The 57,671-nt window shown below is 60.3% G+C and carries 54 protein-coding genes (1 of these 54 running past the window's edge); 25 read left to right on the forward strand and 29 right to left on the reverse strand.

All coding sequences use genetic code 11. The features are described from left to right. Positions 1-265: 265 nt before the first annotated feature. Complete coding sequence (locus tag MUU54_RS08095) at positions 266-721, reverse strand: cupin domain-containing protein (RefSeq protein ID WP_247243531.1); 456 nt, start codon at positions 719-721, stop codon at positions 266-268. Then, positions 718-1,230 carry a TetR/AcrR family transcriptional regulator gene (locus MUU54_RS08100; RefSeq protein ID WP_247243532.1) on the reverse strand — a complete coding sequence of 171 codons (513 nt, stop codon included), beginning with the start codon at positions 1,228-1,230 and terminating at the stop codon, positions 718-720. The genes MUU54_RS08095 and MUU54_RS08100 overlap by 4 nt, the downstream gene beginning before the upstream one ends. A gap of 916 nt (positions 1,231-2,146) precedes the next feature. Here MUU54_RS08100 and MUU54_RS08105 point away from each other — a divergent pair. Continuing rightward, positions 2,147-3,247, forward strand: coding sequence for a glycosyltransferase family 87 protein (locus MUU54_RS08105; RefSeq protein WP_247243533.1), 1,101 nt, complete (start codon positions 2,147-2,149; stop codon positions 3,245-3,247). Here MUU54_RS08105 and MUU54_RS08110 read toward each other — a convergent pair. The 9 genes from MUU54_RS08110 to MUU54_RS08150 form a co-directional block, all read right to left on the reverse strand. Beyond that, complete coding sequence (locus tag MUU54_RS08110) at positions 3,232-4,674, reverse strand: hypothetical protein (protein WP_247243534.1); 1,443 nt, start codon at positions 4,672-4,674, stop codon at positions 3,232-3,234. The genes MUU54_RS08105 and MUU54_RS08110 overlap by 16 nt on opposite strands. A 137-nt stretch (positions 4,675-4,811) precedes the next feature. Then, positions 4,812-6,383 carry a hypothetical protein gene (locus MUU54_RS08115; protein ID WP_247243535.1) on the reverse strand — a complete coding sequence of 524 codons (1,572 nt, stop codon included), beginning with the start codon at positions 6,381-6,383 and terminating at the stop codon, positions 4,812-4,814. Then, a complete protein-coding gene (locus tag MUU54_RS08120; RefSeq protein WP_247243536.1) occupies positions 6,380-7,975 on the reverse strand; it encodes a hypothetical protein in 1,596 nt (531 codons plus the stop codon). Before MUU54_RS08120 ends, MUU54_RS08115 begins: the two co-directional genes overlap by 4 nt. Continuing rightward, a complete protein-coding gene (locus tag MUU54_RS08125; protein ID WP_247243537.1) occupies positions 7,972-8,721 on the reverse strand; it encodes an SDR family oxidoreductase in 750 nt (249 codons plus the stop codon). Before MUU54_RS08125 ends, MUU54_RS08120 begins: the two co-directional genes overlap by 4 nt. Further along, positions 8,718-10,049 (reverse strand): FAD-binding oxidoreductase, encoded by a 1,332-nt coding sequence (locus MUU54_RS08130; protein WP_247243538.1) that lies wholly within the window; start codon positions 10,047-10,049, stop codon positions 8,718-8,720. The genes MUU54_RS08125 and MUU54_RS08130 overlap by 4 nt, the downstream gene beginning before the upstream one ends. A gap of 1 nt (position 10,050) precedes the next feature. After that, a complete protein-coding gene (locus MUU54_RS08135) occupies positions 10,051-10,494 on the reverse strand; it encodes a GtrA family protein (RefSeq protein ID WP_247243539.1) in 444 nt (147 codons plus the stop codon). Between the two features lie 7 nt (positions 10,495-10,501). Continuing rightward, positions 10,502-11,938 (reverse strand): UbiA family prenyltransferase, encoded by a 1,437-nt coding sequence (locus MUU54_RS08140; protein WP_247243540.1) that lies wholly within the window; start codon positions 11,936-11,938, stop codon positions 10,502-10,504. 290 nt (positions 11,939-12,228) lie between these two features. After that, positions 12,229-12,675 (reverse strand): BA14K family protein, encoded by a 447-nt coding sequence (locus tag MUU54_RS08145; RefSeq protein WP_354532035.1) that lies wholly within the window; start codon positions 12,673-12,675, stop codon positions 12,229-12,231. Positions 12,676-12,833: 158 nt separating this feature from the next. Next, positions 12,834-13,595 carry a PRC-barrel domain-containing protein gene (locus MUU54_RS08150; RefSeq protein WP_247243542.1) on the reverse strand — a complete coding sequence of 254 codons (762 nt, stop codon included), beginning with the start codon at positions 13,593-13,595 and terminating at the stop codon, positions 12,834-12,836. A 1,039-nt stretch (positions 13,596-14,634) separates the two neighbouring features. Here MUU54_RS08150 and MUU54_RS08155 point away from each other — a divergent pair. Together MUU54_RS08155 and MUU54_RS08160 are read left to right on the forward strand one after the other, a co-directional pair. Next, entirely contained in the window at positions 14,635-14,814 is a 180-nt protein-coding gene (locus tag MUU54_RS08155) for a hypothetical protein (protein ID WP_247243543.1), read from the forward strand. 32 nt (positions 14,815-14,846) lie between these two features. Next, positions 14,847-15,098 (forward strand): hypothetical protein, encoded by a 252-nt coding sequence (locus MUU54_RS08160; protein WP_247243544.1) that lies wholly within the window; start codon positions 14,847-14,849, stop codon positions 15,096-15,098. Positions 15,099-15,785: 687 nt separating this feature from the next. Here the strand turns inward: MUU54_RS08160 and MUU54_RS08165 are convergent. From MUU54_RS08165 to MUU54_RS08200, 8 genes are all read right to left on the reverse strand, one after another. Then, the gene (locus MUU54_RS08165) at positions 15,786-16,700 is read right to left on the reverse strand and encodes a TIM barrel protein (protein ID WP_247243545.1); all 915 of its coding nucleotides are present in this window, start codon (positions 16,698-16,700) and stop codon (positions 15,786-15,788) included. 35 nt (positions 16,701-16,735) lie between these two features. Further along, on the reverse strand, positions 16,736-17,485 hold the full coding sequence (locus MUU54_RS08170; RefSeq protein ID WP_247243546.1) for a glycerophosphodiester phosphodiesterase family protein: 750 nt from the start codon (positions 17,483-17,485) through the stop codon (positions 16,736-16,738). A gap of 26 nt (positions 17,486-17,511) precedes the next feature. Then, on the reverse strand, positions 17,512-18,393 hold the full coding sequence (locus MUU54_RS08175) for an ABC transporter permease (RefSeq protein WP_247243547.1): 882 nt from the start codon (positions 18,391-18,393) through the stop codon (positions 17,512-17,514). 12 nt (positions 18,394-18,405) lie between these two features. Then, the gene (locus MUU54_RS08180; protein WP_247243548.1) at positions 18,406-19,332 is read right to left on the reverse strand and encodes an ABC transporter permease; all 927 of its coding nucleotides are present in this window, start codon (positions 19,330-19,332) and stop codon (positions 18,406-18,408) included. 10 nt (positions 19,333-19,342) lie between these two features. Further along, positions 19,343-20,329 carry an ABC transporter ATP-binding protein gene (locus MUU54_RS08185; RefSeq protein WP_247243549.1) on the reverse strand — a complete coding sequence of 329 codons (987 nt, stop codon included), beginning with the start codon at positions 20,327-20,329 and terminating at the stop codon, positions 19,343-19,345. Beyond that, positions 20,330-21,328, reverse strand: a complete 999-nt coding sequence (locus MUU54_RS08190) for an ABC transporter ATP-binding protein (protein ID WP_247243550.1) — start codon at positions 21,326-21,328, stop codon at positions 20,330-20,332. It lies immediately after the preceding gene. Between the two features lie 90 nt (positions 21,329-21,418). Further along, the gene (locus MUU54_RS08195) at positions 21,419-23,053 is read right to left on the reverse strand and encodes an ABC transporter substrate-binding protein (protein WP_247243551.1); all 1,635 of its coding nucleotides are present in this window, start codon (positions 23,051-23,053) and stop codon (positions 21,419-21,421) included. 122 nt (positions 23,054-23,175) lie between these two features. Then, a complete protein-coding gene (locus MUU54_RS08200) occupies positions 23,176-23,892 on the reverse strand; it encodes an HAD family hydrolase (protein WP_247243552.1) in 717 nt (238 codons plus the stop codon). A gap of 158 nt (positions 23,893-24,050) precedes the next feature. Here MUU54_RS08200 and MUU54_RS08205 point away from each other — a divergent pair, with 158 nt between their 5' ends. Further along, a complete protein-coding gene (locus MUU54_RS08205) occupies positions 24,051-24,983 on the forward strand; it encodes a sugar-binding transcriptional regulator (RefSeq protein ID WP_247243553.1) in 933 nt (310 codons plus the stop codon). Positions 24,984-24,999: 16 nt separating this feature from the next. Here the strand turns inward: MUU54_RS08205 and MUU54_RS08210 are convergent, their stop codons facing one another. Continuing rightward, the gene (locus tag MUU54_RS08210) at positions 25,000-26,079 is read right to left on the reverse strand and encodes an ABC transporter ATP-binding protein (RefSeq protein ID WP_247243554.1); all 1,080 of its coding nucleotides are present in this window, start codon (positions 26,077-26,079) and stop codon (positions 25,000-25,002) included. Between the two features lie 183 nt (positions 26,080-26,262). Between MUU54_RS08210 and MUU54_RS08215 the strand changes: the two genes are divergently transcribed. The 7 genes from MUU54_RS08215 to MUU54_RS08245 all read left to right on the forward strand — a co-directional run bounded on the left by MUU54_RS08215 (position 26,263) and on the right by MUU54_RS08245 (position 32,817). After that, positions 26,263-26,859, forward strand: a complete 597-nt coding sequence (locus MUU54_RS08215) for a GntR family transcriptional regulator (RefSeq protein ID WP_247243778.1) — start codon at positions 26,263-26,265, stop codon at positions 26,857-26,859. Continuing rightward, positions 26,856-27,842 (forward strand): alpha/beta hydrolase fold domain-containing protein, encoded by a 987-nt coding sequence (locus MUU54_RS08220; RefSeq protein ID WP_247243555.1) that lies wholly within the window; start codon positions 26,856-26,858, stop codon positions 27,840-27,842. The genes MUU54_RS08215 and MUU54_RS08220 overlap by 4 nt, the downstream gene beginning before the upstream one ends. An 18-nt stretch (positions 27,843-27,860) precedes the next feature. Then, on the forward strand, positions 27,861-29,063 hold the full coding sequence (locus MUU54_RS08225; protein WP_312038815.1) for an ABC transporter substrate-binding protein: 1,203 nt from the start codon (positions 27,861-27,863) through the stop codon (positions 29,061-29,063). 104 nt (positions 29,064-29,167) lie between these two features. Further along, a complete protein-coding gene (locus MUU54_RS08230; protein ID WP_247243557.1) occupies positions 29,168-30,091 on the forward strand; it encodes a carbohydrate ABC transporter permease in 924 nt (307 codons plus the stop codon). After that, entirely contained in the window at positions 30,088-30,921 is an 834-nt protein-coding gene (locus MUU54_RS08235; protein WP_247243558.1) for a carbohydrate ABC transporter permease, read from the forward strand. The genes MUU54_RS08230 and MUU54_RS08235 overlap by 4 nt, the downstream gene beginning before the upstream one ends. Before the next feature lie 22 nt (positions 30,922-30,943). Continuing rightward, complete coding sequence (locus MUU54_RS08240) at positions 30,944-31,825, forward strand: sugar phosphate isomerase/epimerase family protein (RefSeq protein WP_247243559.1); 882 nt, start codon at positions 30,944-30,946, stop codon at positions 31,823-31,825. Then, on the forward strand, positions 31,822-32,817 hold the full coding sequence (locus MUU54_RS08245; protein WP_247243560.1) for a Gfo/Idh/MocA family protein: 996 nt from the start codon (positions 31,822-31,824) through the stop codon (positions 32,815-32,817). Before MUU54_RS08240 ends, MUU54_RS08245 begins: the two co-directional genes overlap by 4 nt. A gap of 534 nt (positions 32,818-33,351) precedes the next feature. On the opposite strand, the gene MUU54_RS08250 is transcribed toward MUU54_RS08245, so the two are convergent. Further along, positions 33,352-34,131 carry an IclR family transcriptional regulator gene (locus MUU54_RS08250; protein ID WP_281433266.1) on the reverse strand — a complete coding sequence of 260 codons (780 nt, stop codon included), beginning with the start codon at positions 34,129-34,131 and terminating at the stop codon, positions 33,352-33,354. 104 nt (positions 34,132-34,235) lie between these two features. Between MUU54_RS08250 and MUU54_RS08255 the strand changes: the two genes are divergently transcribed. The 13 genes from MUU54_RS08255 (at position 34,236) to MUU54_RS08315 (ending at position 48,687) form a co-directional block, all read left to right on the forward strand. Then, complete coding sequence (locus MUU54_RS08255) at positions 34,236-35,168, forward strand: polysaccharide deacetylase family protein (protein WP_247243562.1); 933 nt, start codon at positions 34,236-34,238, stop codon at positions 35,166-35,168. A 38-nt stretch (positions 35,169-35,206) separates the two neighbouring features. Then, on the forward strand, positions 35,207-36,700 hold the full coding sequence (locus MUU54_RS08260) for an ABC transporter substrate-binding protein (protein WP_247243563.1): 1,494 nt from the start codon (positions 35,207-35,209) through the stop codon (positions 36,698-36,700). A gap of 16 nt (positions 36,701-36,716) precedes the next feature. Then, a complete protein-coding gene (locus tag MUU54_RS08265; protein WP_247243564.1) occupies positions 36,717-37,637 on the forward strand; it encodes an ABC transporter permease in 921 nt (306 codons plus the stop codon). Between the two features lie 10 nt (positions 37,638-37,647). Further along, positions 37,648-38,511 (forward strand): ABC transporter permease, encoded by an 864-nt coding sequence (locus MUU54_RS08270; protein WP_376742072.1) that lies wholly within the window; start codon positions 37,648-37,650, stop codon positions 38,509-38,511. An 8-nt stretch (positions 38,512-38,519) separates the two neighbouring features. Beyond that, positions 38,520-39,308 carry an SDR family NAD(P)-dependent oxidoreductase gene (locus MUU54_RS08275; protein WP_247243566.1) on the forward strand — a complete coding sequence of 263 codons (789 nt, stop codon included), beginning with the start codon at positions 38,520-38,522 and terminating at the stop codon, positions 39,306-39,308. 14 nt (positions 39,309-39,322) lie between these two features. Further along, the gene (locus tag MUU54_RS08280; RefSeq protein WP_247243567.1) at positions 39,323-40,318 is read left to right on the forward strand and encodes an ABC transporter ATP-binding protein; all 996 of its coding nucleotides are present in this window, start codon (positions 39,323-39,325) and stop codon (positions 40,316-40,318) included. Then, positions 40,315-41,295, forward strand: coding sequence for an ABC transporter ATP-binding protein (locus MUU54_RS08285; RefSeq protein WP_247243568.1), 981 nt, complete (start codon positions 40,315-40,317; stop codon positions 41,293-41,295). Before MUU54_RS08280 ends, MUU54_RS08285 begins: the two co-directional genes overlap by 4 nt. 9 nt (positions 41,296-41,304) lie before the next feature. Next, positions 41,305-43,671 carry a penicillin acylase family protein gene (locus MUU54_RS08290; protein WP_247243569.1) on the forward strand — a complete coding sequence of 789 codons (2,367 nt, stop codon included), beginning with the start codon at positions 41,305-41,307 and terminating at the stop codon, positions 43,669-43,671. Positions 43,672-43,676: 5 nt separating this feature from the next. Continuing rightward, positions 43,677-44,828, forward strand: coding sequence for a M20 family metallopeptidase (locus MUU54_RS08295; protein WP_247243570.1), 1,152 nt, complete (start codon positions 43,677-43,679; stop codon positions 44,826-44,828). A 49-nt stretch (positions 44,829-44,877) separates the two neighbouring features. Continuing rightward, positions 44,878-45,651 carry a sulfite exporter TauE/SafE family protein gene (locus MUU54_RS08300; RefSeq protein WP_247243571.1) on the forward strand — a complete coding sequence of 258 codons (774 nt, stop codon included), beginning with the start codon at positions 44,878-44,880 and terminating at the stop codon, positions 45,649-45,651. 14 nt (positions 45,652-45,665) lie between these two features. Next, complete coding sequence (locus MUU54_RS08305; RefSeq protein WP_247243572.1) at positions 45,666-46,652, forward strand: Ldh family oxidoreductase; 987 nt, start codon at positions 45,666-45,668, stop codon at positions 46,650-46,652. A 36-nt stretch (positions 46,653-46,688) separates the two neighbouring features. Then, positions 46,689-47,801, forward strand: a complete 1,113-nt coding sequence (locus tag MUU54_RS08310) for an NADH:flavin oxidoreductase/NADH oxidase (protein ID WP_247243573.1) — start codon at positions 46,689-46,691, stop codon at positions 47,799-47,801. Between the two features lie 577 nt (positions 47,802-48,378). Beyond that, positions 48,379-48,687 carry a DUF982 domain-containing protein gene (locus MUU54_RS08315; RefSeq protein ID WP_247243574.1) on the forward strand — a complete coding sequence of 103 codons (309 nt, stop codon included), beginning with the start codon at positions 48,379-48,381 and terminating at the stop codon, positions 48,685-48,687. Between the two features lie 474 nt (positions 48,688-49,161). On the opposite strand, the gene MUU54_RS08320 is transcribed toward MUU54_RS08315, so the two are convergent. After that, the gene (locus tag MUU54_RS08320; protein WP_247243575.1) at positions 49,162-49,554 is read right to left on the reverse strand and encodes a DUF1236 domain-containing protein; all 393 of its coding nucleotides are present in this window, start codon (positions 49,552-49,554) and stop codon (positions 49,162-49,164) included. A gap of 316 nt (positions 49,555-49,870) precedes the next feature. Between MUU54_RS08320 and MUU54_RS08325 the strand changes: the two genes are divergently transcribed. Next, positions 49,871-50,146 (forward strand): hypothetical protein, encoded by a 276-nt coding sequence (locus MUU54_RS08325; RefSeq protein WP_247243576.1) that lies wholly within the window; start codon positions 49,871-49,873, stop codon positions 50,144-50,146. Between the two features lie 41 nt (positions 50,147-50,187). On the opposite strand, the gene gabD is transcribed toward MUU54_RS08325, so the two are convergent. The 7 genes in view from gabD to MUU54_RS08360 are tightly spaced (at most 45 nt apart) and all read right to left on the reverse strand, a layout consistent with a single transcriptional unit that may run on beyond the window. Then, complete coding sequence (gene gabD, locus MUU54_RS08330) at positions 50,188-51,642, reverse strand: NADP-dependent succinate-semialdehyde dehydrogenase (RefSeq protein ID WP_247243577.1); 1,455 nt, start codon at positions 51,640-51,642, stop codon at positions 50,188-50,190. Positions 51,643-51,676: 34 nt separating this feature from the next. After that, positions 51,677-53,284 carry a GMC family oxidoreductase gene (locus tag MUU54_RS08335; RefSeq protein WP_247243578.1) on the reverse strand — a complete coding sequence of 536 codons (1,608 nt, stop codon included), beginning with the start codon at positions 53,282-53,284 and terminating at the stop codon, positions 51,677-51,679. Then, positions 53,284-54,708, reverse strand: a complete 1,425-nt coding sequence (locus tag MUU54_RS08340; protein WP_247243579.1) for an FAD-binding oxidoreductase — start codon at positions 54,706-54,708, stop codon at positions 53,284-53,286. The genes MUU54_RS08335 and MUU54_RS08340 overlap by 1 nt, the downstream gene beginning before the upstream one ends. Next, entirely contained in the window at positions 54,705-55,550 is an 846-nt protein-coding gene (locus MUU54_RS08345) for a shikimate dehydrogenase family protein (RefSeq protein WP_247243580.1), read from the reverse strand. The genes MUU54_RS08340 and MUU54_RS08345 overlap by 4 nt, the downstream gene beginning before the upstream one ends. 45 nt (positions 55,551-55,595) lie before the next feature. Further along, a complete protein-coding gene (gene fabG, locus MUU54_RS08350) occupies positions 55,596-56,405 on the reverse strand; it encodes a 3-oxoacyl-ACP reductase FabG (RefSeq protein ID WP_247243581.1) in 810 nt (269 codons plus the stop codon). Position 56,406: 1 nt separating this feature from the next. Then, positions 56,407-57,111, reverse strand: coding sequence for an ABC transporter ATP-binding protein (locus tag MUU54_RS08355; RefSeq protein WP_247243582.1), 705 nt, complete (start codon positions 57,109-57,111; stop codon positions 56,407-56,409). Beyond that, a protein-coding gene (locus MUU54_RS08360) for a branched-chain amino acid ABC transporter ATP-binding protein/permease (protein ID WP_376742073.1) crosses the window boundary here: on the reverse strand, positions 57,098-57,671 show its final stretch. 1,238 nt of this gene lie beyond the right edge of the window; the window shows 574 of its 1,812 coding nt (coding positions 1,239-1,812); its start codon lies off the right edge, out of view; its stop codon occupies positions 57,098-57,100. Before MUU54_RS08360 ends, MUU54_RS08355 begins: the two co-directional genes overlap by 14 nt.

Raw genomic sequence — 57,671 nt, forward strand, 5'->3', positions numbered from 1 at the left:
CTCGACCTCCTGATGGCCAAGGTGAATGGCTGCATCATGCGTCTCGAAAACAACCGGCGCGTCGGAAACGCGTTCTAGGCCAGCTCCGCCCACCGTAGAACATTGATTACCTTTTCTGCAGGATCGTTTTACGCTCCGAAGTCAATGCCATCACGGCACTGTCGGCTGACGGGTAGCCCTGGCACAGAAGAGAGTCTTCAGGTGCGGCTAGGAAGTAGCGGGGGCTCGGTGCGGCTTGTCTGCCGCCCGAGCGCCCGATCCTGATCTATGCCGCCATTGGTAAAGTCTCGATGCCATGGCGGCTCATGGCTGCGCCAATGCGCGCGAAGTCGGGAACACCCTCTGTGCGCTGTTCGGAGCCGATATCGCGGAAAAAGGCAATCATGGAAGGCGCCAGCATCACTAGCATCCGAACGGTTTTGTCGCTCTCATTGACATAGTTGTGAGGCACCCGCGACGGCACCCTCACGGATGTACCGGCACCGGCTTTAGTTTCTCGCGGGAACTGGTCGGTATTGAACTGACGGAGCGTCAGCTCCCCTTCCAGTATGTAGATCAGTTCCGGCGATTCGTGGACATGTGGAGGTGTTCCCGAGCCGGGTGGAACTTCAATATCGAGCAGTTCCAGGTCTGACCCAGGCACACCTCCGAGGAAGCGAATGCGGTCAGCCACTACCCAAAGGTAATCAGCATTGTCAGCCGTCGTCACTTCAATAGTCATCGCGATACTCCTTTGGCTGCGATGGTGGTGTCCGCCGCAGTGTCGCTCGATCTGATCGCGGACAAGATCAGTTCGAGCGCCCAGGAAGCGGCCTCGCCGGCCTGGGTGCCGTCGAGACCGCCGTAATCCTTCAAGATCTCCCATGCGGAGGCCGAATAAAGCAGGTGCGCCAGCGCCTCGACCTTTTGAGCGTCTGACGCGGGAAGACCGGAGAGGGCAGGTGTAAGCGCCGCCTTGAAGTTCTTTTGGCGCTCAGACACCGTTGCTCGGCGCATTTCTCGACCAGCACGAGAGTGCAGCGCCGCGCGAATGGCTGTCTCGTGAATGTCAAACTGCGGAAAGGCTTTTTGCGGCCCCTCTATCACATCCTGCGGGTGCTTAGGTGCCACGGCAACTGCAATCCGATCATTCAGCCAGTGCCAGAACGCTGAAAGCAGATCTTCCTTCGTCGCGAAATGACGGAAGACCGTCCGCCGCTGGATACCTGCCTCTGCTGCGATCGCCTCCATGCTGATATCGTCAGGTATCTGAGAGGAACCCATCAGCGAGTAAAGCGCCATGAGTATGGCTTGCCTGGTCTCGCGTGATTTCTGCACTCGTAGCGGACTTGTGTATGTTCGGGTCATCGACGGCTGCTGCTCCCATTCGCGGCACTATATGTGGCATGAAAGCTTACGTCTGTCAATTGATGGCACTGCGCGTGTCGTGAAGTTGCCCGTGCGACCATCGGCAAGGTTCACGCGAGGATCGGCTTAGTGAGGGACTATCGAGACAGTCTCACGTTTGGGTGCTCCGCGATGTGGGAGCTAGGCGTAGCCAATCGTGCGCGGGGTGCTCCCGGGAGACAGCGAATTTGTTGGAAAGAACGGCGGATCGAAATCCTCGTGAACGCGCGCGCCGATGGCTCAGACACCTCAGCGCATCTGTCAAATTGCGCTGAGGCCAAATGAAAGGTGGAAACGCAGAGGGCCTCGGAGACTGTACCGAACGCTCCCGTCGCCTCTATTCTTCCACTATCAGTTCGCCGGAGCCGGTGCTGCAGGCGGAGTTGTTTCTGGGGATGCAGGAGGCGTTGTGTCAGTAGCGGCAGGGGGCGTTGCTGGAGCGCTGGCATCACCCGCAGGTTCATTCGATGCAGGCATCATGAACATTACGATAATGACTATTACAACGACGACGCCGATGCCAATAAGGACGTTCCGGTTCATGTTCGCCTCTCCCGCTTTGGTAGGATGCACTACTAACTTGCAACAACGGATCAAGGTTCCGCTGGGGCGTCGATAAAAGCGGATGCGCAACTAACGTCGTCTTTACTCGTTCGACATGCTTAGCGGAGATCCCTCACGGGGAAGGGCGATCGGGATGTATTCTAGCCACTTTATACAATCGGATGAAGCACAGAAAGCACTGCGGTTGGCAGTAGCCGTGGGACTCGCCGTCCTTGGCATTTGGGCGATCGACTTCGAGTATCCTCGCGTTGTGTCGGAGCATGGTCTCTGGGATTTCGGCGCATTCATCGCATCAGGGCGTGCCGCGGCGAGCGGTCTCGATCCCTACGGGATCTATCCGCCGCTGACGCCCCATGTCGTCTTCCCCGGTTTCGAAGCCTGGAATCCGAACCTCAACCCGCCAATCTCGGCAATCTTATTCCAGCTCTTTGACATCGCGGATCACGCAACATCTCTGCGGGTATGGTGGGCCATCTCCCTCGTTTGCTATCTTGGCGCCGTTCTTCTGCTGCTGCGTCGCTATAGCGACGGGCTGGAGGCAGTGCTGCTGGGAGTTTGGGCCTTTGCACTGGCGGGCTTCTGGGACACGCTCTATCTCGGCCAGATCTACACGCCGCTCGTTCTGGCGACGGTTGCAGCGTGGCTCTTGCTGGACCGCGGAAGGTATGTTCAGGCCGGCATCCTGATCGGCTTGCTCGTGTCTATGAAGCCGAACTTCCTGGTCTGGCCGGTGCTGCTTTTCCTGGCGGGCCACTGGAGGCCGGTCGTGGCTGCGGCTGTTACTGCCGCCGTGGTGGCGGCCGTTCCGCTCGCCGTATTCGGGCCTCAGATCTACCTGGACTGGCTGGCGCTGGTTGCGTCGGATGGCGAACGCGCCATTTTTCTCACCAACGCGTCCTTTGCCGGCCTCGCCTCGCGTGCTGGCCTGCCCCTGCTCGGAACGGTGCTTGGCGCGGTTCTGCTTCTTGCCCTTGCGGCGTGGTCCTTCTGGCGGCGGCCGCAGCCGATGGATGTCAGCAGCTTTGCTCTCCTTGCCGCACTCCTTGCGTCACCGCTCGGATGGATCCACTACACGCTGTTTCTGCTGCCGGTGCTCTTCCACCACTGGCGAAGGCCGTGGACGTGGCCGGTTGCCGTTGCGCTCACCATACCCGTGCCCTTGGTGCTGGCAGATTTCGGAAAGCCCGCCCTGACGCAGCTCACCTCCGGGTCGATTTACGGATGGTCGCTCGTCCTGCTCTTGGTTGGCTTGACTGCCCAGCAGCTGTTGCAATCAGGCGCTCAACGCCGCCGGTAGATCGTCCAATAGTCCGTTTGCATGATCTGAAGAAAATGGCGACGGATGTAGTCGCCATAGACCTCCCGCATGCCGCGGGCGGTATAGATCTCAATCGGCGATTTCGGCTCCAGGATGATCTCGGCGTCGGCGAAGATCTCGTTCGGATCGGGGAAGTGATCGCGGTCGAGGGTTCGGCCCCAATGGTACCAAGGGCTGTCATTGGTGGGCGGATCAAGACTGAGACCCGCGGAGAAGGGGTTGACGAAGTCGAGAACCACCACACGCGCCATCGGCGTATCGAGGGTCTGCAAGGCAGCCGCACCATCGGCAATCGAGGCATTGTAGCGGCGGAAGAAGTCGTACTGCCCCTGGCTCCACATGGAGACAAGTCGGATCCCATGAAATGCCGGAAGTGCCATCCGTTCGCCTCTGTCGGTGACGGCGTTCACCGAGTGCAGCGCAAGGCTGATCGCATTGCTGGCGGTGGCTGGCAGGAGCAGCGCGCCCAGAAGCAGCGGCAGACCACGGGGCCATGGTCGCTGATGGGGAAGAGCCTGCGAACGCAGCAGCAGCTCGGCAATCACTGCAGCGCCCGCACCGAGCGTGAGGATACCGGCGATCTGGAAGTTTTGTTCAATGATCAGCAGCCCGCTGGCCACGCAGAAGCCAACAAACAATATATTCCGCAGACGCCCTTCAAGAAGAAGCAGGATCCCCGCGAAAATTGCGAACACCGCGATATCAGCGAGGTTCTTTAGGATCACGTCCGCCATGACGCGCAATGTCGGTGGTTCGCCACTGACACTGCTGGCAAGACGCAGATCCTCCAGATGGCTGAGGCTACCTTTCCATAAAAGTTCTACGAACATGACAGCGAAGATCACCAGCGCTAGCGCCATGGCGCTCCATAAGAGTTGCCGACGGTCGAGCAGCAGGAAGCTCAGGAAGGCCATCGCCATAAGTCCGTAGGTGATCTTGGTATAAAGCATCAGCAACGAGAGAACTGCCGCGCAAACAGCATCGATGATCTGCCGCCGCGGTTGGTCTGGCCGTCGTGGCAGATACATCACCAGAAGCAGGCCTAGTCCGGCCCAGCCGATACGATTGTAGAACATGGCGAAGGAGAGCTCGCCGATCCACTCGCCCGGATTGACTGGAACTGCAGCGATCAGAAGCAGGAAAACAGCCAGCGGTAGCCCGATCAACATACGCATTCGGCTTCCGATCACCTCGGAGGCGATGATTGCAAGCAAAAGAACGACCAGTGCCATTCCGGCGGGCATGGCACCACCCAATGTGCCGGAGATGCCGTAGCCGGCAGCAGGGATATAAAAGGCGAGGGGACCAAGGGAGCTATGAAAATCTACGTTCGGTATCTGCCCTGACCATATCCGGTGCGCCCCATCGAGGAAGATGAAGAGATCATTGACGTACTTGGTCGTCACCGTCTCGCCTGGCAGGCTTAGGACCGTTGCGAGCACGAGTCCGGTGACGAGAATGGAAGACCGAAGCTTAAGGATCGGCCACCACCTCGAGAGCTGCTCTGCCTTTGATGGACCCGGTCTGACTGTCTCGATCGGAGTCACTGTTTCGGGTCTCCCGTCTCCCGCTTTCGATAGACGATCCATGTATCGCTCTCCTGCAGGAGATCAAATTCGCGCGAGATGAAGGGGCCGTAGATCTGCTGCAGCGGGGTACTGTTGATGCCGACCTTCGGGATCATCACGATCTCTGCATCCGCAAGGAGGGCTTCAGGAGGAAGATGCGTCTTCTCGTCGACATTCCTGCCCCAGTGCAGCCAGGCACTGTCACCGATCGGTGGACGGAGACCCAGCCCCGCCGAGAACGGATTGACGAAATCGAGGACGACCACCCGTTCCGGCGGTGGCGAGAGCGACTGCATCAGCCTGCTCCCCTTGGTTATGCTCTCGTGATAGCGGCTCATGAACGTGTCGGGCGACGCGCCGGGCGCGACCAGCCTCAGGTCTTCAAGCTTCGGGAGGTGAAGCGAGGTGCCGGCGTTGATCATTGCGAGACGTGCATGAAGGGCGAGCACCGATGCATGGTGGACGCTCGGGGGAAGCAGGAAAAAAGCCAGAAGCAGCGGCAAACCGTTGCCTGCCGAGGCACTGTCTGAAGTCCCATCGGGGGGCTTTCGGGAGAGGAGCCGACAGGCGCTTTCGGTTGCCACTGCCGCACCGGAATAGAGGGTAATGATACCCCAGCCATGGGCGTTTTGATTGAGGATCAAGATGCCGGAAACGGCACAAAAGCAGTAGAACAGGAGATCGCGGACACTCCGGGTCCGCCACACAATGACGGCTGCCGCAATCGCGTAGACAGTGATGTCAGCGAGATTGTTCAGCGCGGAACGAACAAAGGCGAAGAGATCTCGGCCACCGCTGACCCGCGCCGCAGCCGCCAGATCCTCGACATGCTGCCATGTGCCGCGCCATGCGAGTTCGACGAAGGCAGCACCAGCGATCGTCAGCAGAAGGGCTCCAAGGACCCAGCTGCGTTGCTGCCGATCAAGCAGCATGAAGGCAAGGAAGCCAATTGAGACAAGCCCATAGGTGGCCTTCGTGTAGAACTGCAGCAGGAGGAGAACAGCCGCTGCCGCGGCGTCGGCGAGATCGCCAGCGTGTGTTGCCTGTCGCGGTCTGATGTACATGACGAGGAGAAGCCCCAGGGCTGCCCATCCGATGCGGTTGTAGAACATCGCGAAGGATAAAAGCGACAGGGGACTTCCGAGGTTGATCGGGGCGGCGAGGATGAGGACCAGAAACCCGCCGAACGCCAACGCGATCGACGTGCGCAACCGGGCCTGCAGAATGCGGATGGCAGGGGCGAGGAAAGCCACAAGCAGCACAGCCATGCCGACGGGCATGGCTGCCCCAAGGCTCCCGCTCAGCCAGTATCCAACAGCTGGGATGTAAAAGACCAGCGGCCCCAGGGCCGAGTGGAAGTCTCGGTTGGGCAGTTGACCCCATGCGATGCGATGGGCCCCGTCGAGGAAGATCAAGACATCATTCGTGAAGGCTGCCGTGATCGCCCGACCCGGCAAGGCCAGCATCGCGGCGCAGACAAGCGTGATCGTCACGAGGCCGATTGCGGTGGCGCTTGACCGCAGGTGTCTGCCGACGGAGCCCGTCACTTCAAGCCCGCATCGGGCAGATCGCGACGGAATAGGATCCAGTGCTCGCTCTCCTCTATCTGGGAGAAATTTGCGGCCACGTAAGCGAGGTAGTCGGCAGCGGGACCAACCGATGCGTCGCCTGGATTGCGAAAAATGACCGTATCGGCATCAGCGAGCGTCCGACGCGGGCGTGCGACATTGGCGTCCCCGACATTCTGCCAACGAAGGTCGTTCAGACCAGAATTGGAGCGCGGCAGATCCAGCGCCGCACTGAAGACATCCACCGAGCCCGCAACGGCGAGCCGTCCAACCGGTTCATCCTGTCTGTCAAGAAGAGACAGTCCGTCCTCCACCGTCGACAGATACCATCGGCTACTGCCGAAATCGCCACCGGTCCAAAGGTCGGCGAGACGAATACTGGTCATGCGAGGCAGTTCCACCGCCTGACCGGCTCTCACGGTGGCGGCACTGGCATGCAGGACTAAGGCCATGCCACAATGGAGGATGGTCGGCAGCATGAAGGCCAGGAAATAGAGCTTTACGCCGCTCACGTTGGCGAACATCCCTTCACCTCCTTCCGCCGTGTCGTCCATCTCGCGCAAAAGCCGCTCGGCGGCAACGGCGGCCGCTGCATGGATGGATATGATCCCCCATCGCTGGACATTGTGGCTCAGCAGCCACAGGCCGGCGATGCTGCAGAAGAGGAAGAAGACAAAGTCTCGCAGCCTCCACCGGCGCCAAAGTGCCAGTCCCGCGATAAGCGATAGCAGGAGCAGGTCGGCCAGATGCGCCACGCCAGCCTCCAGCAGTCTCTGCAACTCGGTCCCAAAGTTATCCCTTCCCAGCATCTCCTGCCAAGCGTCGCGGACATAGGTGGAGGAGCCTCCCCACAGGAGCTCGACGATCAGGACCAGGGCAGCGATGACAGCCAACGAGAGAGCCGCCCAGCCTTGCTGCCGGCTATCCGTGATCATGAAGAGGAGGAAGCCAAGCGCCACAAGACCGTAGGTCAGGCGCAGATAGATCATGCTCACCGTCAGCACCGTTGCGCAAACAGTATCCAGCAGCATCTGGTGGCGGACGGCGCTACGGGGGCGGAGATACAGGAGGAGCAGGAGCGCAACCGCTATCCAGCCGATCCGGTTGTAGAACATGGAGAACGACAGGGCCGTCACGGCTTCACCGAGATTCATCGGCGCCGCGAGGATGAGAAGCAGGAACGCCGAAAAGACGATGGCCAGGAAGGGGTGCAGACGCGAACCAAGGACGTGGCTTGCGATCACGGTCATGCAGGCGGTGAAGAGCGCCATCGCCACAGGCATAGCCGCTCCATAGCTGCCGGTGAGGGCATAACCGGTAGCCGGAACATAATAGGCGAGTGGACCAAGTGTCGTGTGGAAGTCGCGGCTCGGAACCTGACCCGTCAGGACGCGATGGATGCCGTCGATCACCAGGAACAGTTCGTCGAGAGACTTGGTCGCTACAGTAACGCCTGGCAAGGCAAGAAGCACAACACAGACCAGGCCAATCGTGATGATCACGCCACCGCAAGAGAGGCAGCGCCTCCTTGGCGCCTCCCCCGCATTGCTGCGGGCGACCATCCCTGTCACAGCTTCAGCCTCTTGAAGAGCGGCTCTGGAATCGAGCGGATCACTGTCATGAGCGGCCACCAGATGCTGCGCACGTAGATAACGTCACGACTCCTTTTTTCTTCTGCCGCCGCGAAGATCGCACCGGCGACCTCCTTCGGCTCTGCCGTCAGCAGTCCCGGCAGCTTCATTCCAGCTGTCATGCGCGTGCGCACGAAGCCAGGTTTCACCGTCACCACACGCGCGCCCGCTTTGGTGAGCCTGTTCCGCAGGCCGGAAAGGAATGCAGTGAAGCCAGCCTTTGCTGCCCCGTAGACGTAGTTCGAGGCCCTGCCTCGGTCTCCCGCCACCGAACTGACGCCGACGATGGTCCCGTGTCCCCGTGCAGCAAACAGATCGGCTATCAAGCCGAGAAAAAGCGCTGGCCCCTCGAAATTGGTTCGCATCACCAGGCTGGCGTGATGAAGTTCTTTCTCCGCGCGGTCCTGCTCTCCAAGCTCTCCTATCACGCACACCACGGTGTCAGGCAAGACAGGAAGCCCCATGACAAAGTCGCTGAAACGGTCGCTGTCAAGGATGTCCAGGCGATGAACCGAGACGTTCGCGCCGCTCCGCGTCCCGATGTCATCGGCCTCCCGCTGCACGGACTCAAGGTGGCGGCCAGCAAGCTGCACGTCCCAGCCCGCCGTGGCGTAGGTGAGTGCCGTTGCCCGTCCGATGTCGGATGTGGCTCCCAACAGGAGCACGCTCTTGCCTGTTCTGTTCATATACCAAGCCTTGTTGCGAGACGGGAGGCGAAGCGGGCGTCTCCACCGGTTGCGCGTCGAATGTCCCGGAACGCGGCCAATTGTGGATAGCTGGCTTCGAATGTCTGACGTGACTGGCGCGCGTCCTTAGCCAGATAGAGCCGCCCGCCCGCATCGACAATGACCTTGTCGATCTCCTCCAACAAGGGGAACACGTCCTCGGTCACGGGAAGGTCTAGCGCAAGCGTGTAGCCTGGCATCGGGAAGGAGAGGAGGCCAGTTCCGGGGCCGAGTTTCTTGAGCACGGCCAGAAACGACCCTTTGCCGGACCCGGCAAACCGCTCGAGAATTTCGCTGAGCACCGGTAGCGCATTTGTGTCCGGCACGACGCACTGGTGCTGCAAAAACCCGCTCCTGCCATAAAGGCGGTTCCATTGATGGATGCCGTCCAGGGGAAAGAAGTAGGGGTTCCAGTGGACGAGTGAAGGTGCTCCTGCCTTTCGCACTCCAGCGCGGAAATAGGCTGCGTTGAAGGCGGATACGCTGGTGCGGTTCAGCGCCCACGCCGGCAAGTCCATCGGCAGTGAGAGCCTCGGCTTTTTCGGCGAAGGAAACGTTTCCCTTTCGGCTTTGTGTGCGACGACCTGCTCGCGCTTAGCATGCTCGCCGACGAAGATCAGGGAGCGTCCAAGCGATGCGCCGCGCGCGAGGCAGTCGATCCACGCTACGCTGTAGGAACTTTCGTCTGCAGCCTGCAGCGCAGCCAAAGCTTCTCTCAGATCCTCAGCGACGACGGTTTCCTGGTGGATCCAACCCGTTTCTATCGGCTTCATGTGGAAGGAAGCTTCAGTGATCACGCCCGTCAGCCCCATTCCGCCTATCGTGGCGAAGAAGAGATCCGCGTTTTCGTTGCGGCTACAGTTCAGCACCTCACCGTCCTGCAGGATAAGCTTGAACGACGCGACATGAGCGCCGAATCCGCCGTCGCGGTGATGGTTCTTTCCGTGAACGTCTGAAGCAATCATGCCGCCCACCGTCACGAACTTCGTTCCCGGCACGACAGGAGGGAAGTAGCCGCGCGGGATGAAGGCGTCGAGGATGTCGGAGAGCATCACTCCCGCCTCAACTGTCAGCAGTCGGGTTTCCGGATCGAAACGCTTCATTCGCCCGATCCCGCGGCATATCAGCGTGGCGACGTCCCCCAGTGCCGCATCGCCATAGGACCGCCCGTTGCCGCGGGCGATCACGCCATGTCGCCTAGCTACGGCCTCGGCCGCATCGGCAGGCGTCCGGCAGTCGAACACCTCACTCACAAGGCGGGGATACCGTCCCCAACCTTCAAGAATCATCTTAAGCCCCTTCCGCGCGGAACACGAACCTGCGGTCGAGGGCGTACTTGGACACATATCCGATGGCTAGGCCAAGTGCGCCGCCCACATATTTTGCAAGGTTCGTGCCCCAAAGTGCCCAGAAGGTTATTTCGAAGCCCCAAAAGATGGCCGTGGTAAGGACGCTGAACAGGCCATAGAGAACGATCTTTTTCGCCTCGCTGCTGTGAGAGGTGTAGTCGTCGAAGAAGATCCATTTCTTGTCCAGGACATATTTGACGGCGAAGCCCGCAAGCGTCCCGACCAGGATCGACAGCATCAGTGGATAGCCAGGAAAGACCCGGATGGTCATCTCCTGAGCTAAGAAATTTACCGCGGTGGCTATGAAGGCAAAGCCGACATAGCGTACCGCAACAGAAATCCGCCGCCACTCCGTCGGCGAGGCGGCCTGCAACAACTTTTCCATCAGCAGCTCACATTGCCCCTACCATGAACACGCTGACGGCACCGAGGCTGATCAGGCTGACCTTGTCCTTCAGCGCGAAGACCACGGGGTCATCATGCATTTCCCCTCGATGCGCCAGCATCAATACTCTCGCAATCCAGTAGGTCAGTATCGGCGCCGCAAACCATAGGATTTCCGGGCGAGTGTAGAGTGACTGGACGTCCTCGCTGGAGATGTAAAGAGAGAAAAGAGTAAGAGCGTTGACTCCGGCGGCAGCCGCCAAGGCACCTACCATCGCCGCGTCGCCATTGCGGTAGTCTCGACTCTTGGAATCCGGTAGATTTGCCTCCTGGCGTGCGAGGAGTTCCACATACCGCTTGACGAGAGCAAGTGACAGGAACCAGCTCATCATGAAGGCAAGCAGCCAGGGAGAGACGGCGACCGACAGCGCAACAGCGCCGCCGATCACGCGAGTGGTGTAAAGCCCTGCAAGCGCCACCACGTCGAGGATCATCTTTCGTTTGAGAAGGAAGGAGTAGGCAGTGGTGAGAGCAAAATAGCCTGCCAGCACCGCAACGAACGGGATCGATATGAATGTTGCCGAGACAAAGGCCAGGCATAGAAGAAGCGGGATCGTCATCAGTGCGTAGGAAAGCGGAACATCCCCGCAGGCGAGCGGTCTGCGACACTTGGTGCGATGCGCGCGGTCATCCTGCAGATCGACAAGATCGTTCAGGAGATAGACGCTCGATGCACAAAGGGAAAAAGCGATAGCGGCAAGGAGGGCCTGCGTCACGCTTGCCCAATCAAACAGGTGGTTCGCGAGCAGCGGCACAAAAACCAGCGCATTCTTGGCATACTGGTGGACTCTCAGCATGCGGGCCCATGTCCGCCACGTCGGCCGCTCATGGGCAAGATGCTCCACGTCATGACATTCGCCGGAAAGCTGCCGCGCAACCTTCGCTGGCGTGCGTATGGCATAGGCTCTTGCCGCTCGCCGCCAGACCGGCAGGTCTGCTTTGTCGTTTCCGATATAGTCGAAGCCGGCCTCGCCGAATGCGGCGACCAGCATGCCGGCCTTGACCTCGCCGGCACAGTTCGTGACCGCGTCGGTCGCGAACCAGCCGGTGAAGAGACCGAGATGCTCTGCAACGGCCGAAACCAATCGCTCATGGCTCGCCGACGCCAGATAAACGGCTCGACCATCTTGAGAGGCTTGCCGGATGAGCTTCAAAACTTCTGGATCATAAGGAAGCGCCGCCGGATCGAAATCGCGCGGCTCTGAGAGCCGGTGCTTCAGGCTCGCCTTTCCCTCTTGCAGTCTCCGCAGCATATCGATGATCGAGTGCGGGCGGTGGCTCAGTTCGGAGAAGGCGCATTCGATCAGCAGGTCCGACCGAATGAGTGTACCGTCGAGGTCGACCACGAGCGGACGGCCTTCGTGCTGGTCCGCGCGTCGCGACAACGCCAGTCTTACATCGGCTGTTGCCTTTCGTTTGGCTGCCCAACGATGCCGAGGCTTCCAAAACTGGTATTGAGTGGGGGGCTGGAGAAAGTCGTCCCGAAGTTCGCTCACGTAACGCCTTTCAGTGTTCTAAAGAAGTGCTTTTGGCGGGTCCCAAACTGGAGAAGGGAGTGATTGTTCCCGCCAAATCTGACGTGCAGTAGCGCGGGGATGCCGCCCCCCCCGCCACCTGCTGCTCCGGTCTGGAAGGTGGCGTGACTGCTGCTCCATCAACGCAGGTGAGAACGGGCTTAGCGGGAATATGGCGACTGACACTGGGCCCTTACGCCGACGCGCGGAACATAGGAGTTGTCGGAAGCTCTGTACGTGCGGTAGCGGTTCTCGCACCACTGAACATGGCTGCTGCTGTAGCCTCTAACTCTTTGGCCTTGGTTCTGACCCTGGATGGCTCCTCCGATCACCGCCCCTGCACCAAATGCAGCGAGGGGATACCACCATCCATCGCTGTGGCGGCGATAGCCGCGACGGTACTCGCGAGCGCCGCGATGACCTCGGTAATATCCGCGGCGGTCATTGTCGCGATCCCGGTAATTGCGATCGCGGTCACGGCGATACTGAACCTCCTGCACCGCACTGATGCTCGATCCCTTCATCGCAGGAAGCACGAGAGCTTGCGCGGGGGCAATCGAGGTAAAAGACATGGCGGCACCAAGAAGTGTCGCAGCGAGAGCTTTCATTTTGAATTGCATTCTTTCTGCCTTCCAATTTCTTTCGCGCAGACGCGGGAATGATCTGCTCCGGTCCTGCAACGAGCTGAGAGTTCCGATTGTGACGCCTCCTGAAGAGCGTCTCCGCAGTCAAACTGCGGAGACGCTCTTCAGCGAGTGCGACAGAATCACCGCTGCTCCGCCCGAACACCTTCGAACTCCGGAGCGTCCTCCAGCTGATCACGCGTCACGTTCAGGATGATCCTGTCGGGTAGACCGTCTTCACCGATACGCACTGCGTTCGGGTCATTGGCCGCCATCTGGCTGCTGTCAGCAGGCATGCCCGTACCCGTGGTAGTGGTTCCCTGCGCACCGCCCATGGCAGTGGTGCCTTCACCGCCCGTCGTGCCGTAGGGTCCGGGCTCCTGTGTTACAGTCGGATCGGGCTGCGTGGAAGCAGTGGTTTCGCCCGAGATGCCGGGATTGGTCTGTGAGGCCGCGTCTGCCTGTTCTTGCGTCGCGCCTGGCCCCAGTTCGAGCGCGCTCATGTCGACGGCTACATCTTTCTGGCCAAGGCCGAGGAAACCGCCGACACCGATGATGACGGCGTTCACGCTTCCATCCTGGCTGACGAGGACGTCACCGATTGACCCGATGTTCTGACCATCCGCACCGTAGACTGCCTTGCCTTCCAGATCGCTCACGCGCCATGCCCCGGACTGCGGCACGGTCACAAATGCGCCTTGAGAAGACGGGCTCGCGTCAGCACTCTGCCGCAGGGGGCGAGCATCGTTCATCCCGCCGTGGGCGTTGTTCTGGTTTGTCTCCAACTGCTGCGTCTGGTTGGTGCTCGGATCGCTGCCGCCAGGTGCGGGAGCGGTCGTTTGGGCGGAAGCCGCCAGCGGAAATGCCGCAGTGAGAAGCAGGACGGATAGGGCTCTCTTGTTCATGATGAACTCCTTTATTCGGCGTCGAACACGTTTAGAGAACCCGATCGGGCAATGTCCGTTCCAAAAATGATAGGTTTTATAAGCGGTTGCTGCTGTTAAAGAAGCTGCCCGGAGGGGGTGGCAGAAAGTTTGCATGCTTCTGGCGTGCTGGAGAGCGATTGCTCGGCGGCTGATTGAGCACCATGAGATATGGATGAGTAAGCTGAAGCACACCGCGCCACCCCAAAGCGAAGCTTCAACTGTCCGTTGCCTTGCAGACGCTTCTGGAACCGATCAAAGCCCTGCAGGTTTAACATCCGTAGCAGCAACATGCATGTTACTCCTCATGTGTCCTTTAGCCCGCCTGCGAGGCGGGCATTTTTTGGGAGGGCTACCCGAGGAGGCACTCTTGCTGTCCCTTCGTTCCAAGCATCCCGGTGTTGGCCAGGGATACTTCGGAACTCCTCGCTTACACGGCAGTTTCTTTGACCAAGCTGCAGGCAGGGTTACCGAGCGAGACGGTGCTTCTGGCTTCATGAGGAAGCGTTCCCCTGGCCCACTTCAGGGGCCGATAGTTCGTTCAGGGAGAGAAAAGTTACGTCAGACCCGGAGCAGAGCATGAGAAGCGATAGCGGCGGAAGGACGTTCTTAAACTAGCCTCGTGCGATGCGGCTTCCCTTCCAGATTGTCCTGGCTGCGGCTAAAGCGGCTTCGCGAATCGGTCGCCTCTGTTGATGGTGTCCTAATGGATCGACCTGTCACCGTGCGCTTGAAGAACTGGGTGCCGGTTCCATCACCCTCAACATCGGCTTCTGGACTGGCTCCATCAGGTCAGACTATAAACAGACCTCTTCCGATGTTCGCCACCACATCGCATCGGCGATGGAAGAGCTTAGCCTTCCGCTCCCCGAACCTGACTGTGGCGGATCGAACCTGCGGATGCAAGAGCTGGAAGAACATTGTGGCGCAGGGCGGTCTCTGAGACGGCCACCTCAGAGCCCCCACATCCTCCAGCTGTGGTTCCGGCCTGAACGGATCAGACGGTTAGAAAGGCAAGAACATGAACCACTTTCTCAAGCTCATAGTAGTTGCGGCTCTTGCTGGAGCCGTCCCGGTAACCGCAGCGGTCGGACAGGCCGCCTTTGATGCGAACGAGGACCCTGCCGAAATCTACGGTTACGGCGTAGATGTCACTGAAGCAGATGACAGCGAGAAGACCGAAAGGGCGCTGAAGGCCTGAGCGAGGCGGGATCAGTGGCGCAAGAAATCCAGATGACCTTTGGCGTCGACCGGTTCCGTTTCGTGCCGCTGGGTTTGAAGTCCCTGGAACGGCTAAGACCTGAAATGGAGAGAAGGCGGGATGACTTAACTGAGCTCAGGACAGCCGTCGAGGCAAGTGCTCTCTTCTACACTGCCATGAAGCAGGAGGCGCTGAATCCGGGTGATGTCGTCGCGGTGGAACTTGCAGAACCCGACAGCGGACTGGCCTCGGAAAAGAGGGTTACGGTCTATCTGGCAGATTGAGAGGGGGTGGGATTGAGCTGACTCGGGATCGGGTAGCTCAGCTCCAACCACCGTCACCGATACTCGGCGGGGGAGGGTTGGGACCTCCCATGCCGCGTCCGGTCCTACAGACTTCAGTGGCGTTCTAGGCGGCGTCCTTTGACCCGGGGATCAGGAGAGGCCCGAACTGCTTCTTAAAGTCCAGCCAGGGGCGGGCTGACGGCAATAGCGTTGCCTTCTCCGGCCGCTTTCTCAGCGGACCTGAGTCAGATCCGCCAGCTACGACTCTTGAGACGATCGACCCAAGGACGGCACTCTTCGAGGATGTGATCTGCCCGGCGGTGATCTCTCGCGTCAGCCAGAGCCATCGGCAAAGACGCCTCTGCATTGCCGATTGGCGATGCATCGACCAAGATCGATGCATCGCCTTTACCTATGTGAAGCCGAGGAAGGATTGCTGGTTGAAGGGGGCAGTTGGCGAGCCGACCTTCGGCAAGGACTTGGTGTCAGGTTTAAAGACGTTCGAGACCTTCGCTCCGGTCAAGATCATAAGCTTGGACCAATGAGGTCAGATTAAACCACCAGGCGGGTCATGATTGGACGAGGCTCGTCCGCATTGCCGTGACATTGTTCGGCTGAAGGATCGGCGCTTGTGAAGGGACGCAGACCTCGCCTTCCTTGAGAGGCGAGGTCACTTCCTGTTTAGCTTCACTCGGCGGCAATCGTAGAATTGCTGCCGTTTACCGCTATCAGCCTACGCGCGTACTGAAGGCTCTCCGGCTGCTCTGCACGATAGCGGCGACCGATCTCCATCATCGCGACTGTCCCGGGAAGGAATTCCAGCTCCCTAAAAATGTCCTCCCAGTCGATGTCGCCCCAGCCGAGCGGCATGTGCAGGTCGCCAATGCCCATGGCCGTGTTCTCCTGCAGGTGAAAGCCCTTATAGAACCCCTGCGGGCGTCCGAAGCTGTCATGCAGGTGCAAATGGCCGGCGACAGGGGCCATGGCAGCGATCTGCTCGCGCAAGTTTAGGCCGCGATAGGTTGCTTCGATATAGGCATGGCTGAAATCGATGAGGGCCACGACGTTGGGGTGATTTACCGCCTTCACTGTTTCAGCGACTTCGGCCGGTGTCTGGCGATACTGACCTGGCTCGGTCGTGAAGATATTCTCTAGCGCGATGCGGACGCCGTAGGGCTTTGCGAATTCTGCTAGCTCCAACAGGGCTTCGCGCTCTCTGAGATCGGCTGCGGGTCGGTCAAAGATCTGGTCGGCGCGCAGGCAGCCGCCGTGCTGTACGAGGATGCGGGCCTCTACACGATCGCAGAGTTCAACAAGCGCCTTGGCTGCGTCGATCTGATAGCGGCAGGTCACCGGATCCATAAAGTTCGACGAGACGAGGCCGTGGACCGTGTATCGGAAATTGAACTTACGCGTCATCGCTACCAGCCGCTCCGCACGGTCCTTGATGATGCGCCCGCCAGCGATCACATCAAGAGTGGTCAGTCCGAGTTCGACAGTATCAACGCCCATCTCGGCTAGTGCGCGAAGTTCGGCTTCTAAGCTTTCAATTTCTCCGTCGGTGGAGCCGGCGTTGAAGCCGGTAGCAATGATGTTGGCCATGGTAATCTCCGAGTGTTCGGTTGAGGTGAGGCGGTTCATGCTGCGGATGCGAGTCTGGCTCGAAGGTTGAGCGCGAGGTCCGGACTGTCGGAGGTGAGATGCCCGACTCCACGCTGGAGCCATTTGACGATCGACTCCTCGTCATTGACCGTCCAGACGCACAGGCGCTCGAGCGGCAGGCGATCTGTCACCAGCACCCATTCTGCCTCCATCAGTTCGTGATGGATGGCGATGACGTCGACAAGATCGTCGACCTGCGAGATGAAAGAGGCAACTCCGCCCCATCTTTGCGCCCAAGCGGAATTGACCGAGACCAGACGGGGAAGACCGGGCGCGATGCGGCGACAGTCCTTCAGCACGGACATGTCGAAGGAAGTGAGATAGCTACGAGCGGAAAGGCCACGCGCAGCAAGCTCACCGGCAACCTTCTCCACGATGCCCGGATAAGGCTTTCCAGCCTCATCGCTCTTCAGCTCGACGTGGAGGGGAGGGCCGTCTGCCGCACCCACTATCTCAAGCACCTCGGCGAGCGTGGGTATAGCCTCATCGCTCTGCTTGAGCTTGATCCTGTGGCGCGCCTCGGGCGAAAGCCGCTTCACTGGGCCTTCACCGTCAGTCGTTCGGTCGAGCGTCGCATCGTGAATGACCAACAGTTCGCCAGCATCCGTCAGGTGCACGTCGAATTCGACGGCATCAATCCCGAGACCGAGCACGCTGCGAAAGCCTTGCATCGAGTTTTCTGGCCAGAGATTGCGGGCGCCGCGATGGCCGGTAATCAGCGTCATGTTCAGTCCTGCTGGTAGTGAGAAGTCTAGCGTATGGTTGGATCCAGCTTGTCGCGCAGCCAGTCGCCGACAAGTGAGATGGAAAGCGTCGTCAGCATGATAACAAGGGCAGGGGTGAGCATGATCCATGGCGCGCGTGTCAGGTATTCGCGGCCAAAGCCAACCATGTTGCCAAGGCTGGTTTCCGGTGGCTGCACCCCAAGCCCCAGGAAGGACAACCCGCTTTCCATGAGGATGATCTCAGGAAATGTCAGAGTCATCGATACGATCAGCGTTGATGCAACATTGGGCAGGATATGCCGGAAGTAGACCCGCAAGGGCGATGCGCCGAGCTGTACGACAGCGGACGCATAACCTTGCGCGCTGGCCGAGATCGCCAGGCCGCGCGCGATCCGGGCATAGCGCTCCCATCCATAAAAGCCCATCAGGCAAACGATCAGCACCATTGACGAGCCGAAGAAGGCGAGCACCGCGAGCGACATGATCAGGAAGGGGAGCGCCGCCTGAAAGTCCGCCAAGACGAGGACGATGTGCTCGACGATGCCGCGGAATTTCGCCGCCGCGAAGCCGAGTGCCGTCCCGAAGATCGCTGAGATAATCGTCGCGCTGAACGCAATAACGAGGGATACCCGGATGGACTGGATCAGGCGGGCGAAGACATCACGGCCAAGTTCGTCAGTGCCGAGCCAGTGCTTCGGATCTCCGGGCGCCGAAAGTCGGTTGGTGAGGTCCATGGCGGTGATGCCGTAGGGGCGCAGGGCATCGGCAAAGATGGCGACGAGGAGCATTACCGACAGCCACAGGATTCCAAGCCCGATTGACAGAGGAAGGTTGCGACGCAGCCTTGGGATAAGACCGGTTCTGCGACGTCCGGCGGCATGAGCGTGGGCAATGTCTGCCGTAGTCATATTCGTTTTATCCTAGTGGACAGTTTGGCGACGGAGGCGGGGATCAAGCCAACCATAAAGGAGGTCGACCATCAGGTTGGAGAGCACCATCGTGGCAGCGATCATCAACAGGATGCACTGGACGACCGCTAGATCTCGATTGCTCACAGAAACGACCAGCAAGCGACCGATACCTGGCCAGGAGAAGATCGACTCAACGATTACTGCGCCAGCAATGAGCGAGCCCACCATGAAGCCGACGATCGTAATGATCGGGACGGCAGCATTGGGAAGCGCGTGGTTCCAGACCACGTTCGACCAGGTAACGCCTTTCGCGGAAGCAGTTCGGATGTAGGGCTGGCCCATGACCTCGATCATCGCGCTGCGCGAGAACCGGGCAAGGATGCCGATGCCGCCGATGCTCATGGTGATCGTCGGGAGCAGTCCGTGGACCCAGGTATCTTGGCCGCCCGAAGGCAGTACGCCGAGAGTGACGGAAAATATGAGGACCAGCAGTAGGCCCATGACGAAAGAGGGGATGGTGAACCCTAGGATCGCCAGTAGGATGACGCTGCGATCGACCGCACTTTGACGATGAAGTGCCGCATAGACGCCTGCGGGTATGCCGATAAACAGCTTCAGGAGCAACGCCGGGATCGTCAATTGCAGCGTCGCCGGGACGCGTTCCAGCACCAGTTGCAGCGCCGATTCCTTGTCGCGCATGGACACGCCGAAATCGCCAGTGAATATGGACTTGATATAGGCCAGGTACTGGATCCAGAGCGGCTGGTCGAGGCCCCAGGACGTGCGGAACGCATCCACGGCCTCCTGCGGTACGTCCGGCCCCAGCATCACCTGAGCAGGATCGCCGGACATGCGCAGAACGACGAAGGCGAAGGTGACAACCGCGACAATGGTGACAAGGGCGCGCAGCAGGCGGGAGATAACGAAGCGGACCACGTCTGTCTCCTCAGGCAGCGATCGGCGCTGTTGCGCCTTCGACGAGGTGGCAGGCGGCGGATCGGCCCACGCCGATCGTCCGAAGCGCTGGCACTGACGTGCGGCAGATGTCGGTTGCAAGCGGACAACGGGGGTGGAAGGCGCAGCCGGAAGGTCTGTCGGCCGGGTTCGGGGGCTCTCCCTGCAGAATCATGCGGCCCTTGAGCGGTTGGCCAGGAACAGGCACGCTAGAGACTAGCGCCTGGGTGTATGGGTGACGCGGTGAGGCGAAGATGACGTCGGAAAGGGCCTCCTCGACGATCCGCCCCAGATACATGACGGCGACCCGATCGGCGACGTTGCGCACGACCTTGAGGTCGTGGCTGATGAAGACCATGCCGATCTGAAACTCATCCTGTAGGTCGCGTAGCATGTTGACCACCTGTGCCTGGATCGAAACGTCGAGTGCGGAGACCGGCTCGTCGCAGACAATCAGAGAGGGATGCGAGGCAAGCGCCCTGGCGATCACCGCCCTCTGGCGTTGCCCGCCGGACAATTCGTGCGGATATCGATCGGCCTGGTCCGGCCTCAACCCCACAGCCGCCATCAGCGCCTGAACGCGCCCATCCCGTTGGCTTTTGGTAAGCAGGTTGTGGATGTCCAACGGTTCGCGGATCTGGGTTGCAATGGTAAGTCTGCGATCCAATGCTGCCAGAGGGTCCTGATAGACAAGCTGCATCCTGGCCCGCAGAGCACGCCACTCGGCAGTTCCAAATGCCGGCATTGGGTGACCCTCGAACGTCACGGCGCCGGCTTGGGCCGGGTCGATCCCAAGCAGCATCCGGCCGAGGGTTGACTTGCCAGAGCCGGATTCGCCGACAACGCCGAGCGTCTCGCCGGGCAAGACCTTTATCGAGAGGTCATCCACCGCACGTACAGGGATCGCCTTGCCGAAAAGCCCACGCCGCATCTCGTAGACACGCGTCAGTCCTTTGGCCTCGATGAGCGGAGTGACCATCTAAGCGTCCTCCATCACCGTCTGGAGGGCAGGCGTCGGCTCGTCAGCGAGCACCGGATTGAAGCAAGCCAGCCGTCGCCCGTCTTCCATCACATCAAGTTCCGGTCGCTGAAAATCGCAACTGGCCACCGAATGGGCGCAGCGGGGCGAAAACGCGCAACCTGCCGTCAGCTGTTTCGGATTGGGCACAGTCCCTGGTATCGGCACCAAGCGGGTACGTGGGCCATCGAGCCGGGGAATCGCATCAAACAGGCCGCGGGTGTATGGGTGGCGGGGCCGCGAGAACAGCTGCGTGATCGATCCTTGCTCGACAATGCGGCCGGCATACATGACACACACACGCTCGCAGACCTGGGAAACGGCGCCGAGGTCATGGCTAATGAACACGGTGGCCATGCCGGTCTCTGCGCGCAGCTGGTTGAGGAGGTCGAGTATTTGCGCCTGGATCGTGGCGTCAAGCGCGGTCGTGGGTTCGTCGGCAATCAGCAGGTCAGGCTGGCCGGCGAGCGCCATGGCGATCATCAAGCGTTGGCACTGACCGCCGGAAAACTCGTGGGGAAAAAGATCGAAGCGGCGGCGAGCATCCGGAATTCCAACCATGTCCAGGAGCCGCAGTGCTTCGGCTCTTGCCGTCTCCCCCCCAATGCCTCGGTGAAGCGTGAGCGCTTCGGTGATCTGCCGGCCGATACGGATCACTGGGTTGAGTGAGCTTGACGGATCCTGGAAGATCATCGCGATACGGCCACCGCGCACGCGTTCGAGCGCTTGGCGCGGTGCGCTGCACAGCTCATTTCCCTCGATGCGCACGGAGCCCGATATCGCGGCTTTGCCTGGCAGGAGCCCAAGGGCTGCCAACCACGTGACGGATTTGCCGCAGCCGGACTCGCCGACCAGGCCGAGCGCTTCCCCGCGGTCAACCGACAGATTGATACCGTGCAGCACCTGCGTGCCGTCAAACGCAACCTTCAGGTCACGAATCTCCACGAGATCGAACGACATCTTGTTCTCCTTCTTCAAGGCTGCCGGCGCTGCTTCGATTTTTGGAAAGGGAGGTCCGGCGGGTTCAGCCCCGCCGGAAGAGATGGACCGTTACATGGTCCAGTTGTTGGATCGGAAATCCATGGCGAAGGCGGGCGCCGCCTTCCACTTGAGCGAGGACTTCAAACCGGTGAAGACTGCGTTCTGGTGCAGCACTTGGTAGGCGGGGTCTTCGCGCTCGCAGATTTCCAGCATTCGGACATATGCCTTCTTCCGGGCAGCCCGGTCGGTGGACGTTTCCAGCACGACCGAGAGCTCGTTCATTTCTGCGTTCGTCCAGTCCTTCTTCTGCTGCATCTCGCCGTTCGGGCCAAACTGCGTGACCATCGGCGTGACCGGATCGTTGATGTTTGCCGAAGCCGACCAGTCGCGCACGCCCTTGATGCCCTCTGGGTCATGGATCTGGGCCCAGTTCTCTTTCATTTGGATCTCGACGTTAAGGCCGACTTGTTTCCACATCTCGACCATGATCTGACCGTTTGAAGTCTGGTTCGTGTAATAGTTGTTGAGCAGCCGATAGGGGATTGCATCGCCTTTGTAGTTCGCCTGCTTGAGGAGATCACGCGCCAGTTCGGGATTGAACTCCGGAGCGTGCCAGCCATCGATGAACATGTCTGTCGTCTTGAAGATATCGAACTGCAAGCCTGGAGGCACGACCGTCTGGCCACCCCACAAGGCCTCAACGATGGCCTTGCGATCGATCGCATGAGTCATGGCGCGGCGCACCAGCGGATCGGCGAGAACGGGGTTCTGTGTATTGAAGACGGAAATGCGGTGGTTGAGGATCGTTGATCCTTGCACTTCAAAACCTGATGCGGCCTGCACGGTGCCGATTTGGTCCGGCGGCAGGTCGCAGGCAAAATCATATTCACCAGACAGGAGCCCGTTAACACGCGAGGCGACTTCCGGAACTTCGACGAAGCGAATTTCCTCAAGCGGCGGACGGCCGCCCCAGTATTCGTCGAAGGCAACAAGCGTCAGTGAAACGTCGGGCTTGTATTCGCTCACCATATAGGGGCCTGTCGTAACGGGCTTGCGCGCCCATTCGGTGAAGGAGGCGGCTTCATCCCAGGCACGGCGGTTCGCGATCTGGCTGCCATAGGCGTAGAGACGCCCTTCAAGAGTGACGTCCGGGGTCGTATTGTGGAAGCGGACGGTGTATTTGTCGACCGCCTCCACGCCGGCAAGCGCCGGCCATAGACGCCGGCCGATGCCGGGAACAGAAGCAGGCAGTTCCTTAGCAGTGGTGGGCTTGTGGTCGTCTTCGAAGATGGTCTTGCCACCCTTGGGCTCGGTGTCACCAAAGACCCGCTCCTTGGAGAAGGAGAAGACTACGTCATCAGCCGTTAGCTCGTCGCCATTGTGGAACTTCACGCCCTGGCGCAGCTTTAGCTCAAGCGTCTTGTCATCGATGCGCTTCCATTCTGTAGCCAGGCCAGCGACGGGGCCCTGGTTTCCCATCCAGTCACGCAGGATGAGGCCTTCCCACAGGTTGGGGAAGAACACCCGCTCACCGACGTTGGACTGCTCATTCCAAACGCAGAGCGTGTTGTTGTTGGTGATCTTCTGGACCGCGATCGTCACCGAAGGGCGCTTGCCCTGGGCGAAGGTCATGCGCGGCAGGATAAGGGTTCCGGTGGCGGCACCGATCAGGCCAAGCGCGCCGCGTCGATTGATGGAAAGCATCGATAACCTCCTGAGGTTCGGACTTCGAAAAGCAAGCTTCTCCTGCGCCTCTCGAATGTCGGTTTGTTAATGAGCTAGTGAACTTTCGATGACGCGCCGCAGAGGACCGCGACGCGGAATGATCAGGCCGGCACGGCACGCTTCTGGGCAGTATGCCCATCCGCATGGCTGCCCGACAAAAAAGCTTCCAACGCAGATCTAAGCCCCGCGGCCCCCGTGACCACCGCCACTGCTCCCGCGCCCTTTAAGACGCGGTACCGATCAGGACGGGGGTCGGCCGGATCAACGAACCCGATTGTGCGCATGCCGGCTGCCACGCCACCGAGGATGCCGTGAGGGCTGTCGTCGATGACGAGGCAGCGGGCCGGATCGAGGCCGAACGCATCGGCGCAATGGAGGAAGAGATCGGGCGCTGGCTTTGGGCGGGCAACCGACTCGCCGCTGAACACATAGGGGAAGAACTCGTGCCACAGATCAAAGAGGCCGAGGCTGTTCTTTAGGCGCTCCAAACTGCTGTTTGAGGCGACACACTTGCGGATGGAGAGAGAACGAACCAAGTCGGACATGCCCGGCATGGGCGACAGCGCCCTGGCAAACTCCTCCCGAAGCGCCGTTCGCAATCCCTCAAAGATCTGGTCGGTTTCACGAAGGTCGAAGACGTCGCGGCAAATCTTTTGGGCGTCTGCTTCGGCAAATCCGGTGAATCGCTGCCATACTTCCTGATGCGAGATATCGGCGCCCGCGTCACGCAAGGCCTGCCAAAGAACACGACTCGCCAAGGGCTCGCTGTCAATCAGAACACCGTCGCAGTCGAAGATAAGCAAGTCAGTGGCGGTCATCTCTCAATCCGTTCTTGGCGCGAGACGAACTTTCGGGGAATGTCGGCTCGCGCTGTCTACGTGCCTTGGGGAGAAGATCGGGACGCCCCCTGGTGTATCTACGGCGGTGCAGTACGTTACATATGTTACGCGACTGTGACATTTGAGCGGAGAGATGAATGGAGCAACAGGAACTGATGGTGAGAGCAGCGTGGTTCTACCACGTCGAGGGGCTGACACAGGCGCAGATCGGAGAGCGGATGAACCTCACGCGTCGACGCATCAACGAGCTTCTCGCGCTGGCTCTGGAGCAGGGTGTTGTGCGGGTTAGCTTTAGCTCTCCCTTTGCCGAAAACGTTGAGCTCGAGGCGAGGCTTTGCGAGCGCTTCGGGCTGCAGCATGCAATCGTCTCGCCAACACCGGGCGATCCTGTGCATATGCATGCGGTGATTGGCAGGGCATCTGCAGCTTTCCTGGATCGGCTCATCCAAGTCCGCAAGCCGCGATCGATCGGCGTTGGTTGGGGGGCGACGCTGTATGAAACGGCCCGCCAGATGAACCAGGCGCAAGAGCCGGACATGCGAATAAGATCGCTGATGGGAGGACTAACCCGCGGCTCAGAGATCAATACGTTCGAGATCGTGAGGAGCTTCGCCAAGGTCCTCAACGCAAAGTGCCACTACTTCGCCGCGCCCATCTATGCTGGAAGCGAGGAGGCGCACGCGGTGGTCATGGCCCAGCCGGTTTTCCAGGAGTTTGTCCGAGACGCAGCGAATGTCGATGTGTCGTTTCTTAGCGTGGGCGACGTGACAGGGCAGTCCCTGCAGGTTCGCTATGGACTGCCGGCGCAGACGAAGGTGAGCGAGTTGGTGGCAGCCGGCGCCGTTGGCGACATACTCGGACGCTATCTGGACACAGAGGGGCGGTCTGTGCACCATTGCGTCAATCGACAGGTGATATCGCCGGATCTTGAGGCCTATTGCAGCATTCCGACCAGGATCGTCGCATCTGGGGGGCCGCACAAGCATGCGATCCTTCTCGCGGTCCTGAGAGCTCAGCTTGCAACTGCTGTGGTGACCGACGCGGACAGTGCTCGGGTCCTATTGATGTGACCACCCACTGTGTTGATCAGTTCAGGCGTTGACCAGACGAGCCATCGAACACATGAAGAGCGCTCAAGTTGGGGCGCAAGTGCACTGTGTCACCGGCGCTGATGGTTGCGTCTCTAGCAAACTCCGCGGTCAGCATGCGCGTGTCGCCCGTTTCCAGATATCCGTACGTCTGGCTCCCTAGGCGTTCAGCGACCGCAAGCTTCCCGCTAAACCAAGCGTCCTCTGGAGCGCAGGCGGATAAATCCTCAGGCCGAATGCCAACGGTCACAGTTCCAGCTCTGAGCCCGCCTGCAACTACGTCGGCAAGTGCAAACGTGTGGCCCATGATCTGAACTGTCGCCCGATCGTTGTGGGAGACGATATCGGCTGACATTGTGTTCATGGTCGGGCTACCGATAAAACGTGCAACGAAGAGGCTCGCCGGACGGCGGTACAGCTCCAGTGGCGGACCTATCTGCTCAACGCGCCCGGCATTCAGCACCACAATGCGATCCGCAAGCGTCATTGCTTCGACCTGGTCGTGAGTGACGTAGACTGTGGTCGCCTTCATGCGATTATGAAGCTTTGCGATCTCCAGGCGCATTTCGACCCGCAGCGCCGCATCGAGATTTGAAAGTGGCTCGTCGAAGAGGAATGCGGAAGGCTCCCGCACAATGGCCCGACCCATGGCAACGCGCTGGCGCTGACCGCCCGAGAGCTGAGCCGGGCGACGATCCAGGAATTGCTGAATTTGAAGGATTTCTGCCGCCTGGGCCACGCGTGCCTGGATCGTCACCTCGTCAGTGCCGCGCATCTTGAGCCCAAATGCCATGTTCTCGAGCACGCTCATATGCGGATAAAGCGCATAATCCTGAAACACCATCGCTATGTCTCTCTGAGACGGCGGCAGGGCGTTGACCAGCTGTCCGCCAATCTCCAGCCGACCTCCGGAGATCTCCTCGAGACCCGCGATCATTCGCAGCAGAGTGGATTTTCCGCAGCCGGAGGGGCCGACTAGAACGAGGAACTCACCGCTTTCGATATTGATATCAATGCCGTGGATGACCTGCAGCGATCCATAGGATTTCCGGATTTCCCTCAAGCTGATTGCAGTCACGGTCTACTCCTCCGCAAGTTATCTGCTCTTGACCTTTATTATCGATATCAATATCAATAATTGCACGAAAGATGATTGGCAACTCCGCGGAAGCAAACGATGTATTTTTCTACCCAGCCGAATGCGCGAGACGCTAAGCCGGCAAAGTCAGCCGCCACCTTCAACGCGCTCAAGCGCGATATCATGCTCGGGGTGCTTCCGGCTGGAGCCGCTCTGACTGAACTGGATCTCGCCGCCTATTTTTCCTGCAGCCAAGGAACAGTGCGTGAAGCCCTGCTGCAATTGCAGGAGGAAGGGCTTGTTCGCCGCCAGGGCCATCGCGGTACGCAGGTCTCAGAATGCACGGAAGCTGAAGCCGTGGAAATGTTCCGGGTGCGCCAGCAGATCGAGTGCAGTGGCATTGTGCGAGCATTGCAAATGCCCACACGCACGCTCATTGCCGACTTGAAAGCTCTGTTTGACAAGATGCTGGAGGCGGCAGCGTCGGGCGACGAACTGGAACTGGCCTCGCTTGATCGAGATTTTCACCGCCGCCTCTTTCAGGACGCGCAGCTTCCGGCGCTCGACCCGATCCTGCACCGCTGCCTGGTGCACAATCACCGCTTCAAAATTTCACGCAGCATTAGCCCTCGCGATCTTGTCGCAACCGCAAAGCGACATGCCTCGATTATCGACGCCGTGGAGGCGGGGGATGTGGGAAAGGCGTCCGAGGCACTGCGTCATCACATCGCGACGATCGTCGATCTTGGCCCCAGTGTCTTCCCGGACGAACGCCAATGAACGCGATGCCCGACACTTCCCCGCTTTCTGCCGATATGGCGAGGCTACTTGAGCGTACCGCACGGGAATTGGGTCCCCAGCCTGATCCGACGCTGATGAGCCCGGCAGAAGGACGGGCATTCACCCTTGAGAGCAATCGCCGGTGGAATTTCGATCTGCCCGAGATGGCCACTGCTGGCGACGCCTGGATCGACGCGGATGAATGCCTCGGATCGGCGCGCGTTCGCCTGAAGGTCTTGGTGCCGCCGGGCCATCGGTCGGGCGGGCTGATCTTCGCGCATGGCGGCGGTTTTGCATTCTGTAGCCCTGAGACGCACGAGCGATGCGCGCGCGTCTTGGCGGTTGAGACTGGTCTGCCGGTGTTGCTGCCGGACTATAGGCTCTCACCGGAGCATCCTTATCCTGCGGGGTTGGTGGACGTTGTCGCCACCTTGCGATCGGCTTTTGTCGCAGCAAGCGTCTTCAGCGTCGAGGAAGGCCCACTGATTGTGGCAGGCGACTCCGCCGGGGCAAATCTTGCGCTCGCGGCGTTATTGCACGAGCAACCTCGGTCGAACGCCACTGTGGCAGGCGCCTTGCTCTTCTACGGAACCTATTCCGCGTCCTTCAACACGCAGTCGTACCGTGATTTCGAACGAGGACCGGGACTGACGACTGCAAAGATGCAGCGCTACTGGAACTGGTATGCCGGTGGCCGTGATGTTTCGGCCGATCCGCTGGCGTGTCCGCTGGTCGCTTCTGAAGGGGCATTGAAGGCGCTGCCGCCACTCCATCTGATGGCCGCGGGGGTGGATCCGCTGCTTTCGGACAGCATCCTGTTGCACGAACGGCTCAAGGGCCTCGGGCGCAGTGATGCGCTGACAGTGGTGCCGGGTGTTACGCACGGCTTTTTGCAGAACACCATTGATCTTGCTGCGGCGCGGGAGGCGTTGGCGGCGGCAGGGAAGGCGGCAAAGGACATGATCGCCGGAAAGCAAGCTTGATTTTCTGAGGAGGAGAGAATGAAAATGTTGAAGAAACTGGCCATCGGTGCGGCTCTTGCGACCGCTCTGCTTGCAAGCACCGCATCCGCGGAAACCGTCCGGTTCTGGTATCATTTTGATAATCCGGAAAACCCGATGAACGACCTGGTAGCCAAGTTTGAGGCTGCCAACCCAGGCATCGAGATCGAGGCCGAGAACGTGCCCTGGAATAGCTATTACGATAATCTTTACACCGCCCTGGTCGGCGGAAACGCACCTGACGCGGCCATGGTGAAGCTGTTCGCCCAGCCGCGCCTCATCGAAATGGGTGCGCTGGAGCCAATTGGCGAGCAAGTCGAGGCATGGTCCGGCAAGGCAGACCTTCTCGACAACCTGTTGGAGATCAACAAGGGACCGGACGGCCAGCAGTACTATCTGCCGATCCAGTACGTCGTGCTCTATCTCTATTACCGGGCCGACCTGTTCGAACGGGCAGGCCTGAAGCCGCCGACGACATGCGATGAGTTCCGGGACGCCGCTATCAAGCTGACCAATGCGCCGGAGAACTACGGCTTCGGCCTGCGTGGCGGGAAGGGTGGTTGGGACCAGTGGGGGGCCTTCGTGCTGTCACAGGGCGCAAAGCTGGAGCCGGGCGGCTTGACGACGCCTGAAGCGATCGCTGCCAATCAATGGCTGATCGATCTCTTCCAGAAAGACAAGGTTATTCCTCCGTCCGCGCCAAACGACGGCTTCCAGGAAATCACTGGCGCCTTCAAGAACGGTACGACTGCCATGACCATCCATCACATTGGTTCGTCCAATGACATGGTTAAGGCGCTCGGCGACAAGGTCTCGGCTGTCCCGGTTCCCGAGTGCGGTGGCGGACGCTGGACCTCCTATGGCGACGAGTCCCTGGCGATCTTCTCCTCTTCGCAGGTCAAGGATGCAGCATGGAAGTGGATCTCCTTCCTTGCGGAGGGCGAAAACAACGTCGCATTCAACAAGGCAACGGGCCAGATGACTGTCACCAAGAGTGGATCGGAGAACTGGACGCTGCATGAGCGCCGGTTCGTGGACGCGACCGTGCAATCGCTCCCCTTCGCTGAGGTACTTCCGCAGAACACCGCGACGTCGGAGTTCGTGAACACGGCTTGGCAGACTGCAATGCAGCAGGCGCTCACGGGCCAGATCACCTCAGAGCAGATGATGCAGCAGCTCGAGGCGCTGTTCGCGCAGCAGTAACCTCCCGGAAGTGGGTGCGCAGTGCCCGCTTCGCATCCCATCCGTCCGACCCAAACATCAGGGCGGATGGGATCCTTCGGATGACAACGGCCGGGAACGACCGAATGACCGCGACGACTGCCTCACCATCGACCGCTGTTACCATCGCCACGCCCTGGCGCGTCCGGCTGATGCCCTACATGCTGCTGGCGCCTGCCGTTCTCGTCACAGTGTTCATCGTCTTCTTTCCGATGGTGCAGGCGCTTGCCACCAGCTTCTACGACCTCATCCTCTGGAAACCCAATGCCAGCCGCTTCGTCGGGTTTGGTAACTATGTGAAGCTCTTTGCCGACCCAGTGTTTTGGACCGCGCTTGGCAATACCGCCATCTGGATTGGCCTGACGGTGCCGCTGCAGATGGGCCTCGGCCTCCTGACCGCGTTGTTGCTGAACCGGGAGTTCCCGTGGCGCGGTCTGGCGCGCGGGCTCATCATCATACCCTGGGCGCTGCCGAGCGTGGTGATCGCTCTCATGTGGCGCTGGATCTACGACCCGAATACGGGCGTGTTAAACGACATCCTGATTTATCTGTCGGTCGTGCAGTCCGCCGTGCCATGGCTGGCCGATCCCGATCTCGCTCTTTATGCGATCATCGCGACGCTGACCTGGCAGGGCTTCCCCTTCTTCGCGGTCATGATCCTTGCTGGGCTGCAGGGGATTCCAAAGAGCCACTACGAGGCAGCTTCCATCGACGGTGCCTCGGCATGGCGGCAGTTCGTGCATATCACTCTGCCGGGTATTGCTCCGGTTCTGGCGACCGCCGGCCTGCTTCGGGTCATCTGGGTCGCCAACTCCATGGACGTCATCTTCGTAATGACAGGCGGGGGGCCGGGCTATGCTACCCATACGCTGCCGCTCTACGCATTTGTGCGCGCACGTCAGAACCTCGACTTCGGCTATGGCACGACGATCGCGGTCACCTTTACCGTGCTCCTTGGTGCAGTCGTTGCCCTTTATCTTGCCCGTACGATGCGGGAGGTGGAACGATGAAAAAGCCCTCCACCGTCCGCCGTATCATCACAACTGATCTGCCGGTGTTGATGATCGTCCTTTTTGCGATGGCGCCCTTTGCCTGGATGGTGCTGACGTCGCTGACACCGACAAAGGCTCTGAATGCGACAGGCGTTTCAATCTCGCCCGCAGGCTGGAGTCTCGACAATTACGTGCGTCTGCTGCAGCAGACTTCCTTCCTGGACAACATGCTCGACAGCCTGATCATTGCTTGCGGTACTATGGCACTTGGGCTCGCTGTGGCTGTGACAGCTGCCTATGCCTTCTCGCGCTTCCGCTTTACCGGTCGAAAGCTCCTCATGTTGCAGTTTCTGCTGATCAATATGTTCCCGATCGTGCTGCTGATCCTGCCACTCTTCGTGCTGATGCGGAAGGTAGGTCTACTCGACACCCATTTTGGTCTGATCCTTGCCAATGCGACGGTTGCCATTCCCTTTGCGGTCTGGATGCTCACGAGCTATGTCGGTGCTATTCCGAAGAGCCTCGACGAGGCCGCGATGATCGACGGCTGCTCGCGGCTGACGGCGCTCAGGCGCGTTGTTCTGCCACTCATGCTGCCGGGCATCATCTCGACGGGCATTTACATCTTCATCACCGCCTGGAATGAATATCTCTATGCCCTGACGCTTGGCGGACGGAACGTCCGACCGGTCACGGTCGCAATCCAGACCCTCATCGGCGAATACCAGATCGAATGGGGCCTGCTTGCTGCGGGCGCCATCGTCGGCGCCATGCCGGCTACTATCCTTTTCCTTCTCGTCCAGCGTCGCCTTATCGGCGGAATGACACAAGGTGCGGTGAAGGGCTGATTCGAATGAAAGAGGAAAGACAATGAACCCTGTCGGGTTGATCTCCATGCAATATGCGCGGCCATTCACGGCAGAGCATTTCCCGCTCTTTTCCGAGATGCGCAGCCTCGGCTACAATTTCGTTGAGCTACTCGTACCGGAGCCGGGCGAGCTTGATCTGAAGGAGGCCCGCCACGCGCTTGAGGCCGCCGAGCTCGGCGTTGTACTCGCCGCTCGCGTCAACCTGCAGCGTAACCTCTCGGCGGATGATCCGGCCGCCCATCGTGCCGGGATTGATTACCTCAAATATGCGGCTGACTGTGCTGCGGCTCTCGGCGCTACGGTCGTCGGTGGTCCGCTCACCGGCAACCCCCTTGTCTTTGCCGGACGGCCGCCCCAGCCCGTCAGTGAGCAGGAACGGCATGCACGAAAGACCCGCTGTGTCGCCGGTCTAAAGGAAGCAGGCGATTATGCGGCCAGTCTCGGCGTGGTACTGGCGGTCGAGCCGCTCAACCGCTTCGAGAGCGACGTGCTCTGCACGACACAGCAGGCGATCGAGCTGCTCGATGCGGTGGATCACCCAGCCGTTCAACTCATGCTCGACACGTTCCACATGCACATGGAAGAAGCCTCCATTGCCGAGGCGATCCGTCTGGGTGGAAAGCGCGTCGTGCACTTCCAGGCTAATGAGAACCATCGCGGTTTTCCCGGTACCGGCGCAACGGACTGGGTCGATGTCTTCCGGGCGCTCCATGAGATCGGGTATGGCGGCCCAATATCGCTCGAACCCTTCCGGCGCGACGACGATCGCTTCGGCGTTCCCTTCGCTCAGTGGCGGGCGCCACATGAGGACGAGAACGAGCGTCTCGCTGCCAGTGCCCAATTCATCAAGTCCCACATCCTGCTCACGGAATATCGTCGATGACACTCAAGATCGGTTGGATCGGCTGCGGCGTCCACGCTACCCAAATGCTGCTTCCGCAACTCGTTCGCCACGATGTCCAGATTGCTGCGCTTTGCGACATTGACGGCCAACGTCTGGCATCTGCGGGACGGCAGTTCGGCGTGTCGAGCCTGACGAGCGACGCGGAGGAGCTCATACGCCGTTGCGATATTGACGCTGTCGGCATGGCAGTTGGCCCGGACCAGCATCTCCAGTTCGGCAAGATGGCTCTGGAGCGGGGGCTTCCCGTGTTCATGGAGAAGCCGCCATCCGGAAGCGCCGCAGGTGCGCGCGAACTGCTTGCCGCCTCGGAAAAAACCGGCAAGCCGCTGCTTCTCGGCTTCATGAAGCGCTACTCAGCCGGAAACAAGATCGCGGCCAATATCCTGCGCTCGGGCCGTTTCGGAGAAATTTACGGTCTTACTGGCTACTACATGACTGCACCCGGATATTTCGCGGGCAATGTCGACTATACCGGCTTCTTCCTGCATCACTGCGTGCACTACATGGACCTTGTCTCGTTCCTCGTGTCGCCGGTTACCAAGCTGACGGCCCGCAAGGTCGAGAAGGGCAGGGGCAAGGTGCTCTTCCATGTGAACTTCGACTTTGAATGTGGTGCCATCGGTACCATCGCCATGGGCACTGCCCAATCGCGCGGCGCGCCGGTGGAGCGCATCGAAATCATGGGCGACCACCAGCGTATCGAGGTCGACAACGTTGTCGAGGTCCGCTGGAACCGCGATTCGCGGTTCAAAGTGGATGATCCCGCTGCCACGCTCGACGACGCTGCAGACACGCTGATGTGGAAACCGAATTTCACAGCGGCGGCCAACGAGGACCCCAAGGGTTATCACTCGCTGCTGTCGGACGTCATCCCGGCGCTGATGGGCGATGAAACGCAGGCACCGACGATAAAGGACGGTGTCGTTGCAATGGAGGGTCTTGAGTCCCTACGAGTCGAACTGGCGTTGTAGAGCTCTGGGTGCATTCGAGGCACTACAGACGCTCCGCCCATCGGGGTATAGTGGCTAGGCGTGCCCCGATATGGGAGGTGACGCAGAAAGTGCCAACAGTTGCACTACGTCCGCTTTGTTCACCATTCTTGCCAATTGCTGTCCTCGTTACCGTTGGCAGAAGCTGCCGAAGTCGAGAGCCTGGAACGTAAAGAATTGCCAGCCGTCTCTTAACGGCTTGCACCGACTATTCGAATTGCCGGCTCTCGGTGAACCTCAGCAAGCAATGCGTGCTGGCGATTTTTTAGAACGTACGAAACTAAGTGCAGCGATAGCTGCAACTCGGATCGTCTTAAGAGCGTTGCCGGCGCCAACTCTCGACCGCCTTGTCCAGCGTTGCAGCAGCCGCGGCATCGGCCCAACGGTCCCAGAAAACGCTAACGGTGTTTCTTGTGCTTCGCTCCGATGCCGCGTCCCTTATGCGGGGTAGCCCGCTTGTCCTTGAGGGGCGCTACATGGCGTAAGTCTCAACGTGGGGCAGGGCCAGTGCTTGCCCTATTCGTCGCGGTCCTCATCTCTCGTTATCCGATATCCCAAGGCACGGCTGATATCGTGGGCGAAGCTGCGGACCATCAGGATCAGCAGTTCTCGCTTATCCAGGAACCGCGACGTCAATGTTCCGAGGTTGAGGGCAGCGATGACGGTTCCCTCGCGGTCCCGAATTGGCGCAGCAACGCCGGTGGATCCAGTGACGAATTCTTGGTCGTTTACTGCATACCCGTCTGCTCGAATTTTTTCCAGCAGCCTGCGCAACTGCTGTAGATCCGTGACGGTATAGCGCGTGTAGGTAAGCAGTTGCACACGGGAGAGGTAATCTTCGCGCACGTCCGGATGGGCGTGGGCAAGCAGCAGGCGGCCGGTTGCTGTGCAGTACGGCGCGATAGCGGCGTCCATGTTCACATCATAGCGGATCGGCTCGTTGCTCACGCATTTCGCCAGCCGCCGAACCTCGCAATGGGCGTTCATCGTGGACAGGAGCACGGTCTCGCCAGACCGGTCGCGCAAGCGCTCCATGAATGGGCGGGCGGTCACCACCAATGGCTCTTCATGCTGCCGAAAGGGGAAGCCATGGCTTGTTTCTACCAGGACATAGCGGCCGTTGGCGTCCTGCATCAGGTGGCCACGCGCGGCCAGTGTCTGCAAAAGTCCGTGGGCACTCGACTTCGGCAAGCTCAGTTCGCGGATGATCTGCGACAACCCTACCGGCTCGCGCCGTCGCGAAAGATAGTCGAGAAGGTCGAGAATGCGCCCCGCGCTTTTCACTTCATAGTTCATGTACGTGAACAAACACTCGGTTGATGACCAATTCTTGGGCTTGTAACACTTCCAAGGCAGGGGTGAAACGCAGCTCGCGGTGGGCCCAAAATCGAAGGTTACGGATGAGCGCGACGCAAGAGCACGATCAACACCAACCCTGGATGTGGGCGGAAGACATTTGGCGTCAGAAGATCCAGAAGGCAAGAGCCGGGCGGTCATTGAAGCCGACCTCATGGCAGAATGGCGCGCGGATGGCAGTCGCCATCTCCTTTGACAGCGACCACGAAACATTCGAGTTGAGGAATGGCGGCGTTTCCATCAGCAGGCTGAGCCAGGGCCAGTATGGCGCGCGATGCGGCACGCCCAGGATATTGTCGCTTCTGGAAAAGTACGGCGTGCCTGCGTCCTTCTTCATGCCTGCTGTCTCCGCGATGATAAATCCCGACGAGGTCAAGGCCGTCATTGCCGGTGGCCATGAGCTTGGCATGCACAGCTGGATTCACGAGTTCAATTCGCGCCTGGACCACGAGACCGAGCGTGATCTGGCGTTCAGGGCGGCAGACATGCTCGAAAAGCTTTCCGGCACCCGACCGGTCGGCATGCGAACGGCTTCCTGGGATTTCAGCCCCTACACGCTGGCGATTGCCCGCGAGATGGGTCTGCTCTACGATTCGTCGCTGATGGCCGACGACGAGCCTTATGAGCTTCTCGAAGATGGCGAGCCGACGGGAATGGTGGAAATTCCCGTCGAGTGGATCCGCGATGACGCGCCTTACGTGGCCATGGACCGCATGACCGGCGCGCGCCCCTATGGCGGCCCTGTCATGGTCTGTGACATCCTGCAGCGCGAGCTGGAGGTTGCATGGAAGGAGGGCGGGCTTTTTCAGGTGACCCTGCACCCCCACCATGTCGGGCATCGCTCCCGCATCTTTATTCTGGAGGAAATCATTCGGCTCGCCCAGTCGAAGGGTAACGTCTGGTTCTGCACCCACGCGGAACTAGCGAGCTATTGTGCTGATGAATGCGGCCTCGTCGCATCCGCAGCCGCTAGGTGACTGGTGTAACAAACGATGGATAAAGAGAGGGTGAAGACATGAAACTAGGACTAGCATCCATAGCAGCGGTCGCTTTGGCCCTGATGACCTCAACGGCCATGGCGCAAACCAAGGAGGTGCTGACGATCGACCTGCCGAACGACGTGGCAACGCTCGATCCGCATCTGCAGTGGAACACTGACAGCTATACCGTCTACCGCAACATCTTCGACAACCTCCTGACGCGCGACGCTTCAGGGAAGATTGTCCCCCAGATCGCGACCGAGTGGACCTATGACAACGACACGACCATCACCTTCAAGATTCGCGATGACGTGACTTTCCAGGACGGCTCGAAGCTGACGGCGGAAGATGTCGCCTTCTCGATCAACCGCATCATCGACCCGGCGCTGAAGAGCCCGCAACTATCCCAGTTCGACCAGATCCAGGCTGCTGAGGTCGTCGATCCGACGACAGTGAAGGTAACAACGAAATCCCCGTACCCTGCGCTGCTTGCCCAGCTTGTAAAGCTCTCGATCGTGCCCAAGGCCTATGTGGAAAAGGTCGGCGACCAGGAATTCAACCTGAACCCGCTCGGAAGCGGGCCCTACAAGATGGTCGAATGGAAGAAGGGTATCCAGACGGAACTGGAAGCCTATGACAGTTACTGGCGCGGCCAGCCGCCTTTCGAGAAAGTGGTCTTTCGAGCGGTGCCGGATGTTTCAACCCGCATCGCCGATCTGAAGACCGGCAAGGCGGATCTGATCCGCGACGTGCCTCCGGACCAGGCTTCCACCATTGAGAGCGACAGCAACACCAAGCTCCTGACGGGTGAAACGGAGCGCGTGGGCTATCTCTACTTGAATGCGGAAGCCGGCCCGACGAAGGATGTGCGGGTACGCCAGGCAATTGCCTACGCAATCGACAAACAGGGCCTCGTGGATGCGCTGCTGGAAGGTTACGGAAAGCCCGTCAATATCGTTGGAGCAGAACCCATCTTCGGCTACACGGATGCTGTTGAAGGTTATCCCTATGATCCGGAAAAAGCCGCTGATCTGATCAAGGAGGCAGGAGCGGAAGGAGCAACCGTCGAGTTTCTGACCTCGCCATCCTATCCCCGTGCACTGGTCGAAGCCATTCAGCAGATGGTCAACGAGGTCGGCCTGAACGTAACCATCTCCTCCAGCGATCAGGCCACCTTCCTGAAGCGTCGGCAGGGCGGTGCGGAAAACGCGGGCGGGATGGCGTTCGGCGCCTGGTCTTGCGCCTGCCAGGATGCTGACGGCATCATCTTTCCGCTGTTCCGCAGCGGCAGCATCTGGGCGAAATACAAGAACGAGAAGTACGACGCTCTGGTGGATGAAGCGCGCACCATTCTCGACGAGGAAAAGCGCAAGAGCCTTTACGCACAGGCGTATGAGATCCTCCGCGAGGACGTCCCAGGTCTTGGCCTTTACCAGGTCTTTGCGCTCTATGGCGCGGCAAAGAACCTGCAGTGGGAACCGTCTGCCAATGAAGCCATGTTTGTCATGGACATGAGCTGGCAGCAGTAAGGGCGAGGGCGCGATCGTGTTGAACTACACCGTCCAGAGGTTGGTCCAGGCAATAGTCGCAATCTTCGGTGTGCTCACGATCGTCTTCGTCGTCATGCACCTCTCGGGGGACCCGACGCTTCTGCTGGTCCCCCAGGATGCCTCGGCCGAAATGATCGCCGAGCTGCGCCATCAGCTCGGCTTCGACAGACCGATCTGGGTCCAGTATCTCGATTATCTCTACGGCTTGACGCAACTGGACTTTGGGGACTCTGTCGTCCAGCGCGTGCCGGCCTTGGATATCGTTGCGTCCCGACTGCCCTACACGATCCAGCTTGCAGCCGGTGCTCTCGTCGTTGCCATCGGTGTCGGAATCCCCGCCGGCATCATCATGGCTACCATGCGCGGCAGCGCCATCGAACGCATTCTCGCAGCCGTCGTGGTGACGGGGCAGAGCGTGCCGACATTCCTGTCGGCCATCCTTCTGATCTTCATCTTCGGCGTCACCCTGCGCTGGCTGCCAACTTCAGGGGCGGGAGAGCTCCGCGCGATGATCATGCCGTCGATTGCGCTGGGCGCGCTTTCGATGTCCACCTTTGCCCGCATGACGCGGATCGCCATCATCGATGAGCTTGGGAAGGATTACGTTCGGGCTGGTATTGCTCGGGGGCTGTCGCTCAGGCAGACGGTCTTTCGTCACGTGCTGAGGAACGCCTCCATTCCGGTGATCACCATTGCGGCGCTTGAGATTGGAAACCTCCTTGCCGGTGCCGTCATTATTGAGACCGTTTTCGCTTGGCCGGGCATTGGACAGCTCGCCATTCAGTCGATCCAGTCGCGGGACTTCCTGGTGGTCCAGGTGATCGTGCTGCTGATTTCATTCGTCTATGTGATGACCAGCGTGCTGGCGGACCTCGTCTACGTGGCCGTCGATCCGCGCATCCGCTTGGTCCGGTGAGGAAATGTCCGTGATTGTAAGCGTCCATGCCGTTCGCCAACACCTTCGTCGCGTTCCCCTGTCGGTGGTCGTCGTATCCATTCTTCTGGCAGCGATCGTCCTCCTGGCAGTGTTTGCGCCGCTTGTCGCTCCTGCCGATCCAAACAATCAGACACTGTTGGCGCGTCTGAAGGCGCCAGGCTTTTCTTATCGGGGCATCACCTACTGGCTCGGAACCGATGACCTCGGCCGCGACGTTCTTTCCCGAACGCTGTACGGCGCCAGGGTTTCTCTGGGAGTCGCAGTCCTGTCGGTCATCGTGTCGACCTTGGTAGGTGTGTCGCTCGGGATGCTTGCCGGCTGGTTCCGCGGCTGGACGGAAACGATCATCATGCGCCTAGTCGACATCATGATGTCCATCCCGGCCATCCTGCTGGCGGTGCTCACGGTTGCCGTGCTCGGTCCAGGCTTCCTGAAGCTCGTGCTTGTTCTCGGGCTGACCAGATGGCCTCGCTATACCCGCGTCGCCTATGCGCAGACGCTGCAGGTCGCCAATCTGCCGTTCATCAAAGCATCGGAGCTTGCCGGCGCAGGCGCGGTCAGGATCCTCTTTCACCATGTCCTACCCAATATCGCCGGTCCGATTCTTATCGTGGCCACGGCGGAATTCGGCCTGATGATCCTGATGGAATCCGGTCTTTCCTTCCTTGGACTCGGGATCCAGCCACCGTCTGCCAGCTGGGGCTCGATCATGAGCGTCGGTCGCCAGTATCTGGAACGTGCGTGGTGGATCGTCGCCGTTCCCGGCGTTTGCCTCTTCCTCCTCGTCTTTTCCGTTAATGTGCTCGGTGACTGGCTGCGCGACCAGCTCGACCCGCGCTCCCGTTCCCGCTGAGGTACCACATGGAATTCCAAGACAAGACAATGGTCATCACGGGTGCTGCCGGTATCTTCGGCGCCTGGACCGCCGCCTATTTCGCCAAGCGTGGCGCCCGACTGTGCCTCAGCGACATTCGGATGGATGCACTGGAAAATGTTGCGGCTGATATCGGCCTCGATCCGGCCACGACACTGCTGCACGCCACCGAACTGACAAGCGACGCGTCCATGCTCGATCTTGTCGAACTGGTGCGTCGCACGTGGAAGGCACCGGACATTCTCGTCAATAACGCGGGCATCTACACCCGCTTTAGTCTGCTGGAGATGGAGTTCAGCGATTGGGATCGCGTCTTCGGAGTGAACCTTCGGGCTCCTTTCGTGCTGACGCGCGAGATGGCGAAGCTGATGATCGCCGAACGAAAAAAGGGGTCGGTGGTGAATATCTCGTCCGGCGCCGCGCGCAAGATGAACCAGAACTCGGTGCCATACTGCACCTCCAAGACAGCAATCGAACGCCTCTCTAAAGGCTTCGCCATGGAACTTGCGCACTACGGTATCCGGGTCAACGTGGTCGAGCCTGGCTTTGCGCCGGGCAGTGAAGTTTCCTCGCTCAGCGACGATTATGTCGAGAACATGTTGAAGAACATCCCGCTCGGCCGGGCCAGCGGTCCGGAGGATGCGCCGGGTGCTATCGCCTATCTGTGCTCCGACCAGGCCGCCTTCATCACTGGCGCCGTCCTGAGCGTTGACGGAGGCAACTCGATTGGCAATTACAAGCGGCCCCAACCGACCTCGCCGGCTCGGGCAGGCTAAGCGTGGGGCTTCGGATGGAGATGGACCTGAGCCCACTGCTTTCCGTGGAGGACCTGACGATCGAGATCGCCGGAGCCGATGTCGTCGACAGAATTTCATTCACGGTTGCACCAGGCAGGGTCATGGGGCTGGTGGGCGAATCCGGCTGCGGCAAGTCACTGACGTCTTACGCGATGCTCGGCCTGTTGCCGCCGGCAGCGCGGCGCTCCGGTGGAAGCGTTCGACTTGGCGGTCGCGACCTTACTGCATTGTCGGAACGTGAGCTTCGCAGGGCCCGGGGCAAGGACATATCGATCATCTTCCAAGAACCGAGCGCTTCCCTGGATCCGCTGACAACGGTCGGTGCCCAGATTGCCGCCGCCTATCGGACGCACCACAACGTCCCGCGCACCGAGGCCTACGCCAAAGCCCGCCAGATGCTTGCAGATGTCGGGATCCCCGATCCAGACCGAAGGCTCCACCAGTATCCGTTCGAGCTGTCGGGCGGCATGTGCCAGCGTATCATGATCTCTATCGCGCTGATCTGCAGTCCGCGCGTGCTGGTTGCCGATGAACCGACCACGGCGCTGGACGTGACCATCCAGGCACAGATCCTCGACCTGATGAAGAAGCTCGTTGCCGAACGTGGCACCTCGATCGTCATCATCACGCACGATATGGGCGTGGTTGCCGACATCGCGGACGATGTCGCGGTCATGTATGCCGGTCGCATTACCGAGATCGCGCCCGTCCAAGCACTCTTCGAGAAGCCTCGGCACCCGTACACGGCCCTCCTGCTCGCGAGCGTTCCCAAGCTGAGTGATGCGCCCAAGGCCGACCTTGCAACGATCGAGGGGAGGGTACCGACTCCCAACGAGTTTGGCGCTGGCTGCCGCTTTGCAGATCGCTGTCCGCTGGCAACCGAGAGATGCCGGGTAGAACAGCCTCCATTGTTCGATTGCGGCGGCGGCCACCGCTCCGCCTGCTGGCATATCGACCGCATGGATGAAATCGGCGAGGTGGCCGCATGACCGAAGACCTGCAGAATGTTCTCGAGCTGAAGGATGTCGCGGTCCATTTCGGTGGTCGTGCCGGGCTTCTCCGGTCCTCCGGCGTGGTCGTCAAGGCGGTCAACGGCGTCGACCTTGAGATCCGCAAGGCTGAAACCGTCGCGCTGGTCGGCGAGTCCGGCTGCGGCAAGTCAACACTTTCGAACACCATCGTGGGTTTGCAGGCGCCTGTGTCGGGCAGCGTGAAGATCAGCGGCGAGGAGGTCGTGGGAGCCAACCGCCGAAAGCTTAACGACATTCGCCGCAAGGTCCAGATGATCTTCCAAGATCCGGCCCTTTCGCTCGATCCCCGCTCGACCATTGGCGCTACCATTGGCGAACCGCTGATCGTGCGCGCCATCGCGCGTGGAGAGGCGCTGAAGGAGCGCGTGGCGGAGCTCTTGACGCAGGTCGGTCTTAGGCCCGAGCATGCAGATCGCTATCCTCATCAGTTTTCAGGCGGCCAGCGTCAGCGCGTGGTGATTGCGAGGGCCCTGGCGCTCGAACCGGATCTCCTGATCTGCGATGAGCCTGTGTCGGCTCTCGACGTGTCAGTGCGGGCGCAGATCCTCAATCTGCTGGTCGCGCTTCAGCAACGGATGGGGGTCTCCTACCTCTTCGTCTCCCATGACCTGAGTGTTGTGAGACACATTTGCGATCGGGTGGTGGTGATGTATCTCGGACGCTTCGTTGAGATCGCCGATCGGGATACCTTCTTCGCAAATCCGAAGCATCCCTACACCCGTGCGCTGATGTCGGCTGTGCCTGAGGCAGACCCTGTCGCTCAGCGGAGCAAGCAACGCTTCATCCTGCAGGGCGAGCTGCCGAGCCCTGCCAACATCCCCTCCGGCTGCGCCTTCCATACACGTTGCCCGCTGGCGACCGAGATCTGCTCGAAAGTCCGCCCCGAACTGACTCCCCGTCCGGACGGCGCGCGGGTCGCCTGCCACCACGCCTGAAGGAATGCCATGAGCGCTCGCGCCACCGAAGAAACCATTGCGCTGTCTGGGCTACAGCGGGAAGCCGAAATCCGCGTCGACCGGTGGGGAATCCCACACATACGCGCTGCGAGCGATGGCGATCTTTTTCTCCTGCAAGGTTTCAACGCAGCACGTGACCGACTCTGGCAGCTCGATCTCTGGCGCAAGCGCGGTCTCGGCTTATTGGCGGCCGACTTCGGCCCTGGCTATCTCGCCCAGGATCATGCTGCTCAACACTTTCTCTATCGCGGCGATATGAACGTAGAATGGCTCGCTTATGCAAACGACACGCAGGCGATCTGCACCGCCTTTGCCGCCGGCGTGAATGCTTACATCGCTCTTTGCGAGCGGGAGCCGGAGCGGATGCCACCCGAGTTCGGAGTGTTCGGTACCAGACCTGCCCATTGGCAACCGGAAGACGTTGTACGCATTCGCTCTCACGCGCTGACCCGCAATGGGGTCTCCGAGATCCTGCGCGCAAACGTGATGTCGCTTTCGGACGCCGCAACCGATCTTCTTCGCTTTGAGCTCGACCCTCCAGTGGAGCCACGGCTCGCCGACGGTCTTTCCTTTGCCGATATACCGCTGGAGGCTGCACGGCTCTTCAAGCTTGCAACGGCGCCGGTGACCTTCGAGAAGGACCGGTTGTCCGCGAGCCTGTCCGATGCCTGGACGTGGTCGGAGGTAACAGATCTCGGCGAGGTCGTGCAGCGTAGCGCCGAGGAAGGCTCCAACAACTGGGCGGTCCACGGGTCCCGCACCGAGAGTGGCCGCCCAATCCTGGCCAGCGACCCTCATCGTGCTCATGCCGTTCCCTCGCTCCGGTACCTCGTCCACCTTGACGCCCCGGGGCTTAACGTCATCGGGGCAGGTGAACCGAGTGCGCCCGGCGTCTCAATCGGCCACAACGGCCGGACCGCCTTCGGTCTGACTATTTTCGGCGCGGATCAGGAAGACATCTACGTCTATGAGACGAAGGAAGGCGAGCCGGATTTCTACCGCTATGGGGACGGCTGGGAAAAGATCGAGCGGGTCACGCAAACCTTCGCCGTGCGTGGCTATGAAGAGCAGGTGCTGACGCTTTCCTTTACCCGCCACGGGCCGGTCCTGTACGAGGATACGGAACGCCATCGTGCGGTGGCCATTCGCACGGTCTGGCATTTTCCCGGTTCAGCTGCCTATCTTGGCAGCCTCTCCTACATGCGCAGTCCCTCGACCGAAGCATTTGCAGCCAGCCTCGATCATTGGGGTACGCCTTCCGTCAATCATGTCAGCGCCGACATCGGCGGCAATATTGGCTGGTTCACCGCCGGCTTCACGCCGGTACGCCGCAACTGGCAGGGTCTTCTGCCGGTGCCGGGTGACGGTAGCCACGAGTGGGATGGCTTTTTGGCACCCGCGGAGCTTCCGCGTTCCTTCAATCCGGTTGAGGGCTACGTGGCATCCGCGAACGAGATGAATCTGCCCGCCGATCGCGATTCGGCAGCGCCGTCTATCGGTCACGAATGGGCGGAAGGCAGTCGGGCGAAACGGATCAAGTCAGTCCTCGCCGCCGACCGAAGCCATACGCTGACGGCTTCAATGGCTCTTCAGACAGACGTCTACTCCCGTCCCGCAGAGGTCATTGTCTCGGTCCTGCGTGAGGCGGCTTCGTCCTTGCCGGCAGATGCAGATCGGCTTGCCGGACTTGCTCTGTTCGATTGCTGGGACTTCCAGCTCGACGCCGGCAGCGCCCCAGCCGCACTGTTCGAGGTGTGGTGGATGAAACACCTGCGGCCCGCTCTCCTGGCGCGCTTCGCGCCAGACGAGACGGTGCGGCAGTTGCTGCTTCCCGGCGATTTTGACCGACTGATTTCCTTGATCCAGACGCCCGAACACTTCTGGAGCATTGAAGAGCGGGACGCGCTGGTCCTTTCCACTCTGGCCAAGGGCTGGCAGGACTGCGCGGCCCGACTCGGCCCAAATCCATCAGCGTGGCGGTGGGGAGATCTTCATCGGGCGCTCTTCGAGCACGCAGCAAGTCGGGTGAAGCCGGCTGCAGAGAGCGTATGGGACGTCGGTCCTCTGCCCGTCGGCGGGAGCCGCTCCACGCCCATGCATGCCGCCTATCGCCCCGGCGATTTCGGGGTCAACGCCGGGGCCTCCGTAAGGTTGGTTATGGACGTCGGCAACTGGGACAACAGCGTCTGCGTCAATACGCCTGGTCAGTCGGGCGATCCTCGTTCGCCCTTCTATTCCGACCTCGCCGAACCATGGTCGCGTGGCGAATACGTGCCGCTGCTCTACAGCCGGACAAGGCTGGAGGCGGAAACCGCACACCTGATCCGGGTCCTGCCGGCCGAAACAAGGGAGTGAGCACCATGACGCTTCCGATCACGGCTGCGAACATCGACGTCGATCGTCTTCTCGATGAACTTCGGGTTTGGGTGGAGATGGAGACTCCAAGTGGAGATGCCGCAGCGGTCAATCAGCTGGCGGACCGTCTGGAAGCAATAGGACGTGAAGCAGGCTTCGTGATCGAGCGCAGGGCTGGCACCCTCGGGTTCGGCGATATCGTCGCAGTGCGGACGCCACGACTCGAAGGATACAACGCCAAGAGTGTCCTCATCCTCGCGCACATTGATACAGTGCATGCCATCGGGACAATCAACGGCAAGCTGCCGCTCCGCCAGGAAGGCGACCGGCTCTATGGTCCCGGCATCTACGACATGAAGGCCGGCGTACTGATGGCGCTCGAGGCCATGAAGCTCGTGGCGAAGATGGGACACAACCTCCCGATCGACCTGCTCGTAGTTCCGGACGAGGAGGTCGGCTCGAAGAGCTCGCGCCCGATGATCGAGGATTTTGCAAAGAACGCCGCCTTTGCGCTTGTGGTCGAGCCGGCAAGGGACGGCGGCAAGATTGTTACCGCCCGCAAGGGCGTCGGGATGTTCGACGTCGTCGTTCGCGGCCGGGCATCGCATGCGGGTGTTCGCCCGCTTGACGGGCGCTCGGCTATCCGCGCGGCTGCGCGCCTCGTGCTGGAGCTTGAGGCGTTAAATGATCCGGCGCGCGGTGTCACCGTTACCACCGGCACCATTCACGGCGGTACCGGGCGCAATACCATCCCGGCGGAATGCCGCATTCAGCTCGACTTGCGCCTGCCCGACAAAGGCACGGCCGACGAGGTAATGGAGAAGGTCAGAGCGATGGCGCCAGTCGATCCGGACATAATCTTCGAGATTACAGGAGACCTCAACCGTCCTCCCTTCGCCCAGAGCGACGAGGGTCGCCGGCTCTTCGACCACGCGGCCAAGATTGCGGGCGACCTCGGCATCCTCCTGGAAGGAATGACGACCGGCGGCGGGTCGGATGGCAATTTCACGGCGGCGCTTGGCGTGCCAACCCTCGATGGCTTGGGTGCCGACGGTGCCGGAGCACATACCTTGGAGGAACATATCCTGATCAGCAGTATGGCGCCGCGGACCGCTCTCCTGGCCAACCTTATTGCGTCGCTGGACAGCAGGGCATGAGCCGACGTCAAGAGACCCCTCGATCAGTGTTTACTCGGGGGCATGGAGCGTGAGCATCTATCAGGCTCTGGCCTTCATGGCGCTGGCGGGCCTTGCTGCCTACGTCCAGACGTTGACCGGCTTTGCCTTCGGCCTGATTCTGATGGGGGCAGTAGGGCTGACGTCCATCATGCCGCTGCAAGACGCCGCCGTGGTGACCAGCGTGCTCACTCTGGTGAACGCCTCGATCATGATCTCCAAGGGCTGGAGCGAGGTGCTGAAAAAGCCACTCATGCTCGTTCTCCTGAGCAGCCTTCCGTCGCTGGTGATCGGCTATCTGCTGATCGAGCATCTGGCTGCAAACGGCGTCGTGTTCCTGCGTATCCTCCTCGGCGGGATCATCATCGTCTCTTCTCTGCAACTCGTCATGCCGCCAAGGCGCGAGGAGCGGCAGGCCAGCGATCGCTCCTTTGTTGGCTTCGGCGTTATCTCCGGACTGATGAGCGGGTTGTTCTCCACCAGTGGCCCGCCGCTCGTTTATCATTTCTACCGCCAGCCATTGTCGCTCGTGGCGATCCGCGAAACCTTGGTGGCGATCTTCGGCGTCAACGCGCTCGTCAGGCTGGGTGTCGTCATGGCGGACGGCACGTTCCCTGATCCCCATTACTGGCCTGCCTTGTTCGCTGCCGTTCCGGTGATGGCAGGCACTCAGCTGGCGCGTCGCCTGCCGCCGCCGATCTCGGCAAAATATCTGCGATTCATCGTCTTCATCCTCCTGTGCGCCTCGGGAGCCTCGCTGGCCCTTCCCGCGCTTCCGGCTGCGTTGGAGCTGATACGATCCTGAGAAATAGGTGCCACATGCGTCTTAGTATCTCCGAAGCGGAGGAAATGGTCGTTGCGATCCTCACCCGAAGCAGGGTGGCAGAAGCGAATGCCAGGTCCACGGCCAGGGCTCTGGTCGCCGCGGAGGCCGCCGCCCAGAGCGGTCACGGGTTGCGTCGTGTTCCTGCCTACGCCGCACAAGCGCTTGCCGGAAAAATCGATGGCTTCGCCGTCCCGTCCATCACGAAGACGGCCGCGGCCGTGCTGCGCATCGATGCCGGCTTCGGCTTTGCCTACCCGGCACTTGATATCGCCGTGGCAGAACTGGCGCCCTTGGCCACTCAAAACGGCATTGCACTTGCGGCGATCCATCGCTCCCATCACGCCGGCGTTATGGGGCTGACGGTTGAGCGCTTTGCGGAAGAGGGACTTGTGGCACTCATGTTCGCCAACACGCCCGCCGCCATGGCTCCCTGGGGTGGCCGGACAGCGCTGTTCGGCACCAATCCGATCGCCTTTGCGGCACCCTTGTCCGGCACCGATCCTGTTGTTGTCGACCTCGCGCTCTCTAGGGTCGCCCGCGGCAAGATCGTCGCCGCGAAGCAGAAGGGCACGTCCATTCCGCCCGATTGGGCGCTCGACATTGACGGTCAACCGACGACCGATGCGGCGAGGGCCGTCGAGGGCACGATGCTGCCGTTCGGAGACGCAAAGGGAGCGGCTCTGGCGCTGATGGTCGAGATCCTTGCAGCTGGCATAACAGGTGCCCAATACGCTTATGAAGCCTCATCCCTGCTCGACGACAAGGGTTCGCCGCCAGCGCTCGGACAGACACTCATCGTCATCGAACCGAAGGCGTCCGGCGGCGGTGACATGCTGCCTCGTCTCTCGATGCTGGCCGAGATGATCGGCCGGGAGCCAGATGCTCGGCTGCCCGGAAAGCGGGGCGCAACGCAAAGACGCCTGGCGTTGACAGACGGCTTGGAACTCGATGAGGACATCATTCAACTTCTGGGCGCCTGATCTCGCTGCCCGCCCAACATCAAAGGAGAGGCTACGATGACGAGCTTGTTTTCGCCGGTGAAACTGAAAGGTTCGACGCTCAAGAACCGCATCGTGGTGTCGCCGATGTGCCAGTATCGCGCGCAGGACGGCATAGCCAACCATTGGCACACGGTGCACCTGGGCAATCTCGCGCTCTCGGGCGCCGGGACGGTCATCATCGAAGCGACCGCGGTTGAAGCTGCTGGCCGCATCACCCCTTGCGATCTCGGCCTCTATAACGATGCCACCGAGGCAGCGCTTAAGACCGCGCTCGAGGCGATGCGGGTGGTCGACCGATGCGCGATCTTCATCCAGCTTGGTCATGCCGGTCGCAAGGCATCCAGTCATGTGCCTTGGGCAGGTGGTCAGTTGATAGCCTTGGACAAGGGAGGTTGGGAGACCTTTGCACCCTCCGCCGTTCCGTTCAAGGAAGGTGATCGCGCGCCGACAGCGCTGGACGCTTCCGGTCTGGTGAGGATCCGCGACGCCTTCGTCGAAGCAGCCCGGCGAGCGGATCGCCTGGGGTTTGACGGGATCGAACTCCACGCGGCGCACGGCTATCTTCTTCATGAGTTCCTGTCACCGCTCTCTAACCGCCGCGAGGATGCCTACGGAGGGTCGCTACAGAGCCGGATGCGCTTCCCACTGGAGGTGTTCGAGGCGGTGAGGGCGGTCTTCCCCGCGGATCGACCGGTGGGTGTCCGGGTCTCTGCCACGGACTGGATGGACGGCGGTTGGGATCTTTCGCAGACCATCTGCTTTGCGAAGGAACTCGCTTCCAGAGGTGTCGATTTCATCGACGTCTCTTCCGGTGGTCTCGTGCCGCAACAAAAGATCGCGATCGGCCCCGGCTATCAGGTGCCCTTCGCCGAGGCGGTAAAGAAGGAAGCAGGCATTCCCACCTTCGCCGTCGGGATGATCACGAATGCGGAGCAGGCGGACGCCATCATCGGTGAAGGCAAGGCGGACTTCGTCGCGCTGGGACGCAGCATTCTTTTCGATCCCCGCTGGCCTTGGCGCGCCGCTGCCGCGCTGGGAGCGACCATCGACGCGCCTCCCTCCTACTGGCGCGGCCTGCCGGCACAACACTCCGGATTGTTCAGGACTGAGATTTCGACCGGTCAGTAACTCGCTCAACCAATTTGCTGCGTCACGCGCGCCTACATCAAATAGGTGCGAGGCCGCGCGTAACGTGACAGGATCAGGATGAATGTCGTCTTTCAAACAACCTCAATCGGCGCCTCAAAGCTTGCGCGCGATCCAGGCGATCGCGCCGGCCATCTCCGCGATGGCCTGGAGCAGGTCCTCCGTGGTAGGGGCATGGTTTCTGGTGCAGCCATGCCTGCGCAGCCTTCGCCGCCAGCTATCAGCCATAGATCAGGGATGACAAGCCGCGCAGCGGCCGGGTGGCCTTGTTGCCCATCTCGAGCATGGTGCGAATGCCGGACCACGCCCCGAGCGGAGGGAACGTCGTCTAGGCAGCAACCGCGGGCTGAGAGGCATCGCTGGTGATAGCCCTGTAGCGGATCAGGTCCTCGATCGAAATCGGCGGCCAAGCGTGGCTTCTTCCCCTAGGAGGAAATCTCGACCTTCCTGAAGCCGCATTCGCGTCTCAACGGAGACTTCTACATCTTGAACGGTTCAGGACAGCCACCAATATCGAAAGCCGCTTCTTTTCGTCGACATCATGAGAGGAGGTTCGCCTATGATAGACATGGAGTTACCCTGGAGAGCGCCCGTCAACGTCCGCTTGCAGTGCGGACTGGAGAGAACGTTTCTCTCTGTTCACGACGCCTTGGATTTTCTTGAGAATGAATGGCCGCTTCGACGCGGTGAGCGCTACCAACGTGCGGTGCGGAAATGTCGTGCGGCACTAAGACGGCTTGTTCCCGATGAAGTCGCTCGGGAGGCATTTATCGCGGCATGCTTCGAAGCGGGGATGCCAATGGTTGCGGCTGGCCCGTTGCGATACGACTCTACATCAGCTGCTCTAGCTGATCTGGCTATAGCATAGGTCAGGATGCCGGCAGCTTTTGCTAATCTCGAACACGTGCAAAATCTCGCACTAATGCCGCCGAACATGCACCTTATCCTCGTTTTCGCGTCCGATTCGGACGTGGCGGGGAGTCGTGCATTTTTATCCGGCGAGTGCGCCCCCCTCCGTTAATTAACCGCAACTTTCATCATCGGTTGCTCATACTACTGCAGCGGGTATCGTTGCTGTGGGAGGGCTGGGAGGACCCTTCCGGTGGTACATCCCGCGGGATAGAGGCGGCGCGAAGGTGCCGCCTCCCATCAAAAATGAAGAAGCCCGGTGCGGAAGGATGCACCGGGCTTGATAGTGATCGGCGACTGGGAGGAGGGGATGCCGCCAATCTTTGTCGCAAGCACTGGGAGGAGGAGTGCGCTCACGACATGTCGTAGGTGGGGATCCTGCTCGCAACTTGACAATTGACAAATTGATGCAGTGGACCTCGCCGTTGCTAGGTCAATCCAGAACCTGCACTACAGTGTAGTCCTGCGGGTTTACGATCACGCGGCGTTCATTGACGTATGTGTAGGCGTATTGCGGAGCCTCAGGAACAGGCGTCAGTACGACTGTCTGCGGCAGGGGCTGGCCCACAACCACCTCCTGCTGGACCATGACGGGCTGCGCCGGCACGGGCTGCTCGCGAACATAAGTCACGACCTGTTCCGGCGGCGGATCGATAGCAGAGCCAATCACTGCTCCGGCAACGCCGCCGACGGCTGCGCCGACCGGCCCACCCACAATTGCGCCAGTGGCAGCGCCGCCGGCCATGCCGCTCGCCGTCCCTTCTTGGGCCATAGCACCGGTAGCGAACATCGCGACTGATGCCGCTGCAATAATAATCGTCTTCATGGCCATCTCCTTTTGGTTTGGCTGACCATTGAACGTCAGGGGCTCAAGCCCGTTCCGCCACTGGACCAAGGTCGATAGCCGGTCAGACCAAAGTCTGAAGGTTGAGAAAGACGGGGAATACCGGTGGGCCGCGGCCTACCGCACCATTGCCGATACTGCACCCTCAGCTGCGCGAAATAGCCAATTGGGTGACAAAACCTGTCATGTAGTGCCGCCTGGTTCGCCAGCAGGGCTGTCACCGCCGCCAGTGTCAGCCCAAGCCCGGTCACGAACATAAGCAGGGCTTTGATCGCGTAGATCGCCGCCTGTGCCCACAGTGGCCGTTGTTCTTTGGCTGGCCGAAGCATTAAAGTCGCCGGTCCGTTATGCAAGCAGCGACGTGACAAAACGCTTGCTCGCCATGTTCGACGGCATCCACCACCACGTGTTCAAGCTAAGCTCTGAGTTCTGCGACGAACAGCCTTGGCGCAGCCTGAAATGCTGGCCTACAGGCGGGATGAACCGGCAATTATTTCGCTCCTCCACACTTCAGGCGCTTCTTGCACAGCGGTCGTTGCTACGTTCAAGCAGCGGCAGCTACCCGGCGGCCTAGGATGTGGAGAAGCTCGGTATGATGGCGGGTGGTGGTGTTCCTCATGCCACACCGCCAAGGCAGACGTACTTCAGCTCGAGGAATTCGTCGATCCCGTAGCGTGAGCCTTCGCGGCCGAGGCCGGAGAGTTTGACGCCTCCGAAAGGAGCTTCGGCAGTTGAGATCAGGCCGGTGTTGACGCCTACCATGCCATATTCGAGAGCTTCCGCGACCCGGAAGACGCGCGCCATATCCTTCGCATAGAAGTAGGAGGCCAGGCCAAACTCTGTATCATTGGCTTGTCGAATGACGTCTGCTTCGTCCTTGAAGCGGAACAGCGGCGCGACCGGCCCGAAGGTTTCCTCCCGAGCGACCGTCATTTCGGCTGTGACATCGGCGAGCACGGTAGGTTCATAGAATGTGTTGCCCATCGAAAGGCGCTTGCCTCCGGTGATGGTCTTGGCTCCCTTGCCCAAGGCGTCAGCTACGTGCTCTTCTACCTTTTCCAGCGCTGCCCGGTCGATCAATGGCCCGAGAATCACGCCCTCGTCAAAGCCGTTGCCTGTTACAAGCTTGTCGACAGCACCGGCCAATTTCTCGGCAAAGGCATCGTAGACGCGCTCCTGCACGTAGATGCGGTTTGCGCAGACGCATGTCTGTCCGTTGTTGCGGAACTTGGCGATGATCGCCCCCTCAACTGCCGCATCCAGGTCCGCATCGTCGAAGACGATAAAGGGGGCATTGCCGCCAAGCTCAAGACCGAGCTTCTTGATAGTCGGCGCCGATTGCCTGTAGAGTCCCGCACCGACTTCCGTAGAACCCGTGAAGGTAAGCTTCCGGACAGTCGGGTTCGCTGTCATCTCGCCACCGATTTCTCGTGCCGAGCCGGTGACAACGCTGAATAGTCCGCCAGGAAGCCCAGCCCGCTCGGCCAGAATTGCAATGGCGATGGCCGAAAACGGTGTCTGCGACGCTGGTTTCAAAACCATGGCACAACCAGCCGCAAACGCCGGCCCAGCTTTGCGAGTGATCATGGCATTCGGGAAGTTCCATGGGGTGATCGCGGCAACCACCCCAATGGGCTGCTTCATGACCATGATCCGCTTGTCCGGCTGGTGGCCGGGAATGACATCCCCATTAATACGGCGACCTTCTTCTGCGAACCACTCGATGAAGCTTGCGCCATAGGCTATCTCTCCCATGGCCTCGGCAAGTGGTTTGCCCTGTTCGAGCGTCAGGATCTTTCCAAGGTCCTCCTTGTTCTCCATCATCAATTCGAACCACTTGCGCAGGACGATAGCGCGATCCTTCGCAGTGCGTGCGGCCCAACCTTTTTGTGCAATACGCGCGGACTCAATTGCTGCGCGCGTTTCGGCTGCGCCAAGATTCGGCACGTGCCCGATGATCTCACCGGTCGCCGGATTGTCGACCGCGATGTGGTTGTCCGCGCTTGCCTGTACCCAGTCACCACCAACCAGAGCCGCTTCACGGAAGAGAGATCGATCCTTGAGCTTCATCGCTTCCAATCCTGTTGTCTTGTACATCGTAATGTTAGCGAGCCTCTTCGAGGATCAGGTCCGCTGCCTTTTCCGCAATCATGAAGACAGCGGCCTGCGTGTTCCCCGACACCATGGTGGGCATGATCGAGGCGTCGGCAATGCGAAGTCCTTCGATGCCACGAACCTTGAGCGCAGGATCGGTAACGGCACCTTCGTCCACCCCCATCCGGCAGGTTCCGCAGATATGATAGATCGTCTGGCCGTCGCGTCGGGCGAAATCGAGCCAGTCCTCATCGGTCTTGCAAGCAGGGCCGGGGCTCATCTCCCTGTCTCGGAAAGCGTCCAAGGGAGCCTCCTCGACGATACTTCGAGCGATCTTCATTCCGGCGACGATAGCTCGACGGTCCTCCTCAGTTGCTAGAAAATTAGGTCGTATGGCTGGTGGCGCAAAGGGGTCGGGAGATTTGGAATGTATGGTTCCCCGCGACTCCGGCCGAAGCTGAGTGACGCCGATGGTCATTCCAGGCAGCCGATCAAGCTTACGCTCTGCTGCATTGGCGTAACTCGCGTGCATGAAGAAGTACTGGACGTCGGGCCCATCCAGGCCCGGTCGGGTCCGGACGAAGCCATGGACGAGCCCGGTACCGAGCGTCAGGATGCCACTCCGCGTCGCGAAGTAGCGTGTAACTGCGAGGCCGAGCTTTAGGCCGCGCGTTTGCTCGTTGAGGGTGACCGGCAGCTTCACGCGCCAATTCATTCGCGTGCAGAAGTGGTCGATATAGTTTGCACCTACGCCTGGCAGGGAGTGTCGCACTTCGACCCCCAGCGGCTGCAATACCCGTGGGTCGCCTATGCCGGATAGCTCCAACAACTGCGGCGTCTGGGCAGCACCTGCGGTCAGGATGACTTCGCGTCGAGCGCGGACCTCGCCGGAACTGCTGGCCAGGCGCAGTTCGACGCCTGTCGCACGGCCGTTCTCCAGAAGAATACGCGTTACGTGCGCATTGGTTCTGACCTCAAGGTTGGGTCTGCTCAAGGCTGGCTGAAGATAGGCAGCAGCCGCGCTCACCCGACGGCCACGTCGTTGGTTCACCTGATAGTAGCCGAAGCCATCCTGACGATCTCCATTATAGTCGGCACTGCGTTCATAGCCCACGCTTTCCGCCGCAGAGATGAACGCTTCGGCAATCAGCGGGCGTTCCTTGACCTCGGTGACTGGAAGCGGACCGCCTCGCGCACGCATTGAAGAGGCGGGGCCATCATAGTCTTCGAGTTTACGGAAATAGGGGAGCACGTGCTCGAAGCTCCACCCCCGGCAGCCCTGTTGGGCCCAACCGTCATAGTCCTGCGGCTGCCCCCGTACATAGATCATGCCATTAATCAATGTGGAGCCACCAAGCCCCTTGCCGCGGGGAACAGAAATGACCCTGTTGCCGGTGGCCTCCTCCGGCTCGGTTTGAAAGCGCCAGTTGAAGTCCGGATTAGTGAGCAGCTTACTGAAGCCGGCGGGAATCTCGACCCAGAGGCTTCGCGCGGCCTTGCCCGCTTCCAGCAGCAGGACTGTGTACTTCCCAGATGCCGTCAGACGGTTTGCAAGAACGCACCCGGCCGTGCCACCGCCGACGATGATGTAGTCGAATGACTCGCGGTCCTGCTGCATTAGTTCACCCCCCTGATCGCTTTGGTGTGTAGGAGCGAAAAAGGAAGGATCTTGCCCGGATTGAGCAGGCCACTTGGGTCGAGCGCAGTCTTTAATGTGGAAGCGAGACGCAGGTCGCTTTCGGGGGCAAGCCGCAGCCATTCATCCACCCGATATTGCCCCAATCCATGTTCCGCAGAGATGGAGCCCCCGTGCTTGATGACGGCATCGTGTACTATGCGGTTGATTGCCTTTTGATCGTGATCCGGTCGGAACAGGACATTGTAGTGGAGATTGCCGTCGCCCAAGTGGCCGAAGATATTGAGCCCCGCTCCGGGAGCTGCATCTACCAGAGCGGCCTCGGCATCATCCAGGAATTCGCGCAAGTGCGTGAGTGATACGGATATGTCGTGCTTCAGGCTAGGACCGTCCCGCGCTTCTGCTTCGGTGACGTGCTCGCGCAGAGCCCAGAGCTGCCGAGCCTGCGCCTCCGATTCCGCAACAACGCCATCGATAATCCAGCCATTCTCAAACCCGCTCTCCAGTAGACCTTCCGCCGCGTCGCGCAGTCCGGAAAGACTGGAGGCTCCTTCAAGAAGAATGAACCAGTCACCAGCGGTGATAGGGGGCTTCAGATGCGCATGCCGGCTGACGAGATCCAGAGAGTTGGCAGAGATAAGTTCGAAAGCTGAAAGCGCTTCTCCGATCTCCTGCTGGGCGTGGCCGAACAGCGAAATGGCGGCTTCAAGACTGCTAACGCTGAGGAGGGCTGTGACGGAGTGACGAGGAACGCTCACGAGCCGCAGAACTGCAGCGGTGACGATGCCCAAAGTGCCCTCGGAACCGATGAACCACTGCTTCCAGTCGTAGCCGGCATTGTCCTTGCGCAGATGGCGCAAGCCGTTTGATACACTACCATCAGCAAGAACGACCTCAAGCCCGAGTGTAAGATCGCGCGTCATCCCATAGCGAAGAACATTCAATCCGCCAGCGTTCGTGGCTATCACGCCCCCGACAGTAGCGGAGCCTTCCGCTGCGATGGCGATGGGAAGCATCCGGTCCACGGAAGCCGCCTTCTCGCGAACGGTCTGGAGGATCGCACCCGCTTCTACTTCCACGGTCATGCCGATAGGATCGAGCGAGCGGACCGTCTGCATGCGGTTCAGGGAAAGGACGACCTGGCCCCCAGTGGTGTCCGGGATGGCCCCGGCGGCAAGGCCGGTGTTGCCGCCCTGCGGCACGATGCTGATGCCAGAGTCGCCGCAAAGTCGGACGATGGCGGCCACCTCGGCTGTTGAGGCAGGGCGTACCACGCATGCTGGCACCCCCGTCGTGCTTCGCTTCCAGTCCGTCGCATAAGGTGCGGTGTCTTCTGCTGTGGTCAGGACGTATCGCTCGCCCACGATGCCAGAGAGCGCCGAGAGAAGATCGGTTCGGCTCGTCATGCCAGTGCACCCATGTGCTGCGCCATCAGCACGATCTGGGACTCCAGCATTGGTTTGCCGGGAAAGATCCTGCACCCTTTCGCCTTCGCCGCCTCAAGCAGTGGTGTCATGGCGGGTTCCATGATGGCATCCGCGACGAGCTGACCCCGATGAAGCTGCGAGAGATCTAAGGGTGGCTCATCGCCGGAACGCATTCCCAGCGATGTCCCGTTGACGACTAGGTCATGGTCCGCAACCCGCTGAGCATTGGTTGCGACCGTGAGGCACGGATATGCAGCTTTAAGACGTTCGGTAAGGCTCACCGCACGTTCGATTGTCCGATTGGCGATCGTGATTTGGGTCACTCCCGCCTCGGCAAGCGCGAATGCGATAGCGCTGGAAGCTCCCCCCGCGCCCGCAACATAGGCCCTCATCCCCGCCGGATCCGCGCCTCCAACACGCAAGGCTTCAACAAAGCCGATACCGTCAAGCATGGCCCCGACCATGCGACCGTCAGGCTCGCGGCGAACGCAATTGACGGCGCCGATGTTGTGCGCAGCTTCCGTGACCTCGTCACACAGCGCGAGCATGTCGGTCTTGTGCGGCACCGTCGCAATGAAGCCTCCGAAGTTCTCCATGCGCCGCAGACCATCAACAAGCCCCTTCAAGCCATCCGGTTTGACATGGAATGGTACGAGCACCGCATCCACGTCCTTCGACTTCAGCAGGGCGTTCATCACTTCCGGCGTCTTCACGTGATAGATGGGATCGGCGAGAATCCCGTAGATGCGGGTGCGTCCGGTGACTGGCGGCAAGAAGCTCCGGTAGAGCTCATTGTCTTCCGCGGCGATCGGAGAGGTCATGAGAGGTTCCTATGCATTGCCTTGCGCGACACGTCTTGGCGTGCCTCAGGTCATGTACAGACCACCGGCGACGTCGATGGTCTGGCCAGTGACGAAGCTTGCTTCCGGTGAGGTAAGGTAGAGGGCAAGATCGGCGACTTCCTCGGGGGCGCCCAGTCGCCCCATTGGTGTCAGTCGTACCTGTTCCTCGTTGACCTCGCCGGCGACGGCGCGAACCATAGGTGTTTCAATGCGGCCCGGCGCTATGGCATTTACCCGAACTCCAAAGGGTCCGAGTTCTGCAGCAAGATGCTTCGTGAAGCCGATCAGCGCAGATTTCGTTGCGGCATAGTGGCAGGCAACGATAGGCGAGTATGTCTTGCCTGCAACCGAAGACATGTTGACGATCCAACCGGACTTCGCCTCCCGCATGCTTGGAGACAGGGCGCGGATAGTATTGAAGCAGCCAGTAAGATTGACGGCGACGACACGGTTCCACTCGGCTGGGTCCATCTCCCAGATCTTGTGTGCAATGCCATCATGCTTCGGGGAGATTCCGGCATTGTTCACAACAGTGTCGAAGGGGCCGCCGATCTGGCCTGCCGCATCTCCGAGCGATTTCTCGACCGACGGGTAATCCACGACATCCAGCACCAAGGGGATCGCGCCGCCCTTGCCGTCAGCATCGATCAGCCGAACCGTTTCATTGATGTCGGCTTCGTTCATGTCCGCAACGCCGACCATAGCGCCACGTGCTGCGAAGCGCTGCGCAATGGCCCGACCGATGCCGCGCCCGGCGCCGGTCACCAGAACGCGGCGTCCTGCGTGGCTTGGTCTGTAGGTGATTTCTTCCGGATTGATTTCTCGATGAGACATCTCAAATTCCTAGGTATGCTTGACGGACGTGATCGTTGTGGAGCAGTGCGTCGGACGTGTCGGCGAGGACGATCTCGCCGTTCTCGAGCACGTAGCCCCGGTCAGCCGCCTTCAGAGTGTGAAAGACGTTCTGCTCGACGATCAGGACGGTTGCCCCCGTTTTCACGATCGTCTCGATGACATCGAAGACCTGCGTGACGATGATTGGCGCAAGGCCGAGCGAAGGCTCGTCGAACATCAGGAGTTTGGGCCGAGCCATCATGCCACGGGCGATTGCCACCATCTGCTGTTCGCCGCCGGACAGTGAGCCGGCTTTCTGGGTAAGACGCTCGCGCACTCGCGGAAACAGCGACAGAACCTCCTGCAGAGCCGCATCCTTGTGCTGCCGCGCCGCCTTCCGGTAAGCGCCCATCAAGAGGTTCTCCTGGACCGTCATGTCCGGGAAAAGCTGACGCCCTTCGGGGATCAAAGTGATGCCTCGATCAACCATCTCGTGTGAGGAAAGCCGGGTGACATCCTCACCTTCGAAGGTGATCGTACCTGCGGTAGGGCGGATCAGGCCGGCAATGGTACGAAGAGTGGTTGTCTTGCCGGCGCCATTGGCTCCGACAATAGTGACGACTTCCCCTGCCTCCACAGTCAGCGAGATGTCGTGAAGAATGGTTGTGGGACCGTAGCCGGCGTGAATGTTCTCAAGCCTGAGCATCGATAAATTCCTTTCCGAGATACGCTTCAACGACCACGGGATCCTTGACTACCTCGCGGGGTTCGCCCTGGGCGATGATCTTACCGGAGTTGAGAACGATGACCCGGTCTGAGAGAGACATCACTGCCTGCATGACGTGTTCGATGGCGACGATGCTGACGCCGCTGTCGCGGATCGATTTCATCAGGTCGATCGCCCGGCGAACATCCGTCTGATTGATCCCTGCCATCACTTCGTCGAGCAAGAGAATGCGTGGCTTCATCGCCATAACCCGAGCGACTTCCAGCCGCTTCAGGCCGCCTATGGTCAACCCGCGTGCCTCGGCATCGAGCCAGGGGCCAAGCCCCATCCGCTCGGCCGTCTCACGCGCAACCTCTCGGGCTTCTTCGACATCTGAATAGCGATGGAACGCGCCGACCATGATGTTCTCTTCAACGGTCATTGCGGCGAACGGCTGGACGATCTGGAAAGTGCGACCCACGCCAATTGTGGCGAAGTCGCCAGGAGTAGTGGGGCTTTGCCAGCTACCGTCGGCGGCGCGAACAGTCACTGACCCGCTG

The sequence above is a fragment of the Pseudorhizobium tarimense genome (assembly GCF_022968135.1).
GTDB lineage: Bacteria > Pseudomonadota > Alphaproteobacteria > Rhizobiales > Rhizobiaceae > Neorhizobium > Neorhizobium tarimense.

Bases quoted from the DNA above. Each gene is read 5' to 3' on its own strand.
- MUU54_RS08095 (WP_247243531.1), bottom strand. From the start codon at position 721: ATGACTATTGAAGTGACGACGGCTGACAATGCTGATTACCTTTGGGTA.
- MUU54_RS08100 (WP_247243532.1), bottom strand. From the start codon at position 1,230: ATGGAGGCGATCGCAGCAGAGGCAGGTATCCAGCGGCGGACGGTCTTC.
- MUU54_RS08125 (WP_247243537.1), bottom strand. From the start codon at position 8,721: ATGAACAGAACAGGCAAGAGCGTGCTCCTGTTGGGAGCCACATCCGAC.
- MUU54_RS08130 (WP_247243538.1), bottom strand. From the start codon at position 10,049: ATGATTCTTGAAGGTTGGGGACGGTATCCCCGCCTTGTGAGTGAGGTG.
- MUU54_RS08135 (WP_247243539.1), bottom strand. From the start codon at position 10,494: ATGGAAAAGTTGTTGCAGGCCGCCTCGCCGACGGAGTGGCGGCGGATT.
- MUU54_RS08145 (WP_354532035.1), bottom strand. From the start codon at position 12,675: ATGAAAGCTCTCGCTGCGACACTTCTTGGTGCCGCCATGTCTTTTACC.
- MUU54_RS08150 (WP_247243542.1), bottom strand. From the start codon at position 13,595: ATGAACAAGAGAGCCCTATCCGTCCTGCTTCTCACTGCGGCATTTCCG.
- MUU54_RS08155 (WP_247243543.1), top strand. From the start codon at position 14,635: ATGAACCACTTTCTCAAGCTCATAGTAGTTGCGGCTCTTGCTGGAGCC.
- MUU54_RS08160 (WP_247243544.1), top strand. From the start codon at position 14,847: ATGACCTTTGGCGTCGACCGGTTCCGTTTCGTGCCGCTGGGTTTGAAG.
- MUU54_RS08165 (WP_247243545.1), bottom strand. From the start codon at position 16,700: ATGGCCAACATCATTGCTACCGGCTTCAACGCCGGCTCCACCGACGGA.
- MUU54_RS08170 (WP_247243546.1), bottom strand. From the start codon at position 17,485: ATGACGCTGATTACCGGCCATCGCGGCGCCCGCAATCTCTGGCCAGAA.
- MUU54_RS08175 (WP_247243547.1), bottom strand. From the start codon at position 18,393: ATGACTACGGCAGACATTGCCCACGCTCATGCCGCCGGACGTCGCAGA.
- MUU54_RS08185 (WP_247243549.1), bottom strand. From the start codon at position 20,329: ATGGTCACTCCGCTCATCGAGGCCAAAGGACTGACGCGTGTCTACGAG.
- MUU54_RS08190 (WP_247243550.1), bottom strand. From the start codon at position 21,328: ATGTCGTTCGATCTCGTGGAGATTCGTGACCTGAAGGTTGCGTTTGAC.
- MUU54_RS08195 (WP_247243551.1), bottom strand. From the start codon at position 23,053: ATGCTTTCCATCAATCGACGCGGCGCGCTTGGCCTGATCGGTGCCGCC.
- MUU54_RS08200 (WP_247243552.1), bottom strand. From the start codon at position 23,892: ATGACCGCCACTGACTTGCTTATCTTCGACTGCGACGGTGTTCTGATT.
- MUU54_RS08205 (WP_247243553.1), top strand. From the start codon at position 24,051: ATGGAGCAACAGGAACTGATGGTGAGAGCAGCGTGGTTCTACCACGTC.
- MUU54_RS08215 (WP_247243778.1), top strand. From the start codon at position 26,263: ATGCTCGGGGTGCTTCCGGCTGGAGCCGCTCTGACTGAACTGGATCTC.
- MUU54_RS08220 (WP_247243555.1), top strand. From the start codon at position 26,856: ATGAACGCGATGCCCGACACTTCCCCGCTTTCTGCCGATATGGCGAGG.
- MUU54_RS08225 (WP_312038815.1), top strand. From the start codon at position 27,861: ATGAAAATGTTGAAGAAACTGGCCATCGGTGCGGCTCTTGCGACCGCT.
- MUU54_RS08230 (WP_247243557.1), top strand. From the start codon at position 29,168: ATGACCGCGACGACTGCCTCACCATCGACCGCTGTTACCATCGCCACG.
- MUU54_RS08235 (WP_247243558.1), top strand. From the start codon at position 30,088: ATGAAAAAGCCCTCCACCGTCCGCCGTATCATCACAACTGATCTGCCG.
- MUU54_RS08240 (WP_247243559.1), top strand. From the start codon at position 30,944: ATGAACCCTGTCGGGTTGATCTCCATGCAATATGCGCGGCCATTCACG.
- MUU54_RS08245 (WP_247243560.1), top strand. From the start codon at position 31,822: ATGACACTCAAGATCGGTTGGATCGGCTGCGGCGTCCACGCTACCCAA.
- MUU54_RS08250 (WP_281433266.1), bottom strand. From the start codon at position 34,131: ATGAACTATGAAGTGAAAAGCGCGGGGCGCATTCTCGACCTTCTCGAC.
- MUU54_RS08255 (WP_247243562.1), top strand. From the start codon at position 34,236: ATGAGCGCGACGCAAGAGCACGATCAACACCAACCCTGGATGTGGGCG.
- MUU54_RS08260 (WP_247243563.1), top strand. From the start codon at position 35,207: ATGAAACTAGGACTAGCATCCATAGCAGCGGTCGCTTTGGCCCTGATG.
- MUU54_RS08275 (WP_247243566.1), top strand. From the start codon at position 38,520: ATGGAATTCCAAGACAAGACAATGGTCATCACGGGTGCTGCCGGTATC.
- MUU54_RS08280 (WP_247243567.1), top strand. From the start codon at position 39,323: ATGGAGATGGACCTGAGCCCACTGCTTTCCGTGGAGGACCTGACGATC.
- MUU54_RS08285 (WP_247243568.1), top strand. From the start codon at position 40,315: ATGACCGAAGACCTGCAGAATGTTCTCGAGCTGAAGGATGTCGCGGTC.
- MUU54_RS08290 (WP_247243569.1), top strand. From the start codon at position 41,305: ATGAGCGCTCGCGCCACCGAAGAAACCATTGCGCTGTCTGGGCTACAG.
- MUU54_RS08295 (WP_247243570.1), top strand. From the start codon at position 43,677: ATGACGCTTCCGATCACGGCTGCGAACATCGACGTCGATCGTCTTCTC.
- MUU54_RS08305 (WP_247243572.1), top strand. From the start codon at position 45,666: ATGCGTCTTAGTATCTCCGAAGCGGAGGAAATGGTCGTTGCGATCCTC.
- MUU54_RS08310 (WP_247243573.1), top strand. From the start codon at position 46,689: ATGACGAGCTTGTTTTCGCCGGTGAAACTGAAAGGTTCGACGCTCAAG.
- MUU54_RS08315 (WP_247243574.1), top strand. From the start codon at position 48,379: ATGATAGACATGGAGTTACCCTGGAGAGCGCCCGTCAACGTCCGCTTG.
- MUU54_RS08320 (WP_247243575.1), bottom strand. From the start codon at position 49,554: ATGAAGACGATTATTATTGCAGCGGCATCAGTCGCGATGTTCGCTACC.
- gabD (WP_247243577.1), bottom strand. From the start codon at position 51,642: ATGAAGCTCAAGGATCGATCTCTCTTCCGTGAAGCGGCTCTGGTTGGT.
- MUU54_RS08335 (WP_247243578.1), bottom strand. From the start codon at position 53,284: ATGCAGCAGGACCGCGAGTCATTCGACTACATCATCGTCGGCGGTGGC.
- MUU54_RS08340 (WP_247243579.1), bottom strand. From the start codon at position 54,708: ATGACGAGCCGAACCGATCTTCTCTCGGCGCTCTCTGGCATCGTGGGC.
- MUU54_RS08345 (WP_247243580.1), bottom strand. From the start codon at position 55,550: ATGACCTCTCCGATCGCCGCGGAAGACAATGAGCTCTACCGGAGCTTC.
- fabG (WP_247243581.1), bottom strand. From the start codon at position 56,405: ATGTCTCATCGAGAAATCAATCCGGAAGAAATCACCTACAGACCAAGC.
- MUU54_RS08355 (WP_247243582.1), bottom strand. From the start codon at position 57,111: ATGCTCAGGCTTGAGAACATTCACGCCGGCTACGGTCCCACAACCATT.